This window comes from Bacteroidota bacterium, from assembly GCA_039111535.1.
Taxonomy (GTDB): Bacteria; Bacteroidota; Rhodothermia; order Rhodothermales; family JAHQVL01; genus JBCCIM01.
Genome location: JBCCIM010000021.1, coordinates 1 through 48057, shown reverse-complemented (window position 1 = coordinate 48057; position 48057 = coordinate 1). Strand labels below are relative to the sequence as shown.

36 protein-coding genes are annotated in these 48057 nt (G+C 51.1%); 15 read left to right on the top strand and 21 right to left on the bottom strand.

Annotated features, from left to right (window positions below; genetic code table 11):
- From AAF564_05695 to AAF564_05680, 4 genes are all read right to left on the bottom strand, one after another.
- The coding region (locus AAF564_05695; protein ID MEM8485019.1) for a hypothetical protein at positions 1-863 on the bottom strand (863 nt) is incomplete at its 3' end.
- 356 nt (positions 864-1219) lie between these two features.
- Positions 1220-2836, bottom strand: coding sequence for a DUF1501 domain-containing protein (locus tag AAF564_05690; GenBank protein ID MEM8485018.1), 1617 nt, complete (start codon positions 2834-2836; stop codon positions 1220-1222).
- Between the two features lie 73 nt (positions 2837-2909).
- Complete coding sequence (locus tag AAF564_05685; GenBank protein MEM8485017.1) at positions 2910-4541, bottom strand: DUF1800 domain-containing protein; 1632 nt, start codon at positions 4539-4541, stop codon at positions 2910-2912.
- Between the two features lie 322 nt (positions 4542-4863).
- The gene (locus tag AAF564_05680; protein MEM8485016.1) at positions 4864-7242 is read right to left on the bottom strand and encodes a DUF2012 domain-containing protein; all 2379 of its coding nucleotides are present in this window, start codon (positions 7240-7242) and stop codon (positions 4864-4866) included.
- Positions 7243-8875: 1633 nt separating this feature from the next.
- On the opposite strand from AAF564_05680, the gene AAF564_05675 reads away from it, so the two are divergent.
- Complete coding sequence (locus tag AAF564_05675) at positions 8876-9988, top strand: acyl-CoA desaturase (protein MEM8485015.1); 1113 nt, start codon at positions 8876-8878, stop codon at positions 9986-9988.
- Positions 9989-10042: 54 nt separating this feature from the next.
- Here AAF564_05675 and AAF564_05670 read toward each other — a convergent pair whose 3' ends face one another.
- The gene (locus AAF564_05670) at positions 10043-10957 is read right to left on the bottom strand and encodes a hypothetical protein (protein MEM8485014.1); all 915 of its coding nucleotides are present in this window, start codon (positions 10955-10957) and stop codon (positions 10043-10045) included.
- A 694-nt stretch (positions 10958-11651) separates the two neighbouring features.
- Between AAF564_05670 and AAF564_05665 the strand changes: the two genes are divergently transcribed.
- The 3 genes from AAF564_05665 (at position 11652) to AAF564_05655 (ending at position 14616) form a co-directional block, all read left to right on the top strand.
- Entirely contained in the window at positions 11652-12665 is a 1014-nt protein-coding gene (locus tag AAF564_05665) for an ROK family protein (GenBank protein MEM8485013.1), read from the top strand.
- A gap of 8 nt (positions 12666-12673) precedes the next feature.
- Entirely contained in the window at positions 12674-13297 is a 624-nt protein-coding gene (pncA, locus tag AAF564_05660) for a bifunctional nicotinamidase/pyrazinamidase (protein MEM8485012.1), read from the top strand.
- An 80-nt stretch (positions 13298-13377) separates the two neighbouring features.
- On the top strand, positions 13378-14616 hold the full coding sequence (locus AAF564_05655; GenBank protein ID MEM8485011.1) for a quinolinate phosphoribosyl transferase: 1239 nt from the start codon (positions 13378-13380) through the stop codon (positions 14614-14616).
- 17 nt (positions 14617-14633) lie between these two features.
- Here AAF564_05655 and AAF564_05650 read toward each other — a convergent pair whose 3' ends face one another.
- On the bottom strand, positions 14634-14975 hold the full coding sequence (locus AAF564_05650; GenBank protein MEM8485010.1) for a hypothetical protein: 342 nt from the start codon (positions 14973-14975) through the stop codon (positions 14634-14636).
- Positions 14976-15379: 404 nt separating this feature from the next.
- Between AAF564_05650 and AAF564_05645 the strand changes: the two genes are divergently transcribed.
- From AAF564_05645 to AAF564_05635, 3 genes are read left to right on the top strand one after another with little or no spacing between them, the layout of a single operon-like run.
- On the top strand, positions 15380-16675 hold the full coding sequence (locus AAF564_05645; protein MEM8485009.1) for a hypothetical protein: 1296 nt from the start codon (positions 15380-15382) through the stop codon (positions 16673-16675).
- 49 nt (positions 16676-16724) lie between these two features.
- Positions 16725-19715 carry a choice-of-anchor D domain-containing protein gene (locus AAF564_05640; GenBank protein ID MEM8485008.1) on the top strand — a complete coding sequence of 997 codons (2991 nt, stop codon included), beginning with the start codon at positions 16725-16727 and terminating at the stop codon, positions 19713-19715.
- A 3-nt stretch (positions 19716-19718) separates the two neighbouring features.
- Complete coding sequence (locus AAF564_05635; protein MEM8485007.1) at positions 19719-20843, top strand: hypothetical protein; 1125 nt, start codon at positions 19719-19721, stop codon at positions 20841-20843.
- On the opposite strand, the gene AAF564_05630 is transcribed toward AAF564_05635, so the two are convergent.
- The 3 genes from AAF564_05630 to AAF564_05620 all read right to left on the bottom strand — a co-directional run bounded on the left by AAF564_05630 (position 20807) and on the right by AAF564_05620 (position 23572).
- Positions 20807-21928, bottom strand: a complete 1122-nt coding sequence (locus AAF564_05630) for a Brp/Blh family beta-carotene 15,15'-dioxygenase (GenBank protein ID MEM8485006.1) — start codon at positions 21926-21928, stop codon at positions 20807-20809. The genes AAF564_05635 and AAF564_05630 overlap by 37 nt on opposite strands.
- The gene (locus AAF564_05625; protein ID MEM8485005.1) at positions 21915-22667 is read right to left on the bottom strand and encodes a lycopene cyclase domain-containing protein; all 753 of its coding nucleotides are present in this window, start codon (positions 22665-22667) and stop codon (positions 21915-21917) included. Before AAF564_05625 ends, AAF564_05630 begins: the two co-directional genes overlap by 14 nt.
- Before the next feature lie 107 nt (positions 22668-22774).
- Complete coding sequence (locus AAF564_05620; GenBank protein MEM8485004.1) at positions 22775-23572, bottom strand: bacteriorhodopsin; 798 nt, start codon at positions 23570-23572, stop codon at positions 22775-22777.
- A 424-nt stretch (positions 23573-23996) separates the two neighbouring features.
- On the opposite strand from AAF564_05620, the gene AAF564_05615 reads away from it, so the two are divergent.
- Complete coding sequence (locus AAF564_05615) at positions 23997-24977, top strand: cobalamin-dependent protein (protein ID MEM8485003.1); 981 nt, start codon at positions 23997-23999, stop codon at positions 24975-24977.
- On the opposite strand, the gene AAF564_05610 is transcribed toward AAF564_05615, so the two are convergent.
- The 6 genes from AAF564_05610 to AAF564_05585 form a co-directional block, all read right to left on the bottom strand.
- Positions 24953-26494: an FAD-binding domain-containing protein gene (locus AAF564_05610; GenBank protein ID MEM8485002.1), complete on the bottom strand. Its 1542-nt coding sequence runs from the start codon at positions 26492-26494 to the stop codon at positions 24953-24955. The genes AAF564_05615 and AAF564_05610 overlap by 25 nt on opposite strands.
- A gap of 17 nt (positions 26495-26511) precedes the next feature.
- On the bottom strand, positions 26512-27180 hold the full coding sequence (locus AAF564_05605) for a sigma-70 family RNA polymerase sigma factor (GenBank protein ID MEM8485001.1): 669 nt from the start codon (positions 27178-27180) through the stop codon (positions 26512-26514).
- A gap of 502 nt (positions 27181-27682) precedes the next feature.
- Positions 27683-28363, bottom strand: coding sequence for a hypothetical protein (locus AAF564_05600; GenBank protein MEM8485000.1), 681 nt, complete (start codon positions 28361-28363; stop codon positions 27683-27685).
- Positions 28350-29546, bottom strand: coding sequence for a glycoside hydrolase 100 family protein (locus AAF564_05595; GenBank protein ID MEM8484999.1), 1197 nt, complete (start codon positions 29544-29546; stop codon positions 28350-28352). Before AAF564_05595 ends, AAF564_05600 begins: the two co-directional genes overlap by 14 nt.
- A 13-nt stretch (positions 29547-29559) precedes the next feature.
- Positions 29560-31161, bottom strand: a complete 1602-nt coding sequence (locus AAF564_05590) for a sodium:solute symporter (protein MEM8484998.1) — start codon at positions 31159-31161, stop codon at positions 29560-29562.
- 28 nt (positions 31162-31189) lie between these two features.
- The gene (locus AAF564_05585) at positions 31190-31408 is read right to left on the bottom strand and encodes a carboxypeptidase regulatory-like domain-containing protein (protein ID MEM8484997.1); all 219 of its coding nucleotides are present in this window, start codon (positions 31406-31408) and stop codon (positions 31190-31192) included.
- 444 nt (positions 31409-31852) lie between these two features.
- Here AAF564_05585 and AAF564_05580 point away from each other — a divergent pair, with 444 nt between their 5' ends.
- Positions 31853-32848: a LacI family DNA-binding transcriptional regulator gene (locus tag AAF564_05580; GenBank protein MEM8484996.1), complete on the top strand. Its 996-nt coding sequence runs from the start codon at positions 31853-31855 to the stop codon at positions 32846-32848.
- A 29-nt stretch (positions 32849-32877) separates the two neighbouring features.
- On the opposite strand, the gene AAF564_05575 is transcribed toward AAF564_05580, so the two are convergent.
- Both AAF564_05575 and AAF564_05570 read right to left on the bottom strand, forming a co-directional pair.
- Complete coding sequence (locus AAF564_05575) at positions 32878-33903, bottom strand: alpha/beta hydrolase (GenBank protein ID MEM8484995.1); 1026 nt, start codon at positions 33901-33903, stop codon at positions 32878-32880.
- Positions 33904-33977: 74 nt separating this feature from the next.
- On the bottom strand, positions 33978-34946 hold the full coding sequence (locus AAF564_05570) for a hypothetical protein (protein MEM8484994.1): 969 nt from the start codon (positions 34944-34946) through the stop codon (positions 33978-33980).
- A 189-nt stretch (positions 34947-35135) separates the two neighbouring features.
- Between AAF564_05570 and AAF564_05565 the strand changes: the two genes are divergently transcribed.
- From AAF564_05565 to AAF564_05550, 4 genes are read left to right on the top strand one after another with little or no spacing between them, the layout of a single operon-like run.
- Complete coding sequence (locus AAF564_05565) at positions 35136-37802, top strand: TonB-dependent receptor (GenBank protein MEM8484993.1); 2667 nt, start codon at positions 35136-35138, stop codon at positions 37800-37802.
- A gap of 3 nt (positions 37803-37805) precedes the next feature.
- Positions 37806-38837 (top strand): DUF4249 domain-containing protein, encoded by a 1032-nt coding sequence (locus AAF564_05560; GenBank protein ID MEM8484992.1) that lies wholly within the window; start codon positions 37806-37808, stop codon positions 38835-38837.
- Between the two features lie 16 nt (positions 38838-38853).
- Positions 38854-39504, top strand: coding sequence for an RNA polymerase sigma-70 factor (locus tag AAF564_05555; protein ID MEM8484991.1), 651 nt, complete (start codon positions 38854-38856; stop codon positions 39502-39504).
- Complete coding sequence (locus AAF564_05550; GenBank protein MEM8484990.1) at positions 39501-40445, top strand: FecR domain-containing protein; 945 nt, start codon at positions 39501-39503, stop codon at positions 40443-40445. The genes AAF564_05555 and AAF564_05550 overlap by 4 nt, the downstream gene beginning before the upstream one ends.
- Before the next feature lie 26 nt (positions 40446-40471).
- On the opposite strand, the gene AAF564_05545 is transcribed toward AAF564_05550, so the two are convergent.
- Positions 40472-41524, bottom strand: coding sequence for a serine hydrolase domain-containing protein (locus AAF564_05545; protein ID MEM8484989.1), 1053 nt, complete (start codon positions 41522-41524; stop codon positions 40472-40474).
- 428 nt (positions 41525-41952) lie between these two features.
- Here AAF564_05545 and AAF564_05540 point away from each other — a divergent pair, with 428 nt between their 5' ends.
- Positions 41953-42693: a methyltransferase domain-containing protein gene (locus AAF564_05540; protein ID MEM8484988.1), complete on the top strand. Its 741-nt coding sequence runs from the start codon at positions 41953-41955 to the stop codon at positions 42691-42693.
- Between the two features lie 88 nt (positions 42694-42781).
- On the opposite strand, the gene AAF564_05535 is transcribed toward AAF564_05540, so the two are convergent.
- Both AAF564_05535 and AAF564_05530 read right to left on the bottom strand, forming a co-directional pair.
- A complete protein-coding gene (locus AAF564_05535; GenBank protein MEM8484987.1) occupies positions 42782-44245 on the bottom strand; it encodes a M20 family peptidase in 1464 nt (487 codons plus the stop codon).
- A gap of 176 nt (positions 44246-44421) precedes the next feature.
- Positions 44422-46179 (bottom strand): DUF4832 domain-containing protein, encoded by a 1758-nt coding sequence (locus tag AAF564_05530; protein MEM8484986.1) that lies wholly within the window; start codon positions 46177-46179, stop codon positions 44422-44424.
- A gap of 277 nt (positions 46180-46456) precedes the next feature.
- Between AAF564_05530 and AAF564_05525 the strand changes: the two genes are divergently transcribed.
- Positions 46457-47014, top strand: coding sequence for a hypothetical protein (locus AAF564_05525; protein ID MEM8484985.1), 558 nt, complete (start codon positions 46457-46459; stop codon positions 47012-47014).
- Positions 47015-47222: 208 nt separating this feature from the next.
- On the opposite strand, the gene AAF564_05520 is transcribed toward AAF564_05525, so the two are convergent.
- Positions 47223-47681 carry a HEAT repeat domain-containing protein gene (locus AAF564_05520; GenBank protein ID MEM8484984.1) on the bottom strand — a complete coding sequence of 153 codons (459 nt, stop codon included), beginning with the start codon at positions 47679-47681 and terminating at the stop codon, positions 47223-47225.
- Between the last annotated feature and the right edge of the window lie 376 nt (positions 47682-48057).

The following is a 48057-nucleotide window of genomic DNA, read 5'->3' as shown; positions in this document are numbered from 1 at the left end:
TCGGCGAGTTGCGTAAGCAGTGGCCGGCTTGCTGCCTGGATCACTGCACTGCCCGTCTGGAATCGGATCACTGAACGGCGCAATTGGGTTTCGAAAGCCTCGTTACAGCGGTCAACCTCTTCGTCGAAGATCAACGAAAGGTCGCCAATCCGATCAGGGAATTGGGCACTTGCAAATCCGTTTCGGATTGCAGCTTCGTCGTCTTTCTTGGCACGACCGGATGCAGAAAGGACGCCATTAGTCCACGATACCCGACCGGCGGTTATCTGTCCGAGGAAGTCCCATGCTTTGCTTAAAGCCCAGGGATATCCGGGGCCGGCGTGTTTTCCGGTAATCTGCAAAGAGTCTGTCACTTCGCCAAGACGGGCCCGCGCTGCGGCAAGCAGGTTATTGCGGGTTTGTTCATCCGGTACTTCACCACGCAAAATGGTTTGCCCCGTACCGCGTACAAAATTGAAATTGTGATTGCTAACAGCGACTTCGTCGAGTGCTACAGCAACCCGTGTTGGACAAATCAGATCGCCTGCCCACGTGTCACAGGTTGTCCCGCGAGCGATACGTTCAATCTGAACAGCGTCAGCTGCTGTACCTTTTGCAGTTACTGCTACATGTTGTCCGTCGGCAACTACGTCGAGGCCAGTGTAACCGGTTGCTTGCAACGCTTGCGCTACGCCTGCTTCGGTAGCTTCCTCCATATCAGGCGCAATACGTGTTGCACCCCATAGAAACAATAGCAACAAACCGAGTAGCGGCAGTAAACCACCAGGCCACCAACCAAGTGGCTCTTCCCGTAATTTGAAATACCGGCTTGTAGTACGCGTTGACGATTTCGACGTGTGTGTGCCTGTATAATGATGTGCCATCACACCTCCGATGATGCTCGTTAAAAAACGACCTTTGCTAACAGTACGTTTGCACTGCACGATGGGACCAAAGGCTGGATACCGGCTTGTATCCGTGCAATTTGCAATTTGGGACAAGACAAGAATCAAACCAATCCGTGCCATGTCGCATTTCTATACACTACACGATAAATTTTGCTGATTTTACGGTATCGTAACTGTGGGCTAATTCACAGAATGTGTAACAAAATGCCACAAACCCGGCTTTTATGACCCGTATTCCCGTGGATTATGGTGGCTATCTAAATAAAAAAAACGGCACCTCGGGAAGCATTTACCCGGGGTGCCGCAGTTGTAATCCTGGTGTAGAACGTGTGTTATCTGAGTAAGGTCATGGTGCCAACCTTTGTACCGGCATTTGGTGATTCAAGGCGGTAGAAGTAGCGTCCACTCGGCAAGCCATTGGCCCGGAAGGGTATTTCGTGCCGGCCGGCTCCAAGCACACCATCCACAACGGTATGCACGTGGCGCCCTTGCGCATCAAAGACACGTAGCCGAACAGAAACGGAAGCCGGTAAAGTGAACGACAAGTTGGTTTGCCCGATAAACGGATTCGGATAATTTGTATGCAACGCAAAACCCGTTTCAGGCTGTGGTCGCTCGTTAGTGGTTGCAATCGGACGCGCCACAAAACCAAGGCTGCTGTACGCCTCCCCCATTACCTGCTGGCTGGCTGAAGGGGAAAAGCCAAACCAGTCTTGCAATACGGTGGCATATACATTCCTGAAGTTGAATTCCGATCGCAAGTTACCGTACATGTCAAGGTCGGTCAGATTGAACCGTGAACCATAGAGGCCGCCAGCCACTGTAGGGCCAAACAGGAAGAGTGGTGCGGCAGAACCATGATCGGTGCCACGAGAACCATTTTCGTCCACGCGCCTGCCAAATTCTGAAAACGTCATAGTCAACACGCGATCCTGCCATCCGCCATCCGCCAGATCTGCCTGAAAAGCAGCAACGGCTTCCGAAAGGTAGCGCAAGAGCATTGCGTGTTGGCCGACCTGGTCAGCGTGTGTGTCAAACCCGCCCAGGCATACGTGGTAAATCCGAGATCCCAGATTACCTTTAATAAGCCGGGCAACAATAGATAGGTTGTGTGCGAGGTAATTATTATTGGGATAATTGACTCCGTTGCGACCAGCGTTGGCTGCCTCTTGAATGGCGCCGGCATACCGGAAGGCATCGTTGGCAACAGACCGCACAAAAGAGATCTCTTCGCCGGCGCGTGTAGCCTGCACATTGTCTTCGTCGAAAACCTTACCCGTTGCCGCCAGGCGTTCAAACGTATCCGGGTTGTTGACAGACATGCCCATGCTCCGATCTTCGCCCTTGATCAACAATGGAGACTCCGACCCTAGTTGTACAGCGAGCGGGTATTCAAGCGTTTTCACATCCTCCCCAGACTCCAATTGCATCGACCGGCCAATCCAACCGGTATTCCAGTACGTAGCCGGCTCGCTCCCAGACATCCAGATGTCAGTCGAGCGAAAATGCGAGAAGTCCTGTTCGGGGTATCCCACATTTTGTAGAATTGCCATCTGGCCTTCGTTATACAATGGCAAGATCTTTTCAAAAGAAGGGTGAAAACCCATCTCGTTATTGATTAACAGCGCTTCGGACTTCGCCACAGATACATTGGGACGAAGCTGATAATACGTGTCGTCTTCAACAGGGATAAGCGTGTTCAAGCCGTCGTTGCCGCCGTTGAGTTGGATGAGCACCAACACACGGTCAGTGGAAGACTGGAGTAACTCGGAATACATGGTCCCGCCCAGGGGGCGAATTGCAGCACCGCCAAGCATCATTGTCCCGCCGGCAGAAGCGCCTAGCGCACCCAAAAAGTCGCGCCGCGACCAATTCCGATGGTCATCGCTGTGGGCTTTCCCATCCTGTAAACGGCTGCCTGTTCTATCTTTAAATGCTGAATTTCTCATTGTCATCAAACGTTTGAATGTTGTTTGCTTCGCCGCCATCAAGGCGGTACGCCCCTTTCACATCTAGCGTAGATCAGGCCAGTTGATACTCGGGCAGCTCGGTAAGAAATTGCAGATAATCCAGCAGGATAAAGACAACGGCTGGATGGTTCATGTGCCACTCATACCACGGATTGCCTTGCAGGAAAATTTTGGCAAGGTCGCGTACATGCGCTGGTGCATCAAGGATCTCCTGGGGAATCGGATAGGTAACAAGATCCCCGGCGAAATCTTGTCCGGACGCTTCAAACCCAAGTTGATCGGGTGGTACAGCAACAAAGTGTTCAGCGAGGAGCGCCGGCAATTTGAATGCTAACATCGGATCTGCAGGATCAATCAGCTTTTCAGCAACAGGCACCAGGTTGACGTAGTTGCCTGTAAAAACATTCACATACAGATAGTGGGCAGTATTCCAGCGGTTCGGTAACGTGGCGGTAGAAATCCAGTCTCGATACCCGGGCCAGCCAGCTACATTTGGCGGCTGTAACAATTGCTGCCCCATGTCGCGCAGCATCCAATACATGACTTCGTGCGCATTATCAGCAAACCGCGTCACACCGGTTTCATGCATCAGCCCAACCATCATATCCACAGGGCTCTTGATTTTTGCCCCGCGAAATTCAGAAGCATAGAAATGTTCACTTTTCAACAACGCCTCAACAACAGGCGCAATTTCGAAGTCGTTGGCTAGAAAGATATCGGCCAGGCCCTGCACGATATCATCATCTGGTGCATCTTGTACAAAGGCAGCGTATAATTTGGCGCAAACGAAGTAGGCTATTTGCTCGCTGCGTTGCTCAAAAATCAGGTCAATAACCTGCTCGTAGTCAAACGACGCCTCAACACCAAAAATGGTTTTCTTGAGGAAGTCGTGTAAACCTCGATCAAAAGATGTGTTGTAGGTTGAATAATCTATTCCCCACCCGGTGAGCGCACGCGAGAGTTCGGTGATGTCTTCCTGGGTGTAGTTTTCGTTGCCATTCTTGTCGAACTGCCCCATGGTAAAGAGTTCAAGCAGTTCACGCGCATAGTTTTCGTTGGGCGCCCACCAGTAGCTGACATCTCCGTTCAGGTAATTCAGCATGGCCGGGTCGATGCCAATCTCGTACACCATTTGCTTGAAATTGCCCAGGGCATGGGTTCGCAAAAGTGTGAGATACCGGTACACCATCGGTGCAAAGAAATAGACGTCTATTTCGGTCACAAAATGATCAGACCAAAAGAGGGTCATCCGCTCACGTAGCCCGCCTTCATACAGGTCAAGAATCCATTGCTGGCTGTATGAAAAGCCCCATTCTACATTGTTGTCGAAATAGGCCTGATATACAGCGTCGGAGGAGCCATCTGGCGGCAAACCTTCATTGACCCAATGGGGTGGTGTGGGCATCGGCCGATTGATCGCATCAACAACCAGTTGGCTGATCGCGGCATCGACCGACGCACCTTCAAATTCTTGTAATTTTGCGGGAGAGCCCCCAAAAGCAGCCCGTCTTAGCAGGTGCTGGCTCATTTTAGTATCAAAAGTGCCCTGATAAGGGGAGAGCGTACCTGCTGTAGATGATTTTTTGACACTTGGGACTGACCTGTTAGGCTGCGCCGGCTTTTCGCCACGTTCTTTGAAATATTTGTCAAAGGACGCGGGCCACGCGCGTTTTCTTGCTCGCATGCTTATTTCTGCGTGTCCGAATGAGGGAAGACGAAGATTTCAAGGCTCCTGCTTAAGAACTAAAAGCAACAACCTTCGCAAAAGATACAGGAGTATGGCGCAAAAGATATTCCCACAAATCCATTAATATCAAACACTTAGCGCCAATCTTATTCTAAAGATCCTGTCTGGGTAGACGTAGGGTAGCGATGTAAATATCGAACGTTAGTTGCCAAAAGTCTAATCAAATCCTGTTCCTTTAGCGGTAGGGTGCTACGTTCTGCCCTTTAGTATCGGCTGACGCAGCAGTTTTCGCAAGTTGAGTGAAAAGCCTTGTTAGAAATTAATGCGAGATCTCCCATTTGAGGCCTAGGGTTGGAAGGCGCGGGAGCCAGGCCTCAGCATGTGTAAGGAAAGATACTTCGCCATCAGAAGAAACAGCCGGCTCGTAGCGGTAGCGCCTGACGTTTTGCCTGTTGTAAAGGTTTTGTATTTCCAGAAAAGCTGCTACAGACTGGTTTTTGAAATAGAACTGTCGTGCTATGCGAAGGTCCATTTTGTGATAGGCAGGATAGCGTGCTGCATTTCGCGCGCCAAAGTGGGTATCAAATAACACGTCATTGCCTTGTTGATAGGTTACATCAAATGCAGCCTCAGCATGGCGCCACCCGGCATGGTATTGCCACGACAGATTGATGAGCAGCTGCTTGGTGGGTTGGATATTGAAATCTACCAGGGCTGCTTGTCGCTGATCATGGTCTTTATAGAACCGCTGTCCATCGCGTATATCAAAAGCTTGTGACAGCGTATATCCTGCTGCGCCAGTCAGAACCCTGCCGGCTGTTTTGACAACCGATACTTCGACGCCGCGTGTATGTGTTTCATCAGGTTTCCAATACGTCCTGTATTTGTCTATTTCCGGGAAAAATGCAGCCACATCGCCTGCCGGACTTACATACCGGGGCCGCACATTGGCGTATTGTTTATCATACAGATCCAGCTTGAGCGCCCACGTGCCTCTTAATGTATGATCGAGCCCCAAAATAATGTGTCGAGAACGTTCCGCTTTATGGTAGCGTTGCTCTTCGTCTTCAACGTAGAGTTGTGCGATACCTTGCGGTTGGTGGAAAAAGCCCCATGCACCGCGAATCAGGGTGGCAGAGGATGGGCTATATTGTAGATTAAGGCGCGGATCAAGGTAAAAGTCACTGCTCCACGAAGCATAACCTGTACGGAGTCCGGCTGTAGCAAGAATTTTTGGCGCCAAACGCACTTGCTGGCTACCATACATATTAAATAAGACGCCGGCGGGATCTGTTGCGGTGTGTCGTTCCGCATACCTGTTGGTCACCTTCTGAGAAGCCTGTGCATGCGCAACTTGCTGAATCAGATGCCCACTGCTATACCTGTAGTTGGCACGCTGTTGTTTTAAACTGAATCCCCACCGTGCTTGCCTGTGCTCATCCTGCTGCAGTGTCCAGTCTTGTTTGAATTGGAAGATGGCAAACTTGCGCGTGTCGTCTGTCTCAAAGTTGACCAGGCTGTCTCGCCGTATATCAACCCCTTCTCGCATGCGCCAAACCTTGCCTGTGGACACCACGGTTTCAGAAAACAGGCGCGGACGCCATACACTCTGCCAATTGAGCCATACATAGCCATTGCCATAGTTGGTGTGCACCTGGTCGTTGGGGTCCGTTACATCGAGATATTTAAATTGATCGCCTGATACGAGACCTTCCAGTGCAACGGTATGTTTTTCGCCAAATTTATGACTCAGCTTCGCAAATCCGTCAAAAAACTGTGGCGAGTAGCTCGGATACGTTTGCATCAGGTCGAGCAAAAAATCAAGGTAACCGCGCCGGCCAGAGAAAACCCATTGCGTATTTCCATTTCCAAGGGTCCCCTGGCTAAAAATGCGGGCATTCATGAGGCTGAGACCCAGCCGCGAAACGGCCTGACCGGCAGCCGGTTCAACAGAATTTATCTGAAGCACACCACTCATCCGGTCGCCCAGATCAGCTGTATACCCACCGGTTGATAGCGTCATCGCCCCAACGGCATCTGCATCGACAATGCTGATCCCTCCACCGCCAAAGTCTTTCAAGTGGAAAGGATCGTTCAGCTCAAGTCCATCCAGCGTAACAAGCACCTCATCGTGTGCCCCGCCGCGGATCATGAAACGGGAAGAAAAGTCATTTGCTACGATGCCGGGCGTTCGTGTTACCGTCCGGTAGATGTCTTCATCAAAAGCCTTGGCGCGCGCAATTTTGTAAGCCGGCAAGTGCTGTAAACCAGCCAGTGTTGCCGTCTCTGGAGTCGTGTTTTCTGGTTTAATTACGATGCCATCAAGCTGCAGGGCTGCCTCTTCCAATGCGACAGTGACAAAAGGCGTTGGCTGCCGGCGCACATCAACCCTGAATTCTTGCGAGGAAAACCCCAACATACGTGCTTCAACGGTATGCCGGCCGACCGGCACGCCATTCACAACAAAAGTACCATCAGTATGGGTTACAGCACCATAATCAGTGCCTTTTACATGCACGTGTACACCTACAACTGGAAGTTCGGTACCTGCTTCCACAACCAGGCCCTGGATGCTACCGGTCAACGTGCCTGTGCGTGCTCCCAGCGGGTTGGAAGCAACCAGGACAGGCGATTTGTTTATAGGCGATGAAGGATTAGCCGGCTTGTCCTGGGCCATACTCAACGAAAAACAGGACATAACCCAGCCAACCATCAATAATGATAGTAACTTGGCATTCATGCGGCACAAGGAGGGCGCACTCAATTTGGTGGGTTGAGCGCTGCAGTGGATGGTGGTATCTGTTCTCGAGATCAGGTTTTCACTTCAGGAGTGATCTCGATTGTACAGAACGCAAGCGCATTTACCACGTGCTGGGGGAGCTATATCTAGGGCCCTGGTCAGGAGTTCAAGGCAACACAATAGCCATGGATATGCGCGTCATCGTGTACCGTATCAATTACGTATGCACCCGCTTTTTTTGTGAGGCACTTTTTTGTCCCTTGCCCCGCACACGGTTACAATAACGCTTAATTAAATAGCGCGCGTAATGCACCCGCGGATGTGCCTCTAATTTGGCGCACTCGATTTGGCGCATAACATGCTGCAAAGCAAAGAATTGACAACGCATCTCGCTGGATGAGTAATTGTGCGGGCCAGCCGGCTAAACTGCAAAAAAACGTGTTTTATGTAGATTTACAGCAGACAAAGGCCACCTTATGCGCCAATCAGGTACAACACAGTGCGCCTAAAACGCACCACAGAATGGATCATTTGTATAATCTTCCAGGCGAATTGAGCGCGTAGTTTATTCCCGTCGATTACGTTGTGATCGATACAACTCATGGCTACAGTATGACTTGAACGCGCATCACCATACTGTTTAGTAAGCATTTGCTGTCTGTTACTTGTTGATTTCCGGACCTGTCCGGTTCGTGCACCGAATCGGGCAGGTCATGCGGAAAGATTGCACATTCCGTTGCCCAATCAACAACCTTGTAGCAAGTTCTATTTGCCTGTTGGCAATCTCGACGCTTTTGCCTTTGCAGGATCTCTGCGACGCTGCGCTTGCGAGAGCAAGTGTACCATGTACGCTCTATTGAACCCCAGCCGGCAGTTGCCGCGCCTTTTGCTCCCCGTTTAAAGAACCCCCGGGTTATTGAATTTGATGACCCGGCGCCTCGGTTCTCTACCAGGACACGGTACTGACGCCATCGTTAGTTGCCTTGTCTCTGCTTCTCGACAAACCTGTTGTGTCGGCATAAACCGATTTGGTTAGGCGATGAAGCATCTCCCCGATGAATACGCTGGGTTGCGGATACTGCCGCGACCCAGCTATTCACCACCTGGACACGACGTGCTGCACTTCGCGCGCTGTCTCCCCTTTACCACCCGCCAGGTATACACCCATTCCATATTTGATCACCATCCAATTTGTCAAATTCGTGTCTGGTGTCGGTTTATTGTCAATTATGAGGATTTGATGTTATTCCTGATCTGGTTGCGGATGTGTGGCGCTTTAACCTATCCTATGAGACAAGAAAGTAAGATCATGGGTTAAATACCCCCTTCACGTAGCAAAATGAGGACTCTTTAGCCACGCTACGGCCCGGCCCCCTGCAACATACCGGGTCCCTGATGTTTGGTAGTTGACTTGTTAAACAATGTATGTTAAACAATGCATGCACAAAGCTACTGCCAATTGATCCTCTCTCAAGCCACCCATTTTGCGAGCCCTTGCATCGTATAATTTGTGGTCCGACCATAGCCACAGATTTTTGTGCCATGCTGGGTTAACAAGCTGCGCAAAATGAACATTAATTAGGAGATTTCAGTGGATACTGTAAGCATTAAGTTCTCTAACAAGAACGGTACGGGGACGCTTTTTATCAAAGACCTGAAGCAACAGGTCAACGCCTATTTCAAGGAGCGTGGTATTTCGCGTAAAGCCAATACGGCGATGGTTTTAAAAACTGTTGCCATGCTCTCGCTCACGTTTGTACCCTATGCGTTGATCATGAGCAACCAGTTCTCGATCTGGGCCATGTGGGCCCTTGCCATTGTAATGGGTATCGGCGTTGCCGGCATCGGGTTCTCGGTATCGCACGATGCCCTCCACGGCGCATACTCGTCCAATAACGGGGTCAATACAGCCCTTGGGCTCACCTTTGACCTTATGGGGGCCAATGGCTATCTGTGGAAAATCACCCATAACGTCATCCATCACACCTACACAAACATTCAAGGGATAGACGAAGACCTCGAAGTGTCGCCGCTGCTCCGGCTTTCACCAGAATCAGAGCATCATGCAATACACAAATACCAACATCTTTATGGTATAGCGGCGTACAGCATGTCTACACTCTTTTGGGTATTTGTAAAGGATTATAAATACCTCTTGCAGAAAGACCTTGGGCCCTACCGGAATATCACGCACAGCAAAGGACAGGTGGCGCTCCTTATCGGCATGAAACTGGTGTACTACGCCTACATGATTGTCCTGCCGCTGCTATTCCTCCAAATTACCTGGTGGCAGTTTGTGATCGGCTTCCTGACGATCCATCTTGTGGCTGGCACCATTCTCGGCGTGGTCTTTCAGCTCGCGCATGTAGTGGAAGGCCCCGAGCATTTTACGTCCAATGGCAATGATACCATGGAAGACGCATGGCTCATCCACGAAATGAAAACTACAGCCAACTTCGGGCGCTCAAACAAGCTGCTTTGCTGGTATGTTGGTGGGTTAAATTTCCAGATTGAACACCACCTGTTCCCTAAAACATGCAGCATCCATTATCCAGACATCAGCGATATTGTCAAGCGTGTTGCCAACGAACATGGCATCCCTTACAACGATCAGCCTACCTTCCGTAGCGCTGTGGCATCACACCTGCGTATGCTGAAGCAGTTAGGTAACCCTGAAATGGAATTGGCACCCGTAACTGCCTAATCTGGCATAGCGTTATAAAACTAAAAAGAGAGGTGTGCTTCACGCCTCTCTTTTTTATATCACCCCTTCATCAGAGGTATCACTGTATCGGTAGTAGTACAGGTTGAAGTTTAGGATCTGCGCGTATTCGATGACAAAATAGTGGCCGTCGATTTGATAGAACCCGGAGTCTACCTGCGGTGTGCCGTCAACGATGGTCACCTTCTTGTCGTGTTTGATGCGCCGGCGTTGGGGGTACATGATGACAATTTTCTGCAGCCCCCCTTTCTTATCAAAGAAGTATTGATCGAGGATACCGCGGTAGATATACACTTCTCCCCCCTGCTCGACTGCAACGGAAGCAATGTGCAAGTCGATTTCAGCTTCTTTTGCCTTAATTTCGGCAGCAGGAATTTTCCACTTCCTGACTTTCTTGATTGGATGCGGACCAGCCCCGTCCGGGCCGGCTGCTTCGCGTTGCGCTGCGTATGCAGTTAACGCTTCATGTTCTTTCTCCTCTCGGAGAATATTCATGATATACTCCTGACCCGAGAACAGGTAACGCCATTCGTTTGAGAAGCGGAGCACATCGAACCGCAGGTCTAAGCGGTAATAACGGATGTAAGCATGCGTCAGGTAGCCAGCCGAGGCACTGAGAATACAGGTGACAAAAACGTAATACAGGATCAGGCGCGCATTAAACGAAAGGGCTGATATATTGCGCGCAATTTCTGCGTCATTTTGGCCGTGCCACCCGGTTAACAGCGCAACAACAGCACGAAAATCAACATCCGGAAACGGCAGCCAATCGATAATCCAGATGGCGATCAGATTAATGGGGATTGAGCAGAGAATGCCATGGACGATCTCGCTCTGGATCGACTGTAATACAACGGGACTGGGGCCAAAACCCCTTCGGTAGGTATAAAAAAACAGGATTCCCGGCAAAACCAGAATGGTAATGACTAACGCCGGAAACGCAATGCTCATCCAAGCTTACTTAGAATTAGACTTGCCTTTGTTATTGTCGTTTGAGCTACTGGATATTGACGATAAATAGACGTGGCGTCCATTTAACGGGATGGGTGTATCTGGGTTACTTAACGCACTGTACAAGGCCTTGATTGACCGCTTGTTGGCCAATATCTGCCGTGTCCGTTCTGAGTTAGGTACTTTCATAAAAGATACGCTTCTAGTTAAGCTCTTCCTGCAAAATTACTCAAAAGTGGTTTAAGATACAACGGATTTGAAACAATAAAGATGCGCTAAAAGCGCATTCTATACCGTGAAAATGGTACAGGAATTACCAAATCATTGATCAAAGCTCCTGCCTAGAATTTCGGTAACAGCGCAACCTACCTTAAACGATACAAAGGCTTGAGAGCAGAAGTGGGGGCTTTGCAGCCCTAAATACTGCGCCTGAGGCTAAAAAATTTAGTAATTCGATCATACAGAGAAACCCGCCAGCGAAAAGGGGGCCAAACAACTGCAAAAAACATATTCCTGGTAAAGTACCTGTAGTTGATGTACTGTGATGTAATTAAAGCAGGTTGTGATTTATTGTCATTTTGAGCATTTTGCACCAGCATAGCACCTGTGGGCCGGCATTTTGTGACTACCCCCCGGAAGACTGATCACCACCTGTAGCGCATCCTGCATTCAAGAAGAAGAGGAAAAAGGACAATTGGGAGAAAGATATTTTGCCGGCCTTGATATCGGCGGCACCACCATCAAATCTGTTCTCGTAAACACCAACGGTGAACAGGCAAGCGAAATTATCGAAGTGCGAAGCCACGTCGCTGACGGCTATGAAGCTACCTTTGCGCAACTTGAAGAAGCACTGCGTTTGCTCGCAGCAAGCGCAAACACCACGCGAGAAGCCATCGAGGCTGCCGGCATCGACGTCCCGGCCGCCAATAGTGATGGCGTAATTTGGGGCAAAGCCAACCTGGCGCAAGACTGGGTTGGAATGAATATCCAGGAGGCCTTTTCAGCACGCGCCAACCTACCTGTTTTCATGACAAATGATGGTAATGCAGCGGCCTTGGGAGAATACATGGTTCGTCGCAAACATTTGGGCAGCCTGCTCTACGTTGCCCCCGGTACGGGCCTCGCCGGCGGACTCGTTTTACCCGGCGGTAAAATCTATGAAGGGGCAAATGGACTGGCGCTGGAGGCTGGCCATATTTCAGCACCCTTCCTCGAAGAAGACGGCTCGTTGCCCGATTGCTCGTGCGGCTGGAAAGGTTGTGTTGAGGCATGGGTATCGCTTGTTGCCCTACGGCGGCGGATCAGTATCGAACTCGCCAAAGCTGAATGGCAAAACCATCCCCTCAACGACCCGGCCATCCCGACAGAGGAAAAAGCGTTTCAATTGCGCGATTATGCAGAGCAAAAAGACCCGATGGCCGTAAAAATATTCAAACAACAAGGCTTCATCTTCGGTTATGCCATAGCAGACCTCGTGCGCGTTTTCGACCCGGGCCTCGTTGTTGTGGGTGGAGGGCTCGCTGAGTCTTCCTTCCGCGATCAATTTATGGTCTGGATTATGGAAGGGTTTGAAGATCGCGCCTGGCCGATTTACCGCAAAAGCCCCATAGAGGCTGACAAATTCACAACCCATTTTGAATGGGCACAAGGCGGAGATTCTGCTGGTGCGCTTGGGATGGGCTTTGCTGCACTTGAAATCTTTGGGTAACCGGCTTCATGGAAGCGCTCGTAGTCATTGACGTACAAAACGATTTCTGTCCGGGTGGCTTGCTTGCCGTACCGGAAGGCGACCAGGTGGTGCCAGTCATTAACAAACTGGCACAACAGTTTGAACACGTAATCCTCACCCAGGACTGGCACCCGGCCGGCCACCTTTCATTTGCCTCTTCACATGCAGGTAAAGCGCCTTTCGATGTGATCGATGTCGATTATGGCAAACAAGTTCTATGGCCAGACCATTGCCTGCAGGCGTCTCACGGCGCTGCATTTCACGCGGCCCTCAATATTCCACATGCTGAGCTCATTATCCGCAAAGGGTTTCGGAAAGGCATCGACTCGTACTCTGCCTTTTTTGAAAACGACCACCAGACGGCTACCGGGCTTGCCGGCTACCTCAGAGAACGGGGGATAACAACGTTATTTATGGCCGGTCTCGCACTGGATTTCTGCGTATGCTGGTCTGCTGTAGATGGGCAGCAACTCGGATTTGATGTCACCGTGATAGAAAACGCAACGCGCGGTATCAATACAAACGGCTCGATGGACGCCGCGTACGAACTGATGCATGGAGCTGGCGTGCATCTCACAACAGCAGACGATTTGCGCACTACACGTCAATAAGCTGAGGCTTCGTTTCTCAATTGGGCAATTTGTAACTTCGTGGGCATTGCCCAGCTTTCTCCTGCAATCTGTCCAATTTCATGTTTACATCTCCGGATCAATCGGCCCCCGATCGTCAAAAACGTTTGCCCAGCCACATCTTCGATTTGCCCATCCAGGAATTGCGCCGTGGTTACCGCAGCGATGTTTATTTCTGGCGTCAAAAGGTGATTCTTGAAGAACACGGCCTGACACCACGGGCAACCATGCAAGTTTTTCAAAAGAAAGACGCGGTGTTGTGCGGGATGGATGAAGCCATTGCTATCCTGAAGGTTGCCTGCGGCAAGTACAAAGACAGCAAAAAAGCGTATAAACTCTTTGACCGCCTGATCGAACTAAAAGGCCTGGCCCGGCAATCTTTTCAGGGAGATAAAACACGGTATCTCCAGATCACGCGGGAAAAAACTGAAATTTCTGAGACGCTGGACGCACTCTGGGAAGATGGATTTGATAACCTGGACATACAGGCGCTCTATGACGGTGATGCCATTGCGCCCTGGGAAACGGTGATGCATATCACAGGAGACGCCAGCCTTTTTGCCCACCTTGAAACGGTGTACCTGGGTGTACTTGCACGGCGTACAAAAATTGCGACCAATGTACGACGCGTTGTAGACGCTGCCAATGGAAAAACAGTATTGTATTTCCCCGCCCGTTTTGATCATTGGGCTGTGCAAGGTGGGGATGGCTATGCAGCCCATATTGGTGGCATCCATGGTATCTCAACGCAGGCGCAAGGCGAGTGGTGGGGTGCATCAGCTGCCGGCACCGTGCCGCATGCCCTCATCGCATCTGTAGGCGGCGACACCGTCCGGGCAGTTACCCTCTTCAACGCGTCGTATCCCGACGTAAACCTGGTTGCCCTCGTCGACTTTGAAAATGACAGCATTGGTACAGCACTCAAGTGTGCCCATGCAATGGGAGACAAGCTGTGGGCAGTGCGCCTCGATACCTCAGAAAATATGGTCGACCAGTCTATGATGCCTTTGATGGGGCGGTTTAAACCCACGGGAGTGATCCCGGAGTTGGTGGTTGCCATGCGCAAAGCACTCGACCGCGAAGGCTACAGCCATGTTCGGATCATTGTGTCTGGCGGATTTGATGCCGAGAAAATCAAGAAGTTTGAAGCGCAGCAAGTACCTGTTGATGCGTATGGCGTAGGCAATGCACTCACAAGCGGCAACCGCTCTTTTACTGCTGATATTGTGTTGCTAGACGGCAAACCAGCGGCTAAAGCCGGCCGCACCTACCTGCCAAACCCGAAGCTTGCACCGTTATGAGCACAACACAAGTCTCATCAATCATCCAACCGCTTCCAAATGGAATGCTGCTCCCAGGCGCGCTCGGTTTCGTTTGCACGGGAGCCTGGTTCCGCTTCTGCCTCGTTCGACAAGTTCTCAAGCGAGTGTTTCAGATTAGTGCGGTTCAAAAACTCAGTAAGCTCTTCCCGGAGCTCCCTGACCGTTGCCAATACCAATGCCTTTTCCACATCGGTTAAATCTCCCAGCACAGCCTGCCGCAAAATCATCTGCCAGGTTTCGTCGTCTTTCCCCCCGCTGGCGTGGCGCTTGATAAGCTCCAAATAGTTCAGGCACGGATGACTCCGCAACCAGATAAGATCTTCTTCAGACAGCGACATAACACTCCCTTCTCTAAATCTAAAGGTGGATGGGGAGGCGAGTGAGTGCAACAGACAAGATGATGCCACTTAGCTACACCATCCAGGAAATAGAAAGAACACACAGATAAAATGACCAAAACAGCTATTTTCAAGGCATTTTGATCTCAAACCACGAATTGCAGATTCGAACAGGAAACAACATTATCAGACATCAATATCAAACAACACATCTCCCGGTTCGCAATTCCGGCCTGTGCAGAAGGCATTTCTGAAGATGGCACAGTGCGTGAATTGTAGAAATTCAATGATCAGGCAGTTCGCCTTTCATTTTAATCATCACTTCGACCCTGGCGAGCGCATGCATTAGCGTTTTAGCCTTGCTCCCCCGACATATCTATTTTTCTCTTCAGTCTCCCAGAATCATGTTGAAACCGACGATTGTTCGCCGATCAACGGCATGCCTCTTATGCTGCATGCTCTGCTTTTCGGGCTGTTCAGCGCTCCGCTACCAGGAGCCTGGCCCAAATGACAGCAGCCACCTCCGTGTGCTGCACGCCCGGCTTCAGAAAGACCACACGGATGTGCTGGCTTCACGCGACATTGGTGCCATTTATCTGCGATTAAACTATGCAGCTACAGCCGGCCCTTACATTACGCAGGCTTATCAAAACCTGCCTACCGATCCCAAGACCCTGTTTTACATGGGGCTCTACACAGAAATTGAGCAAGGGATGCAAGACGCGCTTCAAATTTATGGTAACTATACAGAGGTGCCCATCACATCGCCTTACCGGAAAATGATGATGGGCAGGTATGCCTGGCTATCAGAGCAGTTGATCAAAAGTGAAATAAAAACGCGGATTGCTGAAGAAGCGTCGCTGCAAACCGCCGGCGTTGATGCTGCAGCCCTGGCTATTTTCCCCCTCCATTACATCGGGAGTAATACAGACTATGAACACCTTGGCCGAGCATTCAGCGAACTCGTCCTGGCTGACCTTGCACAGCTCTCCCGTGTCAAACTGGTTGAGCGCATCCGCGTGCAAACGCTCCTCGATGAATTACAACTCGCCGCAGACGGTGTAACCGACCCCAGCGTATCTCCTCGACTGGGTAAGCTGTTGGGCGCCGGCAACATGGCCGGTGGCAACATCAACCTCGACCATAACGAGGCTATCAAGATAGGCTTTGCCCAGTGGTCTCCAGACAACAGCGATGCGCCGGCATTCTCAGATCATAACGGGTCTTTACAGCAGCTCATGCGGATCGAGAAAGAGGTCGTCTATACCCTTCTCAACCAACTGGGCATCCAGCTTTCTCCTGAAGAGCGCGAACAGATAGAGCAGATTCCTACGCAAAACATGCAGGCTTTCCTTGCCTACAGCCGGGGACTTGGCTTTAGGGATCGCGGCCTTTACCAGATGGCTTCAACTGCATTTGGAGAAGCAACCACACTCGACCCGGGCTTTACACAAGCAGCCGCAGAAGCCGCCCGGGCAGATGCACTTGCCACCTTAGGCGGCGATGCCGATGCCGCAATTCAAGCGGCCAATCAGGCAGCAGCCGCGGCCGAAGACGGCGGGGGTGACCTTGTTGGCCTTCGCATGTCGATACTGAGCAACGGACCAGCCAACGCCGCAGCCCGGCAACCTGCCGCGGAGGCTGTGAGTGCGCAGGGTGGCATCCTGCCGGCGCCGCCAAGCCTGCCAAACAACAACTAGGCCGGCCCAACACCTCATTTCCACTCCCTTTCATACACAAGCAAGCACCATGCAGCAGTTAATGCCTGTGGCACGCACCTTTCCAAAACCATGGCACCTCGTGTTTAGCCTGCTCATTTGCCTGAGCCAACCCGTGTTGCTGAGCCAACCCGTGGTTGCCCAGGAGCTTCAGCTCTCTGTAGAAGCTATCACGTTCCCGACTACGTTTATTGGCGATTTTTCAGAAGCCATTGTGACCTACGAAAACGTCGGTGAGGCGCCCGTCACTTTCGACAAAATTGATTTTTCTGACACAGCGCTGGCTGAATTTGAAATTGTTAATTCACCCAGCCTGACCGCGTTGGATCCTGGAGAAGTGCGCAATGTGCGCATTCGCTTTACCCCCGTTGTAGAAACGACCCTGACAACGTTTCTCGTGATCGAGACGATCATTCCAGACGAAAAATACAGGGTTGCGCTTGAGGCTACCGGTGAACTTGAACGTTTGCGGTTGTCTATTGATGCACTCGCATTTGGCGCACTCGAGGCATTGTCCGTAGCAGACACCATGCTTGTGCTGGAAAACCCTAGCGACGGTCCAATTACCATCACCTCCCTGGCATTAACGGATACAGACCAGCCATTTTCTATTACAGGAGGTGATGCGCTGGGTGTCCTCGCGGCAGGTGCTTCAAGAACGGTCGACATCCGGTTTGCGCCCCAACTGCCAGACACCTACGAGAGCGCCATTGAAATAGAAATTGCGGAAGACGGGCAAACGCGAACGGTACCCATTACCGCAACGGGTATTGCTGGCACTTTTGCGTTCACGCGGGAGTTGCTGGAGTTTGAATCAACTATCCTTTTGGACACCTCGCAAAACCGGATACAATTTGTAAACACCAGTCCTGTCCCGCTGATAGTAACAGGCTATCAGCTTGAAGGGGCGCAAGCGTCTTCATTCGAGATCACCACGGCGCCAACCCTGCCCCTTACCGTGTTACGCGGCGACCGCCCAGAGATCAACATCAACTTCAGTCCACAAATCCCTGGACTGAACGAGGCTACGCTTGTTGTACAAACCAATACCCAGGCTGAACCGCTGGTGCTGCCAATTGTTGGGGAAGCGCGTGCCGGCGTGGCAACGCCATCTGTTTCTGCGGTATCCTTTAACCGGGTTACTGTAGGTATGAATACAACAGCAACGTTTACCATTACCAATACAGGATTTGCTCCTTTTACAATTTCTGAACGCACCATAACAGGGACTGATGCATCAGCATTTAGCATCGTCACTCCGGCTACAGCCACCGCCCTGGCACCAAACGAAGTACGCACCCTCGCAATCCAATTTGCGCCGCAAAAGGTAAACGAACACGAAGCCGAACTGCTGGTTTACACCGGCCTTCCGGAATCTCCTGTTAGCATCTCTCTGGCTGGCCTGGGTGGACTCGACAATTCGTTTATAGAAAATGAGATGCCAGCAACCGGCAAGCCCCTTGCCATCACCGTCAGGAAATCCAGCGTTGAAGTGTGGAATCAGCAAACACTCTACTTCAGGCGAGGGGGAGAAACCACGTATCAAAGCGCGGACCTGATCGATCAAGGTGATAGATTAGAGGGGCTCATTCCCCTCTCCCACATCACACAGCGCGGGGTCGACTATTACATAGAGCTCTCCAACAATACAAATACGCTTACCATCCCAACCCTTGATGCAGCATTAAACCCGTTTCATCTGCGCGTACAAACAGCAGCCTTTGAAGCTCCGCTGGCATTGTCGGCTGAAAAGAACCGGATGGTGTCCATCCCCTTGCTACTTGATGAACCCCAGTTAAAAGAAATTCTGGAAGATGACTACGGGGAGTACAACAACCGGGCCTGGCGATTACATCGATGGAATACAGAAACGAACCTGTACGATGAATACGACGAGCTGGCACTTGCCACTGCACCTGGTCAGGCATTTTGGCTTGTAACAAGGGAAGGTATGCCGTTCGACTTCGGCAGCGGCTTCTCTGTGCCGGCCAACACACCCTTCGCGATCACACTCGCTCCTGGCTGGAATCAGATTGCCAACCCTTTTGCTTTCCCAATTAGCTGGCAAACAAGTTTCTTCACTGAAGACCCCGGCGCACGCGAACTTATTGAAGCGCCGGTCGCATTCGACGGAGAGGAATACCTGTATGATGAGAATATCCTGCAACCCTGGTGGGGCTACTTTGTGTTCAACGGTAACGAGACCGCAACGCAGGCGTTTTTTCGCCCAATCGAAACCGGGCCAGAGATTGCTGCCGGCAAATCAGATAAGATAAACGCGGGGCCATCCTATCGCCTCCAGCTCTCCGCAGCCATGCCACACTTTGGGCTGGTTGATACCCAGAATTTCATCGGCTTTGACGCAGATGCACATGCTCGGCGGGAAGCACCACCGCTTGGTGATCACGTGCAACTCAGTGTTATCTCAGCGCAAACCGGCCTGTCCAGCAAATTTGTACGCGCAACCGAAGAAGGCGCCTATTGGGACGTTGCAGTATCCAGTACAATCGAGCACAACCTGCTGCAACTGGAAAAACGCGTAGACCTTTCATTCGCAGCAACGGGCAGCCTGCCTGAAGGATTTGAGGTACACATCCTAGATACAACCAACGGACACAGGCTGCCAGCAGCTGACAGTACGGTATCACTTGTACTGACTGACGCTAAGCCAACGCATAACCTGCGCATTGTTATTGGTACTTCGGCTTTTGCGGCGCAACACAGCGAAGCATCTGAAGCTGCGCAGGCATTTGCCCTTCACTCCGGGTATCCCAATCCTTTCCAGACGCGTGTTTCGTTTCCTTATACCCTGTCTGAAGCCGGCCCAATTGAGCTTTCTGTATTCGATTTACTCGGCCGGCGCGTTGCACTGCTAGCAGCTGGACAGCACGCAGCAGGTGCACATATCGCTAGCTGGGATGGTAGCCAATCAACAGGCAAACCAGCGGCAAGTGGCGTCTACATCGTTCACCTCAAAGCCGGCGCCGCTACCACCGCTCGTCGCATTGTATTATCGAGATAAATTATGCAACGGTTTTATTCCTTCTCTCCGAGTCTTCTTTTCGCCTTGCTGCTCGCGGTTACGCTATTTTTGCTACTGCCCCAAACCGCAGAAGCGCAGTTTGCAGATCGCAACCTGTCTAGTGAACGCAAACCCATCGTCATTTCGATGCAAGGGGTTTACGAGAGCGTACCGCTAGCCTCTGGCCGGCTATCTGAAACCAGTCTGCCATTTGCCCTTTCCGCCCCCATGGGCAGATATGTGACTTTTGGCCTGCAAACACGCAGTGCCATCGCACAATCAGACGTATCTCCAACGCTAAGCGGTTTAAATGACGTGTACACATCGCTGCAATACGCCCGCCAGTTTAACTGGTCGAGCCTTGCGGTCACCATGGGCATCAACATACCAAGCGGGCAAGAACAATTGAGTCTGGATGAGTTGGAGACAGCCATTCAGATAAGCCAGCCTATTTTTGGGTTTCATACACCGGGGTTTGGGCAAGGCTTTAATGTGCGGCCAACCGTCACCTGGGCATTTCCGGTTTTCAAAAGCCTGGTCATCGGACTCGTAGCGCAGCGTAGCTGGCAGGGTACCTTCAAGCCCATTGCCGGCATGACGATGCCGTACGATCCAGGGGATGAATGGATGGCCGGCATCGGGCTGGACAGCCGTATTTTACCGCATGTCACGTTGTCTGCCGACGCGAGTTTTTCGCGCTATAGTGGAGACTACATTGGTGAGACGCAGGTATTTGAAGCAGGGATGCGCAAGGCGTTTAATGTCATGTTCAGGTACGCACGTGGGCACGACGACCTGCGCCTGCTGTTTAGCCATACCAACAATGAAAAAGGCACAGCTTTCGTCTCCGATGAGCCGGCGCAACTTGCTGTTCAGACGGTACCCAGCATTTCGGAAGCCATGTTACAATACAAGTGGCGCATTTCAAGGCCGCTATTCATGGGGGTCCGATTTGGCATTCAGCAGTTCGAAGCGTCTACGCTGTACGATGTACACAAGCTCGCCTACCTCAGTATCCTTCCTATGTACCAGATCAACAACCAGCTTGCCGTGCTACTGCGTGCAACGGGCACAGCAGGCGATTTTTATGCTTACGAATTAGGAACAGGGATTACGGTTTCTTTCTGAGGAAGCGTCGACCAAACCCCCTCCGCAGTATCCATCCGCCAGACAACCCAGACATGCGGTACAGTAAGCACAGCAATTAACACGAGATAGAGACCTGTAAATTCTGCGACCGACTCTGGCGTATGCGGCACCAGCGCATGCAGCATACCAAGGCCAAGTAACGCGACCAGGGTGGTTGGCAACGCCTGTATAAAAAAGCGCCGTATGCCCTGTTTAATTACCGGGAGTTTAATTGCCCCGTGTTTCATTTCAACCTGATGCCCGGTATCAGGCTGATCATCGCGCACTGAGAAAACAACTATCCGCGCAATGTGCCGGACGGCGTGCCAGCAGCAAAAATAAAGGCCGATCGCAACAAGCGGATGCACCGACGCAAATAAGACAGCCAGCAAGATCACTTCAGCCAGGTCTTCCAAATAAGCCCGATTGAGTCCCCAGCGGAGCTTGTAAAATCCATACAGGAAGTAAAACGTGGTCAAGCCTGCAAATCCCAAACCCATTCCTAATCGAAAGCTGGGGGCAAATGGCCAGGTTATGTCGGTAGCTGCTGCCGTTGTAAAACGACTTGTTATACCCGTAAACACCTCTTGGTAGACTTCAGGAAAGGCAAGGAGCGGTATTAACATAGGCAGTCCGCCGCGTACCACAAGCGCGAGCCGGCGCATATGCACCGAGGTTAGGTGAGCTGCACGAGCAAAAATCACCAGCGTGTGTACATCCCCCTGCCCCCAGTGAAACCAGGTAATCAGAATGAACAAGCCAAAGGCCAGGGCCGGCGTTAGAAACCACATCACCAAATAACAGCCAGCCAACACGAGATATGGGAAAATTACGCGAGCCAACGCAACTGGGCTGCACACCTTGTTCTGCAACTGTAGCAAAACCATGTGGTCAACAGCGCCATGCGGCAGCCCAAGAAATAGCATACTTGCCAACAGCGGAACGTATAACCAAATACCTTCAGGTGTAGGAAGTATGGCATGCAGCGCTACAAACAAAGCGATACATACGTACGGCACTTGCTGAATCAAAGTAGAAAAATGCAGGCGCCGGCTCTCTGAAACAACGAACTCAGTGGTTGCCATAAAACACGGGGGTTTTATGACGCAGCGCTTTGACGTTCCAGGTGTGCAGCATCAGCACCAGTCCCTGGACAACAAGCATGTTTGTTACGAGAAAAAACAGCGCTTCTTCGATGGGCAATCCGAAAAGATGCGCACCAGTAGTGAACCGATCGGAAATATGCCAGATGCCAAAATGGAGGGCGATCCAATCAGCACACCATAGATACAGCGTAGGCAAGGAAACGGCCACAAAACATAACTTGCGCAACCGCCACAGGTGATGACCGCCATACAACCACTGAATAAGAAGCATCGGGCAAGCCCACACGAGGATTAGCGCAAGGTAAAGCGCCGACTCAACAGATAATAACGCTACACCTACAAGGCTTAAAATCAGCATACAGGCGCTGCCCACATACCTTGCCCGGTTACTGGGTTCTGCCGGCTGGATCAGGTTGGATTTCCAGATCAGGCGGTACAGCCAAAACCCTGTCAGCAAGGGCTGAGCAAGAAAAAAGAAATACTCTTCAACAGGGACATAGCCAAGTGTACCAAGCACGCGACCCTGTCCATAGCCCCAAATACCTTGTTGAATCAGGTAGTTGTCCCAGGGTGTGGTCCAAATAAAGGCAATAGACGCGATCACAAAAAGCGAAACCGTTGCCTTGGTCATATCGCGCGCAAAAACCTTCGGCCCAGTCATTTTCAGGTAAAAAATAACTGGTAACGTAAAAATCAGGTGGAACTGCAAGTAGGTCATGATACACTGCCGCTATAGAAGGTGGGAGGAAGCGGAAAAAGGGCCCAGGTGCGGGTTAAAGGAGGTAAACATCCCGCACCTGGTTGTGCTGCATTATGTTGTTGTCATTAAGCAGCGACTTCCGCGTACTCGCGCTCTTCTTCTACAACCAACCAACCGTCGGCTTCAGACTTCGCGCGGGCAATGGCGTAGATCATCACACCAAATGCCGCTTTTGCAAGCACGTCGGAAATGGAGTAACCGACCTGTACGATCACTTCGCCCGAAGCACCACCGAGTCCAAAGAAAGGACCCATGTATGCGATCGGATAGAAGCCCCATGTTGCGATAAGGAGCAGGCGAATGTTGCGTGTAAGTACCTGCACGCGAGGGGGCTGCGTTTTCAGGACCTTACCAAGCTCTCCCCAGAGTATGTAGAGGATGTATACAAAAGGAATTGTGCTCAGTCCACCCCAGAGTGCGCGCGTACCATTGTCGGTAGCCAGTTCGCCTGGGTAGCCAAGAATGATCATTGCTGCTGCTGCAACTGTAAGTTTGGCCAGCATCGGACCACTTTTGGAGCGGGACAGCGACAGCACAAGCACGAGTTCAACAAGCAAAAGCGGGACGGTAAGCAACCAGTCGACATAGCGATACGCATCATTGAAAGGTTCACCGCTGAAAACATATTCGCCGCCGCTCAATGTGTAGGCAGCTTCCCAACTGGCTGTAATCCGGAAATAGTGGTATGCAGCAATGCCGACAACCAGGGAAGACACGATCAATGAAATTCGATACTTCGGCGCTACCCGATTTTGTGCCATGAAGAAAAACGCGAAAGCAGCCAACATGGCAGCAATCGAAAACGAAAACATGTTAAAGACCAGTGCATATTGCCCTGGGGTGAGTGTAGGCATCTCAAACATGAGGGACCTCTTACGAGTTTGGTGAGATAAAGAAATCAGACACTAACATTACGTTCTGATTTAGTATTACTGAACGATATTACACTATCCCGACCATTAATAACCAGTTTATTTCGATCTTAAATAGATCAAAAGATCGACTTGATCGATACACACTAACAAAAAGATGTATCTTAACGATCTTTTCATACAAAAAAGAGCGTTATCAACAAATGTATCAACATGCTTGAAAGTGCTTTTCTGTCTTCAAAATGAAGATTTATGGTCACAAAGATCCTCCTGCACCAACTTTTATCGAGATGCGTCCGTACATACAAATCGTTCGACTCGAACTATTATGATCGTTTGTCGTACCTAACTTTCCACTCCACCACCCTCAGGTCTCTACGCTTGCGTGCAACTTTAGAATATTAGCTGAACAGCTATGGCAGTGCTACAGGAGTCAACATCAGCAGATAGAGCAGACAAGGACAGGTCTGTATCAACGAGACAAGCCTCTGAAATGCTTGGCGTGCACGAGTCATCGGTCAAGAGGTGGTGCAACGCCAACGAACTCGAATTTTGGCTGACACCGGGTGGACACAGGCGTATTCCCATTCATGCCCTCGTGCGATTTGCTAATACGCAGCGTATCGACCTTCACTTACGGCATTTTGGTGCTGACGCCGGCGAAGTTTGGGCACTACTCGACCAAATCAAACAGAAAACTGATTTTAATGGCCTCGTAGCTTTGTGCTATCGGTGGATACAACAAAGCGAAATAGCCCGCATGACGTACCTCATGACGCATCTGGTTAACACGGGTTATTCAGTGGGGATGGTCTTTGACTACCTGGTTGGCCCTGTTATGAGCCGGGTAGGAGTGAACTATTTTGAAGGTAATCTGACCATCGGAGACGAGCACCGCATGACGCAGGTGATGCGGGATATTCTCGTCACCCTCAGCACAACCAGCGCACTTAAACTGAAGGAGAAACCGGAAACGCCCCCGGTTGCAATTGTTGGATGCGCCCGCGGCGAAGTGCATGAACTGGGTGCCTTGATGGTTCGGGTGTTGCTGGAAGCAATGGGCTGGAAAATTGTTTACCTCGGTCTTAACGTACCAACCGAAGAGTTTGCCCATCAACAGTTAAAACATGGTGCAGCGCTGGTGTGTATTTCTTTGATGCCACCAATGGGCATTCCCGAAGCGCACGCCATGATCCGTTTGCTGGACCGCATTTACGATAAAACACTCCCCTACCGGCTGATTTTGGGTGGCAGCGCATTGGGTAACAATACGGAGCCCGCAGCACTCATCACGCGGATTCCTGACGTAAAACTGTTTAGCCGGATGGCGCCTTTTCAGGATTGGCTCGGCAATGTACCGCCTGTTTTGACCTATTCAAACGGCAGTTCCAACTGACCACGGTGCCGCTTTTTTGTCTTCGGACGCTGTACACGTCGTGATCTGTTGAGCCCCGCCTTTCGACTCTCGTGTTTCTGAACAATGCGTTGTGCAACTTCAGCGTGTCCCGCATCTTGTCTGATGCTGTAGATTTTGTCTGCAGCCATCCTGCGCGCACTTGCTTCTTCCACGATGGGCTGCGGATAAGCTACGGGTAAACCTTGCAAAGATGCCGGCGTGTGTATTTGCGCTGCAGACACGTCTGCCAACTCGGGCACCCAACGCTTTATAAATGCTGCATCAGAATCGTGGTCGATGCCCTGTTTGATGGGGTTGTAAATGCGAATGGTGTTGATGCCTGTGGTGCCCGACTGCATCTGACATTGGCTGTAGTGAATACCTGGTTCATAATCGACAAATAGGCGCGCAAGGTGGAGGCCGGTATCGCGCCAATGCAACCACAGGTGGTAAGAAGCAAAACTCATAAGCATGGCGCGCATACGAAAATTGATCCACCCCGTTGCCTGCAGCGCACGCATGCAGGCATCTACCATAGGAAAACCTGTTTGTCCACTTGCCCAGGCCTCGTAGTGCACTGAGCCTTTACCGGCTTCTCGGAGCCCGTTGTAGGCTTGATGCAGGTTATCAAACTCAAGCGTCGGCTCGTCTTCCAGTTTTTGGATAAAGTGACAGTGCCAGCGTAGCCGCCCTGAAAAAGCTTGCAACGCCCGTAACCAATTACCGCGCATTGCCGGCGGCGCACCCTGCCATGTGCGCTTTTCCTTTTCTGTTGCCCGGTGCACCTCACGCATTGAAAGCGTCCCAAACGCAAGATGCGGTGATATACGTGAGCATGCAGAAACTGCGCGTGACGGTGATGACATGCCCTGCTGATAATCCTCACCTCGCTCTTCAAAAAACGATTGTAGTTCCAGTATCCCGTTTTCTCTTCCGCCCGGCTGCAAAAGCGGACAGGGATCTGGGAGGATGTGCAGCGAGGTGGCAGCAGGTATACGGCCTGCTTCTATATCGAGGGGTTGAAGTGAGGCCGGCGCTTCCCACAGCGGTTGATCCATTAACGCATCCCAGGCTTCCGCCCAGCCATCGCGTGATTTCATGCGCCGGACTACACCAAATTGCCGGGATTCATGCCAGGGGATATTGTTGGATTTACACCACTTCCCTACTGCGATATCCCGCGTATAGGTCCATCCATTCCACGTTTCCTGGTGCGACCAAAGCGCCGCAATGCCGTAATTTTCTTTTAGCTGCTGGAGGACAGCAACGGCATCACCTGTGCGATAGACAAGCGGCTGCCCCAATGCCCGCAATGCATTGTCGAGCGAAGTGAGCGAAGCTTTGAGAAATGCATAATGCCGGCCACTCATGTCAGGTTGTTGCCAGAGGGCCGGCTCAAAAATATACAAAGGTAGCACAGGGCCGCGTTTTGCGGCCTCTAAAAGCGGCTCATGGTCCGTTATTCGCAGGTCGCGTTTGAACCATACAACCTGCAAACCCTGCAGGTTATGCTTCATGCCTGCTACCTGTCACATCAAACTGTGGAGAGGTTATCGTACGGATATATGTCCCGCAAAAGCTCCTGGAGCTTAATACGACCGCGGTTGATACGGCTTTTCACGGTACCCAGTGGTAACGCTGTAATCCTGGCGATGCTCTCGTAATCCATGTCCTGGATGTCGCGAAGAACAATCACCTCCCGGAAGGTTACCGGAATCCGCATCAATGCATTCTGAATGTGCTTATCCTGGATAACCGATTCAGCGTACTCATCCGGAGAAAGAATATCTCCCATCAACTGCTTTTCAAACTCCTCTTCCCCATCTCGCGTCTGGGCAGTGATTGATGACATCTTCCAGCGCTGGCGCCGGCGGTAATCCGAACGCGCCAGGTTACCGGCGATGGTATAAATCCAGGTAGACAACCGCGCAATACGCGTGTATGAATGCCGATTCCGGTATACGCGCATGAACGTTTCCTGCAGCATATCCTGACACTGGCTTTCGTCTTTAAGAAACCCGCGCAGGTACTGCATTAAACGATCTGAGAAGCGATCTACAATAATATTGAACGCTTCCACACAACCGGTTTGGAACTGCTCCATCAACTCCTCATCACTCATCCCCTCCAAGGTTGCTCTAAATCGACGCGCATCAGACTGGAGCTGGTCCACGGCGTCTTCTTTATGTAAACGTCGAGCCATAATAACACACCTTACTAAAGTGCCGACTGTTGATTTTATCAGGAGCTCGCAAGCGACACCTCACCTACTAACTCCGATTATAATATACGCAATAGAACGCTTTAGTTTCAATTATTTCTGAAAATAAAAAATAAAAACGATCACATATACCACAACTGATCGTTTTTTGCTGATTTTATTGATTTTTTTCAGGTTCAGGAGGAGATAAACGCAGTATGCGTGCACGAAATGCACCCTTAGCAACCGTAAACAACGAGGTACAACCCCCACCTGCCAGACCGATTTACGCACAAATGTACCTTTACTGAAGTATCGATGGGCCATGACTAGCCCTGAAGAAATGATCAAGTAAGGGAGGTCTGCACCAACCAAGGCAAGGAAGCCCCTACAAATGGAGTTACCACCCTTGCAGGCCACATGCAAATTGTCGCCAACAAAAAGAAAAGCTCAGGCCGCACTTTTTAATTGCACCCCGCTCGCCTCATTGAAAATGAATTTATATTCAGCTAAGCCCAGCTCTGGGCTGGACGGATGAGTTGCCTTTAATACGATATGATTTATCGATGACCATCGACGCTGTATCTGCAAACTGGCTGATAATCTGGTGCTCAATTTCAAGTATTCGATCTATGAAATCTGCCTCGACGTGTGTATCTCGATTTCTTAGTGTACGCAGATGCCGGGTATCTTCGTAATTTCGGGAGAGGAAAATACGGGCATTGAGATTCTGTAGAGCGAGCACATACGTGCCTTCTACAATCAAGACTTGTGCGTCGTCGAAAGCAAAGGTGCGATGGGTAATGGTGTCGCGGTTAAAATCCACCAACGGTGCCTGCACAGCTTCAGCACCTGCGAGAAAGCTATCGATGTTATGCTGCAGCTTTTCGGTATCCACTTCGTGCATACCGACATTTTTCAAATCTGCCTTCCTATTCAAATGATTCTGAAGCGGCGGCAGTATGAAATAATCATCTTGATGTAAAATATGCACTCCGATCCCTTGCTCATCCATCAACGATCTGAGACACGTTGCAGTAACGGATTTTCCACTACCTGATTCGCCACCAATGCCGATTACGCAGCGTTGCGTTGCTTGCATAAACGGCTCCTTTTCAAGCGTTGAAAAGATCGTACGAGCAAGCGCATAGTACTCTGGCTTAATCAGGATTTTATCGCCAAGCATCTTTCAACCTCCCGCTAATTTCTGAACTACGGGCCTTCTGCAGCATCAATAAACCAGATGCAGAGTAGGCCATCCGCTTTTCACCGCCCGGTTTTAATGCCAGGCCATCGAAGTACTCTTCATATGCAAAGTTTTCCTGGCCGGCGATAACTGCGTCTACGCGTTGCCCGAGTTTTGCCAGGGCGTCCGTTCTGCCGTTTTCGTAAAAGGCCAGCGCAAGCCACCCAAGCCAGATCAACCAAATTCCGCCATTGTGGTAATGATGCGGCTTGTTTTTAAAATCGAACAGGTGGTAGTTCGACAACGCTTCCCAGCCGGCATCACCTGCTGCAATAACAGGATAGAACGCCGGCGGCAATCGATTGGCATCAAGAAACGCTGTTTCAATCCAGTCGAGCGTTTTTGCGTTTTCCAGTTCCAGCGGTGAAGCAATAGTCAACAGACAGCAAGCAGCCAGATCAAATGTGTGCCGGTAACCTGCTGGTGTAAAACACGAACACGGGTATGCACGCGCGTCCAATGCTTGCCGGCCCATGATCGTTGTATGGGATGCCAGGGGGTGACCGGTATAGTCCGATTGCGGCCAATAGTTGATCCGAGTTACCTCCCAGATCGTGGTTGCTTTCTCGCGCCAGGCAGCCTTATCGAACAGGTCTCCCGCCAGTTGTAGTCCCCAGGCGCGTAACACCTGATCATACAACACATACCCCTCGTCGATGTATTCATCCGCCCAATTGCCGCCCATCGGCACATAAATCAAGTGCCGGCCGTTGTACTCCATTGCATCCAAAAGCGCGATCACTTTTTCTACAGATTCCCGCCACTCATCCGCTCGCAGCCGGCCCTGTGCAATTCCAAAACAGACCCCAACCACGTACCATGTGGCGGCATCTACTTTGGGACTCAGCGTACCAAAACTCACCCGCGAGAACACCCCATCTACGTACGTAAAGTTCGATGCAATTTGCCCCTGTGGCCCCTGCAGGTTGCGCAATTCCTCAAGGCTTCGCACTAATCCATCAGCAACATCATCCAGCTCACATAGCAAGCCAGCAATCCCAGCCATCACGGCATCCCGGGTAAACACAGCTGCGTAGTTCGCCTTTTCAGACAATGACGCCCGAATCCCATGCGGACCACTCAGCTTACCCAACAGTGCTCTTGCCTCTTTATAGATCTCCAATTTCTCCTCTCAATTAGAAGACAATCAACATTAAAATAATCAAAGCAAGGAGGGTTACGGCCTGGTACCTGTAGTTACTGTAAAATGGGACATCAGCCAGTGCTGCAGACTCTTTTCGGAAATAGGCCGGCGTCCACAGCAGTTTGTCCCAGTCTTTATCGGCTTCGTGCTCCTTCGAAAGCCCGCTGACCACAAACAAAACAATGGTACAGGCAATGAAGATAATGCCCGCGAGGTACAGATAATGCGGCAGCACATCTTTCCCATCCAGATACAGCGCGGCAATAACCTTGTAAACCACGCCGGCCAGACTCAGCACAATACCTACAATAATGGCTGCGTTTGCACCACGGGCATTCACCCGCTTTGTAAACAAGCCAAACAGGAAGAGCGCAACAACGGGCGGACAAAGAAACGACAACACCATCTGTAAATAATCCCAAAACGACTCAAACGAGTTGATGTGAGGCGCCCAAAGCGCGGCAACCACCATAAACACAAGAATCATGGTTTTGGCCACACGCAACACCTTTACCGGCGCTGCATCCGGGTTCCGCTTCTTATAAAAGTCGATGGTAAATAACGTAGCAGCAGCGTTGAGTCCGCTGTCGACGCTAGACATCAGGGCCGCGATAAAACCAGCCAGCGTTAGTCCCAAAAGCCCCGTTGGTAACAGGTCAAATACTAGGGTAGGGTACGCGTTCTTTGCATCATCCAATTCGGGGTACAACATCAAGGCCATAACACCGGGCAAGACCATAATGAACAGCGTGAGCAGCTTCAGAAATCCGGCGAGCAAGGCACCCCACTGCCCTTGCCGGATATCTTTAGCTGCTAATGCACGCTGAACAATAAACTGGTTGGTGGTCCAGAAATAAAACCCGAGTAAAAACACGCCGGCAAACAGGCCGGGCCACGGCAACGTCTCATCGCCAATCGGACGCACAATATCGAGCATCACCGGATCGACGCTTTGTACAATCTGGTCCCATCCGCCAACTTTCTGGTACGCAATCACCGTCATTACCGCCGAACTGACCAGCAGCAATATGGCCTGAATGGTATCCGAATACACCACAGATGCCAGACCACCAAGCAGGGTATACAGGGCCGCGATAGCTGAAATAATCCAGACAATAGCAATCAAACTCAGGTCTGGAAACGCCATTTTGATGACAATGGCGCCGGCAAAAAGGCCAGACGCAATGTCGATAAACACGTTCAGGATAATCGTAACGATGGAGAAATATGAGCGTGCAAAAGGCCCGTATCGGAGTTCCAGGAACTGCGGGACCGTATAGATTTTGTTTTTCAGGTAGAACGGTAGCAGGAAGACGGCAAAGAGGATGAGCACAAAGGAGGCCATCCACTCATAGCTAAATACCGCAAATCCGGACCTGAACCCGCTTTCTGCCAGTCCAACCAGGCTGATGCTGCCCATGTTGGAAGCAAAAAGAGAAAACCCGATCACGGGCCATAACAAAGATCGGCCGGCAAGAAAATAGTCGGATTCTGATTGCTGCTTCTTCCGAAAATAAAATCCGAGACCAATGACGAAGACGACGTACAGCCCAATGATGAGGTAGTCTATCGCTTCCAGATTCGCTTCTATCATACCAATTGCGCGTAATGGGTTAATAGCCTTAGAGAGAGGGCCTGCAATGTTTCAGCGCTACATTGCCAGCCCTCTGGCCCGTGAAATTAAAAACGTACGCGCCATCGAGATCCGTGGCAGCACCCGAGGTCGTTCCGTCAACGCGAATGGTAGCGCCGGCCAGTGGCGCCCCATCAGCATCGGAGACAACGCCCGAGATCGTGTAGTCCTGCTGCGCAAACGCGCTCATTGGCAGAACCCACATCATGATAGAAGTAAATGCTAGGACCAAATTCTTTTTCATCGTGCTCTTGGTATGGTCATTAAAAAATCGTGGCACATTGGTGGAGTGTATTGCCCAGTTTGCATGCACGGCGTTTTTCGTGCTTTTCAGGTGCAAAGCGTTGTGCCGATAATTAAACAAGTTCTTTTACCTGCAATAATTGCGGGATAAATTCAGTACTTTCGCAAAGTTGTTTGCACATTTTTATCGAAAAATGGACTGATCACTTGAATTGTCACCATGGTACTTCTAACATTATTTTAATTCAAGAGCATTTCGGAAGCGCTTCCGTTGCAAACGTTTGTGCAAACGTTTTCTGTGGATAACTTTTTATAGAAAACTAAATATCTGTCGAACTTTAGGAATACCGCCATCCTGTTTCGACCACAATTTTGCCTCAACCTAACCTGGCCAACTACTTTTTTGGGCATGAAAAGAACCACTTTAAAAGACCTCGCGAAGCTCCTCGGCCTCTCTCCTTCTACCGTATCAAGGGCACTCGCCGGCCATCCGGATATTAGCGACGCAACCAAACAACGCGTCAAAGATGTTGCACAGGGCATGAACTACATCCCTAACCTGCGAGCCAAGTATTTGCGGTCCAGGCACTCGAAGCTGATCGCCCTGATTATGCCAGAAATGAATATGTTTTTTATGCCCTCTCTTATGAATGGCATAAATAAGGTTGTGGAAGCCAAAGACTACTCCCTGATCGTGCTGCAATCCGACAATTCATTGTGGAAAGAAAAGCAACTGATCCAGTATTGCCTGAACCTTTCTGTTGATGGGGTTTTGCTATCGGTGAGCACAGAGACAAACAATCTCTCACATCTGGCCCCCCTGCAAAACAACGAAATTCCAGTGGTGCTCTTCGATAAACTCATCGAAAACGACGCCTTTTCTACGGTAAACATTGACGATCAGGAAGCAGCCTTTAAAGCAACCAACTACCTGATTCAGAAAGGACACAAAGAAATTGTTGGCATTTTTGCCGACACTAAAATGGCCATCAGCCGAGAGCGGATTCGTGGCTTTCGCGAAGCACATGCTCATAACGGCATTCCGCTCTCTCAAAAACGCATCATATCGATCCCTGATGCGACAAAAATGCAGCAGTCTTTATCCAAAATTGAGTATGCAACGGCTTTTTTCACGATGTCGGATGAGTTGTTGGTTTGGACCCACCATTTCCTCAACCAACGTGGATACAGCATTCCGGAGACGTGCTCTTTGATTGCCATTAGCGACGGGCAGGCCCCACTATTTCTCTACCCAAACGTAACCCACCTCTTGCACACGGGCTACCAGGTTGGCGAAAAGGCCGCGCACATTCTCATCGGACTCATTGAGGACTATTCCGATACGGTAATCGATGCCAAAATCAAAACGTCCCTGATCGAATTGGACTCTGTAAAAGCTTTGTAACTGGGCCCGAGCAACCATCCCAAAGCCGCTCAATCCTTCAAGTGCGTTTCTAGAAAATCGTAGATCATTTGCCAGTCCGGTGTGACCAACGCTGGCGCTGAGGCGATGCAGCCCTCTTTTTGTGTACGACGCATTGTCGCGCCAGCACGAACCTCATCTTGCTGCAGAAATGCTTTCACAGGACCGTGGCCGGCCAGCGGCAAACTAACAAACACAGCCTCGTTACATGCTTTGTTCAGCGCCATGTAAAGGCGCTCCCCCTGGTGATGTGGTACGAGCAAATCTGATTGACCATGCAGAATCATGATGGGCGGGTCCGCCGGTGAAATGTACGCAGCCGGATCTGCTTCCAACGTTTTCGCCGGACAGTCCTGAATCGGACAACCAATCAAACTCGATTCAGGTGACGAAGGATCATCATGGCAAAACTCGCCTGTCCGAAACCCTTCTCCCATGGCTAATCCGGGTTTGCAGGGTCGGACCGCCCAGTTATCCATCTCCAGAAAATTTGTTGGTGGGTAGAACGCTATTGCAGCCTGCACGGCACTCGACACGCCTGTTTCGCCCAGGTCACCCTCCAATGCAGGCACATCGCCCGTAACAGCCGCCATAACGCTCGCCCATCCGCCCGAACTGTCACCCATAATGGCAATTTTGTTTGGATCGATGTTGTACTTGGCGGCATGGGTGCGAATCCAGCGGATAGCGGCTTTAATGTCGTGGACTTGCGCAGGAAACTTCGCCTGCGTACTCGCACGAATGGAAACCCCGGCTACTACATACCCTTGAGAGCTAAATCGAAACAATACATTACGAGCAGCTACTTTGGTATCATCAGAAAACCACGCAGAACCGCCCGTATAGATGACAACGGGTGCAGGGCTGGCTGCATCACCAGGTAAATATAGATCTAGCAGATGACCGCGCGAACCTTCGGGATCGGCCGGCGCATAAGCAACTGCGCCAACATCTGGATATCGAGGTTCTACGGGTTGCGTAAACTGCGCGTATCCATCCTCTGGAATCAGAAATACTAACAGAAATGCAAGTAGCATAAAATTTAGCCGGCACCAATAAAGCATAAGTATAACCTGCCAGAACGATTATTCAGCATAAACAACATACCAAATTACAATCCACCCAATACTTCCTCAAAAAAGGCTGTCGAATAAGGCTGTAGCGCCCGCCGATCGTGCCCGATGCCTGGCACCAGTGTAAACCGGGCATTGGTGCCGGCTGCGTTGTACAGTGTCATCGCATGCGGCCAGCGCGCTACCGGATCCGCTTCAAACAAACTATCTACAAGTGCTGCATGGGGCGTGTCCCAGCCATCGGTATAGTCCACAGAATCGTTCTCATCTTCCCCACCCATCACAATGAGTTGTGGCACGCGGGCATACGCTGTACTATCGAATGCAGCTCCAGTGAGTGTTGCGAGATCTGCCACCCCAATAGGATAAGGCAATGATGTACCGTCAGACGATGCCACCGGCGCAATCGGCCAGCCACCGGGAGAGCCGGCAGCAACTGCCATAACACGGTCTGGGTGCAATGCTGTAAACCGGTTGGCAAACATCCCACTGGCGGAATAGCCTTGCAACAACACCCTGGGCCGCGATTCAAGGCCCTTTGATTCCAGATGGGCGCGCGCTGCATCGATCATGGCAATCAACTGCAGATCAAGCCGGCCGAGGTCCGCACGGCTGGTTGTTAATACATCCCGGTCCAGTGCATGGGTGTAGATGTGCCAGTCCTCCCCCGGCCGCACAAAAGCCGGCACAAGGAGCGCAACCCCAAGTTCGTTCGCAAGGAAATGCCGGCCAAACCCCATCCAGCGGGCATCTTTTACGTGCACTTCAGCATCATCCGAGTTGATACCCGAATTGTTGGGCTGCACAAGGATGGTTAGAGGCTTGCCGGCTTTTGCCAGACTTTTTGCCTGCGGAGATACGTACAGAAAGAAATCAGCGTGGTAGCCTTTAGCCGGGTTTGCAGTGAATTGCTCAACCCGCAAAAAATACGGACCAAGTAAAAAAGCCGGCACTAGAATCAACAGCAGTACCACGCCAATCAATAAATAACGAAGGGCATTACGCATAACAGCAGGTGGGATTAAACATGCATCTTTGGTGCTCTACGGCACAATGGGTAATTGGTTGATCTCTCCTCTTGCACACCAACGTAAAAAAATGATTCTTTGTATAGGGGGGATTGTGGACTTACGGGTTTCACTACCAAACTAACCCTGATTACACATTGCGCACAATTGCGCCTGCCATTACAATACATGTACCGTCTCTTTGCCCTGATTTTCTTGCTGATGCCTGCTGCCCTGCAAACGGCAAGCGCACAATCGCCGGCCAGGCCAGACAGCACCCTGTTCAGCTATACTTTTGAAAATAAACCGGTAGCAGAGGCTTTAACCCAGGTGTCACTGGATACCCAGGTAGGTATCGGGTTTACGTCTGAGCTTGTGGCGGATCTCCTGACGAATTGTGCCATCAGTAACGCCCCTGTCGAAGCCGTACTCCGCTGCATTTTGGCAAATACAAACCTGGACATTGAAAGTACAGCCACAGGTACCTATAAAGTTGTTCTTAAACCGCCCGCCTCTGACAGTCCATCTAAACATACCATCAGCGGATTTATAAGGGATGCGCGTACGGGTGAGGCCCTACTTTATGCCACGGTATATGACCGCAATGCAGAAGCCGGCGTTACATCCAATGCATACGGCTTCTACAGCCTCACCCTTAAAGAGGGCCCCGTTTCGCTGGTCTCCTCCTATGTCGGCTATGAAAAAGAGCTGTTCGATTTTGACTTAAACCAGGACCGGACCCTGGATATCTCGCTTACCCCCGCATCCCTGGGACTCGACACCCTGGTTGTAATTGGAGAAGTGGAAGCCTCCATAGATGAACGGACCCAAATGAGTATGGTACGGCTCCCTGTAGAACAGGTGCAGGACATGCCGGCTTTACTTGGGGAGCCAGATGTACTCCGCGCTGTGCAGTTGTTGCCGGGCGTACAATCTGGCAACGAAGGTACCACAGGCATTTACGTACGAGGCGGCAGCGTGGACCAGAACCTGTTTTTACTAGATGGTGCCACTGTATACAACCCCTCCCACCTGTTTGGCTTTCTCTCCATTTTTCATGCCCGGGCCCTAAATGATGTCACCCTGCTCAAAGGCGGCTTCCCCGCCAGATACGGTGGCCGGCTCTCTTCGGTGATCGACATCAGCATGAAGGAGGGCAATATGAAGGAGCTCTCGGGTGCAGCTTCGCTTGGACTGGCAGCCAGCAGCCTGACCCTCGAGGGTCCAATAAAAAAAGATCAAACCTCGTTTATTTTCTCAGGCCGGCGATCGCTCGTCGACGTGTTTATTGCGCCCTTCACAGATGCCAACGACTATCCGGCCTACGCCTTATTCGACTTCAACGGCAAACTAAACCACCGCTTTTCGTCGAAAGATCGCATCTTTGCCAGCGTTTATGGTGGCAGTGATCGGTACGAGCAGGTCAATGACTTTGATAGCGGAGAGAATGTCTCACCGCGCAACCAGTTTGGTATCAGTTGGGGCAACACCATTGCCACGATCCGCTGGAATCATCTGTTTTCAGATAAGCTCTTCAGCAACACCACGCTGCTATACAGCCGCTACAACCTGGAAACGAAACAAGACGACGTACGCTTTCGAAGGGTCGAAAATGAATTGGTCCAGGAGCGCTACCGCCTGCTGTATGACTCGGGGGTAGAAGACATAGGCGGGAAAATCGACTTTGACTTTATTCCCTCGCCGGCCCATCATATCCGCTTCGGCACCCAGATTACAAACCACAACTTCGCCACCGGCACCCTGCAATTAAACGATGGCCCTGTCGACACCCCGCGCCAGGATACACTCATCGTCCCGGTCTCCAATCTCAACACCCTGGAAGCCGCCATTTACGTAGAAGACGATATTAAAATTGGACGCGTGCTCGGCCTCAACCTTGGACTCCGCGGGTCGCTGTACGCGGTAAACGGTACAACCTATAACGACATTGAACCACGCGTTGCAGCAAGGATTCGGGTGGCAGCCGGCTGGTCGTTAAAAGCCTCGTATGCCCGTATGTCGCAGTACATCCACTTGCTGGTGAACAGTGGACTAGGGCTGCCCACCGATCTTTGGGTGCCGGCTACAGACAATGTCGCGCCCCAACGTTCTGAGCAATTTACAGTTGGCCTCGCGCATAGTACATCGCATGCTTTTGAGGTGAGTCTTGAAGCGTACTACAAAACGATGGACAACATCATCGAGTACAAAGAAGGGGCAAACTTTCTTGGTGCGTCGAACGACTGGCAAGACAATGTAGAAGCCGGCGAAGGGACGTCGTACGGCATCGAGCTATTTATCCAGAAAAGCACGGGCCGCACTACGGGGTGGCTGGGTTACACGCTGTCCCGCTCCGATCGAACGTTTGAAAACCTAAACAACGGCGAGACCTTCCCCTTTAGATACGACAGGCGGCACGACGTAGCACTTACCCTAGTGCACCACCTTTCCGACCGCCTCAGCTTATCCGGCTCATGGGTCTACGGCACAGGCGCAGCGGTCACCATCAGCACAGCGCGCTTCAGTCCCGGTGTTATTTCGAATATCACCTACGACAGTCTTATCGAGGCAACCAACATAGACGCTGAACGCGTAGGTCCACGCAACGGGTACCGGATGCAGGCTTACCACCGCCTGGACATTGGCGCCAACTTTACATGGCCAACTCCGCGGGGTAACCATGTACTCACGCTTGGTGCCTACAACACCTACAACCGGCGCAATCCGTACTTCATTTTTGTAGAAGAGAACCTTGGTGAAAGTGGGGGTGGCTTTGTGGATGACACGGAGTTTGTGCTCAAACAAGCCAGCCTTTTTCCCTTCCTGCCCTCTTTCAGCTACGCTTTCGAATTTTAAGATATGAGCTTTCAACGTTTTGCATTTATAGGCCTGTTGGCAATCACAATCGGTAGCATGGGCTGCCAGGAAGACTTCATCCTTGAAGCCAGCTTGCCAGAACCAGAACCTGCGCTTGTGGTGAATGGTATTTTCCAGCCAGATAGCCTCATCGAAGTCTACGTAAACACCAATGCGCCGCTCATTGGGAGTAACAAACCGCAGGCCGTTACCAACGCCAGGGTAGCCGTTCTTGCTGATGGCGAGGTGCTCGAAGTGCTGCCTTATAAAGATTTATTTTGGCTGAATGGTGGCTTTATCCTTACGCCGCTGCCGACTGATTCTCCCGGCAACAATGAAAGTAACCGACTGGTAGCGCGCTACAAATCGAAAACGTTCCGGCCGGTCGCTGGCCAAACGTATAGCGTAGAAGTAAGCGCTGAAGGCTATGAAACGGTTACGGGTACAGATCATATTCCTGCGCCTGTTGCCATACAGGAAGCCGTCTATACGCCTCAAACGGCCAGTGACGAACTGGGTGTTCGTGGTGAAATCCGCATTGTATTTGACGATCCGGCCGGCGAGGACAACTACTACAACCTCAGACATCACTACCGGACCATCGATACGTTAACCACCTTCATCATCTCTACAACCTCAGGTTTTGAGCTTGTTTCCAATCTTCAAGACGACCTGTTTGGCGCCGACCCCGACGACTTGATTGGCGACAACAATCCATCCCAGATCCAGGATGATGGCATCACATTCAGTGATGCATTTTTCGATGGCGAGCGCAAAGAAATTGTAATCGAGGTAGCTGACGACATTTGTGGCGCCAGCACCAATTCGCCGCCAGAACTCCAGTGCCAGCAGGTGATCGAGTTTTCAACCGTCACCCAATCATTCCATGATTACCACCGCACGCTGAAACTGCAAAACGAATCGTTACAAAACCCTTTTGCAGAAGCTGTGCGAATCAAGACCAATATGAGCAACAACATTGGCGTGTTTGCCGGCATGCATCCTGCAATCTGGATTCACGTCCAGGAGCGATAATCCCCCTCTTTAGCAGATGCTACGCGGAAACCGAACAATCGCTATGGAGACCATCCTGAAGCCAGCGGAGTATACAGTCAGGCCGATGAAGCCGGCGCTCGGTATTCTTGTCAATCAGCACCCACCTGAAGCGTTGTCCCAAAAACATGCAGTGCTGTCTGAGCAGCACTACACCAATTTGTATAGACAGCACTACGAAGAACTGCACTACTATGCCTCGCGGTTCTTGCAAGATGAGGTGCGCGCGCAAGATGCCGTACAGGAAGCATTTCTGCGGCTTTGGAGCCGGCGTAGCCTTACCGCAGCAGATACAAACATCCGGGCGCTGCTCTACAAAAGCGTACGTAACCTCTGCCTGAATGCCATCCGCGATGACAAAACCCACGAGCGGTTGATGCAACACATCCCCGAACCAACGCGCTCTGCTGACCCGGCCTCTACCACACACGGCGCGCTCATGCAGGCAAAAATCGAAACCTGGGTAAACGAAATGCCGGCACGTCGGCGCGAAGTATTTGAACTGAGCCGATACGCCAACCTCTCTTACAAAGAAATTGCGGAGGTCATGGACATCTCGATCAAAACGGTCGAGAACCATCTGGTTGCTGCCCTGCGCTTTCTAAGAGACCGCCTTCAGTCCTTCGACGCCAAGCTACTTCAAGCATGAAACCAAAAGCTACGATACCCAAAGACGTCCAGGACTCGCTCAATCGCGAGCAGCCCGATGAAAAAGCGGCACTGGAGAAAGTGTGGGCGATCACGGCAAAAGATGCGCCGGCCATGCCTGGTGCTGCAGTTGACGACGCCGTGGCCCAGTTCGAACAGCAGTTGCGCAAGGCCACACCCGTGCAGAAATCAGCGACCATGTACGTATTGCGGCAAACCTGGAAAGTAGCCGCGACACTCGTCATCCTCGCCCTTGCTATCGCATGGTATGGCACACGTACCATAACGCACGAAGTACCCGCCGGCGTAACCGCGCAGTTCACATTGCCCGACGGTTCTTCAGTAGCCTTAAACAGTGCATCTACTATTTCATACGGCCGCAACCTGTGGGGCAAAACCCGTGCAGTATATCTGGCGGGTGAAGCTTTCTTTGATGTCGCCCATGGCACACGGCCTTTTGTGGTAACCACTGCAAACGCCCGTATCCAGGTTGTGGGAACGGCATTCAATGTCAACACCTGGGCGCCAGACTCGCTACAAAAAATACAGCAGACCATACTCCAGGTTACAGAAGGTACGGTCCACTTCACGGCCAGTACCGAAGGTACCACGCTTGCTGTTGTAGAAGCCGGCCAGGAAAGCCGAGTCATTGGAAACGCCGGCAATCCATCTGCGCCTGTTCCGTATAACCAATCCATTGCCAACATGTGGACAGAAGGAGGGATTGCCAGCATCGACCAGGCGTTACCTTCGTTGGCCCAGCTCCTTGAACGCAAGTATGCGGTATCCATTCAGGTAGCACCGCCGCTGCACGCAACTATTCTTACGTGGATCGCCCCAAACCCTGCGGGTGTGCAAGAATCATTAGCGGCTGTCTGCGAGATTGCCGGCTGTTCAGTATCCCAATCCGACGCAGGTTTCAAACTGGACCCATTGCCATAGCGCACGTGGTAGCTCCCTGACGCTACCTACTCGAGCACGCGCATGGCGATGGTATTCATGATGTCCTCAATATTGAAGAAGTCGCGCATGCCGTTGGCTAAAAAGATGATGCTAAGATCGTCATCAGGGAAAATGCGATAGGCAGTGACCAGGCTGCCAGAGAAGCCGTACGAATTGTGCCCCTGCACGGGTCGCATGTCCCAGCCATACGTAAATAGCTTATCCGACGCCGCATACGGAAAGGGCTCCCACATTTTAGCACGCGTTGCCGGCTGCATAATTGTATCGTTGCGCAATTGCTGGCTCCAGTGGATAAAAGCATTGAGGGTGATATTGAGTCCGTTCATGGCATAAGCATAGTCGCCTTGCAAATAGGGATGCTCAATGGTTGTGTAGCCTTTCGCAAAAGGGAAATACGCAGTGACGCGGTTACGGATGATGTCTCGCGAGTCCACAGAGAAGAAGGCAGTATCTGGCGCCGTGCTGAACTGATTTTCAAGAAGAAATTGATCCATAGGCATGGTTGTGACCCGCTCAATGATTTCTTTGAGTAGCCAGAAATTGGTCTGGTTGTAGTCGTACACGTTGCCGGCCTCAGCCCGCAGCGGCTCTGCAAACACGCGTGCTTTTGCTGCGTCTTCCGATAGCTCCTGGAAGACTGGAATCGGCGCCATATCGGGCAGGCCACTAGAATGTGTGATGAGGTGTTTGATTTGTAGATGGTGCCAGGTTGCCGGCAGGCCATCTACATAGTCAGTGATCTGGTCATCGAGCGAAAGCTTGCCCTGCTCAACAAGCTGGAAGAGCCCTGAAATCACCACAAGTTTGGTAAGGGAATACACGCGGAAAATCGAGTTTTCAGTGACGGGCACCTGGTGTTCAAGATTGGCCAGTCCGTAGTTCTTTTTATGGATAACCTCCCCGTCTTTGATCACGGCAAACGCCACACCTGGCATACCATACGCCGTCATCACCTCGTCCACGTAAGCATCCAGTTCATTCGACAGGTTCGGCGTTTGGGCGCATGCAACCAGCGGCACAAAAAGCAACAGCAGGAAAACAGAAGTGGCGTTTTTCATAACCAAGAGCGGGATTTTGTGATTCAACACACAATTTCTGAACCCTTACGTGCCTTGCTCGCGCAAAGATGCGAGAAAACTAGCATTTTCTCACTCTCCCCTTCACACACGTCATACCCAACTCTATTGGGTATCCACCCAAATGGCTGTATCATCACTTAACGACTAGATACGGTTTGCTATACCGGTGGATACCCAGTCAAGCTGGGTATGACGGATTGTTGGCAGTGTGTTTGGGAAGTAAACTGTTGGGTATCCCCCCCAATTGGCACCAGCATCAGTTGACAGACGGACACAATTCGCAATACCGGTGGATGCGCAGTCAAGCTGGGCATGACGTGGGGATATGGGAGCATGATGCAAATAGGTGCATATCCCCGGCGTTTGTGTGTATTATAGCGGAGCCCGTTCAAATCCAGCTAATTAGTATGACAATTCGTAACACAACCACATACCTGGCCCTCCTCCTCTGCTTCACGTTTTTCATGCCGGCATGCGCCCAAACCGAAGCCCCGCAAACCACGGAAAACGCAGACCGCTACGAGACCAAACGCGCCAGTCGCGATGGCATCGGGAAATTCTACATGGGCCGAGAAATTTCCCACGTGATGGGATTTGCCGGCGCCGCATGGTTGGAACGCACCGAACGCGATGCTGAAGAAGCCACCAGCGCCTTGGTCTCTGCCCTGCCACTTGAGGAAGATGATGTGGTGGCCGATATCGGCGCCGGCACTGGCTACTTCACTTTCCGAATGGCCCCGCGCGTGCCGCAAGGGAAAGTACTGGCGGTAGACATCCAGCAAGAAATGCTCGACGTGATGGCTGCGCGCATTGAGCGCGGCAATGTGCAAAACGTAGCGCTGATTCAAGGCAGTGAAACCAGCCCAAATTTACCGGCAGACAGTATGGATTTAATCCTGATGGTTGATGTGTACCACGAGCTTGCCTATCCGTATGAAATGGGGCAGGCGATGGTGAGGGCTTTAAATCAGGGGGGTAAGTTTGTGCTGATCGAATACCGCGGCGAGGATCCGCGCGTCCCGATTAAACCTTTACATAAAATGACAGAGGCACAAGCGCGGAAAGAAATGGAAGCTGCCGGCCTGCGCTGGGTAGAAACACGTGATTTCCTGCCGCAGCAGCACTTTATGGTGTTTGAGAAGCCGTAAAAGGTGTGTTTTCGGATATTCGGGCTTTCGTTCTTTCGGATTCTCGATACTCCTCACTCCTCACTCGATACTCCTCACTCGATACTCCTCACTCCCCAACATTCCTTATCAGCCGATGATAAAACCGAATTGCATTTGCATAATCTGCTTTTGAGATGCGCTCGTTTGTACCGTGCATCCGCGCAAGGTCTCCTTCTCTGAAATAGACGGGCAGAAAGCGGTACACGTTGTCGGATAGCCGGCTGAAATGTTTGGCGTCCGAGCCTCCCACCATCAAATAGGGCGCAAACACCGCCTCCGGGAATACCTCGTGGATGGATCGCTGTAGCGTTAGAAAGGCCTCACTTGTAGTTGAAGAAACACCGGAAGGATTGTCATGCCCGCCTTGGTAGGGTTTAATCTCAACACGCGGGTCATTTACAACTTCACGCACACGCGCCTCAACGCTTTTGATGGTTTCACCCGGCACAATTCGGAAGTTCACAACAGCTTCTGCACGCGCAGGCAACACATTGGCTTTGGGACTGGCCTTCAACATCGTCGGTGCGATCGTGGTACGCAGCAGGGCGTCGCTACTCGGGCTTGCGGATAACTGGCGAACAATCAAGGGACTAAAAAGCCACTGGTTGGCAAACACGGCCTTTGGCAGCAACGACATTTCGGGGCCCAGGTAATCCAGGATCTGCTTGCTCACGCCGCCAATCTGTCCAGGAAACGGGTTATGCGACAATTTGTCGATAGCGCCGCTCAAAATACCGACTGTGGTCTCCCGGTCTGGCATAGAGGAGTGTCCACCCGGCCCCTCAACAGAGAGCAAAAGGCTGAGTGACCCTTTTTCAGCAATACCTACAAGGGCAAGCGGTGCATCCACAGGCATCGGATGATCTTCGAGCACCACCCCACCTTCATCGACCACAAGCCACGGGGTCACACCGGCCATTTCAAGGCGATCAGCGATATAGCTCGCCCCACGCCGGCCGCCAATTTCTTCGTCGTGCCCAAAAGCCAGCATAACCGAACGCGTAGGCTGAAACCCTCCCTGTATCAACATTTCTACAGCTTCAAGAATAGCCAGCACGCCATTTTTATCGTCCAAAGCACCACGCCCCCAAATATGATCTGTGTCAATGTGGCCGACAAAAGGCGCGTGTTGCCAATTGCTCTCAGTACCGGGCTCGACAGGCACTACATCCAGATGGCTCATGAGTACAAGCGGATCGAGGTCGGGCGCAGTACCTTCCCACAAGTACAGAAGTGAATGCCTGTTTATCACATTTTGCTGCAAAGACGCGTGTACACTGGGAAAAGCCTGTGCTAAATAAGCGTGCAGCGCATCAAAAGCAGCGTGATCGATGAGCGTTGTGTCGACTTCAGCGATTGTGGGAATCCGAAGTGCGCCGGCAAGTCGGAGGGCCGCAGCTTCTGTATCAACAGCTACGGGCTGTGCAGGCGTCACAGTGAGTTGTTTCGAAGCAAACCGCGTGGTGTTGATTGCGATGATCACAATGAGCGACACCATCAGCACACCAACTAGAAAAACAAACCTTTTCATACGAGACGTAACTATTACGAAGAGGGGGTGGGTCGAGCAAAACAGTTTCATGTGCCCGATGCTCCAATCTACGTTAAAACAGGGTCTCCTTTTTCAAGAGATGCAATTGCATGGCATCCATCGGCGTCTTCAGCATGATTCGGTCTCTATATGACATATAATTTCACCCAACCGTACTATTTGTCGACGGTAATCATACGGGTTGTAAGCCGGGTAGAGGTGCTAATTCGAATTGCATAAACGCCAGGCTTGTATGACGTCATGGAAAGCGCAAACGATTTTGTACCGGGTACGGCAGTCATCGTTTTGCGATCAACCAGCCGGCCTAGCATGTCGAATACCTCCAGTTGAATTTCTTCACCCATGCCCCCTGCTTGTGCTAGCTCGATGTTTACTTCACCACGAGATGGGTTTGGATAAAGCGTCCAATTAAAGCTCCCCTCTTCCAGATCTTCACCCTCAACATGGGTTGGCAATGCATCTGAAATAAGCACAATAGGGCCCGCACAATTCTCGGTCCCTTGCGTCAGTCTCATTGTATGGTTCAGGCTATTGAATCCGCTTGCATCATCCCACAAATTACCTGCATTGGCAAATTGGATTGCATAGTTGCCCTGATTGTCATCCGACAGCGCTGTATCTGGTAGCTGCAGCGAAAGTGCATAGTCACCAGCAGGAATACCCTCCGCAGCACATACGGTGTAGTCCAGTTGCTGGGTAGCGCCGGCTTCCCAAAACTGGAGCGCCGCCGGCAATACGGCTGTGTATGCCTCACCAGTACCGGTATTGGTCGCGATCAGGGTAAGCGGTCGGTTTTGAATTGGCGCGGCCCAGCCGGCGTTTTCGATGGCCAGTTGGACGCCAAAATCCTCCCCCGTCGCCGCCGCAAGCGGATATGTGCCCTCTGTCAGGACAAGCCGGTACCCTAGCCGCTGTTCAATTTCTTCCATACAGCCCCCACTCTCCCAGCCAGACAATACCTGTGGATGGTAATCAGCATTGATATACGTCCAGTGAAACTGCGCCAGCTCTGCAAGCGCGTTGTCACAAGAGGAGCGCGGCGGGTTGTTCTGGCAGGATTCTCCGCCGAGTCCGACGTACTTCGTTTCAGCAGCCAGAAACTCGCGGTCGGTGTTGTCGCGGTAAGTGCCAAAGTCTTGGTCGCCCGCGAGGAAGCAATCGTTATGAAAGCCGATGCGCGCGAGGTTGGTATTTTCAAAAGCCTCCTCGGCAGAGACAGGGGTAGTGCGCTGCAACATCCCTTGCTTCGCGCTCGGATAGCGAACGGCAACCTGCAGATCTTCGGGCAAATGCGTCAGCAGCGCCTCCACCACTTCGAGGCGGTTGGCCTGCTGTGTAGCAGACACCTGCCAGGGGACTGAGGGGTTGTCGACAAAATGATCGGTGTAGTACCATTCCCCCCAAACGCCGATGAAGCCGGCCTGCATTACCGCAATGACGTCGGCGTGTTTTGTGAGTAGTGGCCCGAGTTGATCGATATGAGCAAGTACCTGCTCTTTGGTAGCATCGCCAAAGGGCGGCTGCTCGTTGCGGACTGTGGGATCGTCTTTGGTGTACGCAAACCGCAGCACACATTTGAGGCCGGCTTCGCGCACCGCGTTCATATTCGCCTCAAAATGATCCAGGTAGCCGTTGCTAATGGGCGCTTCCACAAAGGTGTCGAGGTAGTTGATGCAATAGAGCAGGGTAATGTCTTCGTTTCGGCGATAGCCCACCAGTTGGCTCAAGCTGTACGCATTCGGGTCGCTGGCTTTCGTTTCGATGTAGTGATAGAATCCGCGCTCTGGGTTGGCAATCCGCTCGGTTGAGGGCTGGTAGGTGACGGTTTGCTGAGCGAGGGCCGGCGTAGCCAGTTGGGCAACAGCTAATACCAGCACCCCGTACCTTAAAAACGCGCATACAGACTGCTTCATGCCAAGTGTGGGATTGATTTTGGGTTACTATACATCTTCCAACTACCATTCCAATTAATCAAGTCAATACGCACAGTCCGCGCCGGCGCTAATATACAGGGGACCAATCGAGCACAAGCAGCGGACACTTTCATATTTGGCAAAGGTTTGATTGAACTAAAGCTATACCTAAACAGGGCAAATCAACAGGAAACAAGTACAATCCTTCAAATCAAAAAGCCAGACACGCACATTCATAGTCTGTAAATTGATAGCATTTCAACAGTAAACTGATTCAATGCCAGCAATCTATCGACATACACAAATTGGTTATTGGGCCCTGTTTTTTACACTGCCCTGGATAGCCACGTTTATTTTTATCCTGATATGGGGTACCCCACCACCTGGTATGGATATTCTTTATGGGCTGGTAGCTATCGGATTCGCGTTGTTGGCCTGTTTCCTTTACGGAATGACCATCACCATCGACGACACCCATATCTGCTGGCACTATGGCCTGGGGTCTTTTCGTAAACAGGTGGCGATCGAAGATATTGTAGATGTGAGGATTGAAAAGGAATTGAGCATGGGTGGACTGGGTTCGCGGCATACGTCTAAAGGCATGCAATACGCGGTCACGTTTGGGCGGGGTATTGAATTGGAAGTAAAAACACCCTGGAAGAAGAACAAAATCATTGTACTGGGCAGTGATGAGCCGGAGGTGTTACGGGAGGTGCTTATGACGAAAATAAGGAGCCGCATGAAGCTACTGGGGGCCGAAATCCCGGAAGCTATTTTGTTTAATGAGTTGCCTGATCCTGAACCGACAAAGCGAACTGATTCACGTACAAATTAATATGCTCATTTACATGTTAGCCAAAGCCGGCCAATCTGTGAAATTGAAATTCAGTCGCCGGATTAAGTCGTGAACCAAATTCGCTGCAATAAAAAACCTGGACCCCATTTAGGCGCCCAGGTTTGGGTATAAAAATCATGTGATCTTTCTCAAGTCTCCTGAATCGTCACTTCAGCTGCTGCGTAATCCATGCGGCAATGCAGTGCCTTTAGCCCTCGTGCCTGCGCTGGTAATCATGAATCACCGCACGCATGGTTTGTCTTAATACATCAGACTTTTCAAATTGCTCAGCGCGCGTCAAAAACCCAATGGCCTGGGGGCTATCCATTTTCCCCAGCGTGACCAGTGCCATGCGCCGCATGTTCTCATCTTCGTGGTTTCTGTAAATGCTCACAACATCAAAAAGGGCATCAGAAACGTCGACCTTTTCGCTAAATCGGATGACCAAACCCATGGCCCCAGCACTCACGCCGTCATTCTCCGACTTGAGGGCAACAACAAGGTTTTTGCTAAATGTTTTCCATTGATCTGCTTCGGGATCTTCATTGACGCTTTCAATGAATGCTTTACCCCGTATGTCTTCTGTGTTGAGAGGGGTTGAATTTGCAAATGCCGTTGTGCCAAGTGCCAGCAATAGGATGGCAAATAAAGGGGTAATTTTTTTCATAATAGAAGCCACATTCGTTGTTAGAAGTGTGAAGTAAAAAAGGAACGAGTGTGTGTCTTCGAATGGACTTCAAATTACGGGGGCTTTTCGGTATAGTTACACACCACATAAAAAAATTTAGCCGGCATTAGCAGTGCACAGATGGGACAAGCGTGGCGAATCTGCTCAAACAAAAAATCGCCCCTGGACCAGTAGCTGGGTTGATAACATTGATTCCCAATCATGCAAAAGCTACCACGTCAATGCGTATGGGGCATAAATTTAACGTATTGGCATCTGGTCGATAGTCCTACCCATATATTCCCGTGTTTTGTAGATATTGGAAAGCCCTATCCAATCTATATCCCCTATTTTCTCACAACACAATCAGATCTAC

Excerpts from the sequence above, each read along its gene's own strand:
- AAF564_05690 (MEM8485018.1), bottom strand. The coding sequence starts at position 2,836 with ATGAGAAATTCAGCATTTAAAGATAGAACAGGCAGCCGTTTACAGGAT.
- AAF564_05685 (MEM8485017.1), bottom strand. The coding sequence starts at position 4,541 with ATGCGAGCAAGAAAACGCGCGTGGCCCGCGTCCTTTGACAAATATTTC.
- AAF564_05680 (MEM8485016.1), bottom strand. The coding sequence starts at position 7,242 with ATGTCCTGTTTTTCGTTGAGTATGGCCCAGGACAAGCCGGCTAATCCT.
- AAF564_05670 (MEM8485014.1), bottom strand. The coding sequence starts at position 10,957 with ATGAGCATTGCGTTTCCGGCGTTAGTCATTACCATTCTGGTTTTGCCG.
- pncA (MEM8485012.1), top strand. The coding sequence starts at position 12,674 with ATGGAAGCGCTCGTAGTCATTGACGTACAAAACGATTTCTGTCCGGGT.
- AAF564_05655 (MEM8485011.1), top strand. The coding sequence starts at position 13,378 with ATGTTTACATCTCCGGATCAATCGGCCCCCGATCGTCAAAAACGTTTG.
- AAF564_05650 (MEM8485010.1), bottom strand. The coding sequence starts at position 14,975 with ATGTCGCTGTCTGAAGAAGATCTTATCTGGTTGCGGAGTCATCCGTGC.
- AAF564_05645 (MEM8485009.1), top strand. The coding sequence starts at position 15,380 with ATGTTGAAACCGACGATTGTTCGCCGATCAACGGCATGCCTCTTATGC.
- AAF564_05640 (MEM8485008.1), top strand. The coding sequence starts at position 16,725 with ATGCAGCAGTTAATGCCTGTGGCACGCACCTTTCCAAAACCATGGCAC.
- AAF564_05635 (MEM8485007.1), top strand. The coding sequence starts at position 19,719 with ATGCAACGGTTTTATTCCTTCTCTCCGAGTCTTCTTTTCGCCTTGCTG.
- AAF564_05630 (MEM8485006.1), bottom strand. The coding sequence starts at position 21,928 with ATGGCAACCACTGAGTTCGTTGTTTCAGAGAGCCGGCGCCTGCATTTT.
- AAF564_05625 (MEM8485005.1), bottom strand. The coding sequence starts at position 22,667 with ATGACCTACTTGCAGTTCCACCTGATTTTTACGTTACCAGTTATTTTT.
- AAF564_05620 (MEM8485004.1), bottom strand. The coding sequence starts at position 23,572 with ATGTTTGAGATGCCTACACTCACCCCAGGGCAATATGCACTGGTCTTT.
- AAF564_05615 (MEM8485003.1), top strand. The coding sequence starts at position 23,997 with ATGGCAGTGCTACAGGAGTCAACATCAGCAGATAGAGCAGACAAGGAC.
- AAF564_05610 (MEM8485002.1), bottom strand. The coding sequence starts at position 26,494 with ATGAAGCATAACCTGCAGGGTTTGCAGGTTGTATGGTTCAAACGCGAC.
- AAF564_05605 (MEM8485001.1), bottom strand. The coding sequence starts at position 27,180 with ATGGCTCGACGTTTACATAAAGAAGACGCCGTGGACCAGCTCCAGTCT.
- AAF564_05600 (MEM8485000.1), bottom strand. The coding sequence starts at position 28,363 with ATGCTTGGCGATAAAATCCTGATTAAGCCAGAGTACTATGCGCTTGCT.
- AAF564_05590 (MEM8484998.1), bottom strand. The coding sequence starts at position 31,161 with ATGATAGAAGCGAATCTGGAAGCGATAGACTACCTCATCATTGGGCTG.
- AAF564_05585 (MEM8484997.1), bottom strand. The coding sequence starts at position 31,408 with ATGATGTGGGTTCTGCCAATGAGCGCGTTTGCGCAGCAGGACTACACG.
- AAF564_05580 (MEM8484996.1), top strand. The coding sequence starts at position 31,853 with ATGAAAAGAACCACTTTAAAAGACCTCGCGAAGCTCCTCGGCCTCTCT.
- AAF564_05575 (MEM8484995.1), bottom strand. The coding sequence starts at position 33,903 with ATGCTACTTGCATTTCTGTTAGTATTTCTGATTCCAGAGGATGGATAC.
- AAF564_05570 (MEM8484994.1), bottom strand. The coding sequence starts at position 34,946 with ATGCGTAATGCCCTTCGTTATTTATTGATTGGCGTGGTACTGCTGTTG.
- AAF564_05565 (MEM8484993.1), top strand. The coding sequence starts at position 35,136 with ATGTACCGTCTCTTTGCCCTGATTTTCTTGCTGATGCCTGCTGCCCTG.
- AAF564_05560 (MEM8484992.1), top strand. The coding sequence starts at position 37,806 with ATGAGCTTTCAACGTTTTGCATTTATAGGCCTGTTGGCAATCACAATC.
- AAF564_05555 (MEM8484991.1), top strand. The coding sequence starts at position 38,854 with ATGCTACGCGGAAACCGAACAATCGCTATGGAGACCATCCTGAAGCCA.
- AAF564_05550 (MEM8484990.1), top strand. The coding sequence starts at position 39,501 with ATGAAACCAAAAGCTACGATACCCAAAGACGTCCAGGACTCGCTCAAT.
- AAF564_05545 (MEM8484989.1), bottom strand. The coding sequence starts at position 41,524 with ATGAAAAACGCCACTTCTGTTTTCCTGCTGTTGCTTTTTGTGCCGCTG.
- AAF564_05540 (MEM8484988.1), top strand. The coding sequence starts at position 41,953 with ATGACAATTCGTAACACAACCACATACCTGGCCCTCCTCCTCTGCTTC.
- AAF564_05535 (MEM8484987.1), bottom strand. The coding sequence starts at position 44,245 with ATGAAAAGGTTTGTTTTTCTAGTTGGTGTGCTGATGGTGTCGCTCATT.
- AAF564_05530 (MEM8484986.1), bottom strand. The coding sequence starts at position 46,179 with ATGAAGCAGTCTGTATGCGCGTTTTTAAGGTACGGGGTGCTGGTATTA.
- AAF564_05525 (MEM8484985.1), top strand. The coding sequence starts at position 46,457 with ATGCCAGCAATCTATCGACATACACAAATTGGTTATTGGGCCCTGTTT.
- AAF564_05520 (MEM8484984.1), bottom strand. The coding sequence starts at position 47,681 with ATGAAAAAAATTACCCCTTTATTTGCCATCCTATTGCTGGCACTTGGC.